This window comes from Collimonas sp., from assembly GCF_039923675.1.
Taxonomy (GTDB): domain Bacteria; phylum Pseudomonadota; class Gammaproteobacteria; order Burkholderiales; family Burkholderiaceae_D; genus Collimonas.
On the sequence record NZ_JBDTCG010000063.1, the window covers coordinates 1 to 57671 of the forward strand.

Genomic DNA, 57671 nt, shown 5'->3' on the forward strand with positions numbered 1-57671 from the left:
AGCTTTGCTTGGCTAGAGAAAAACCGGCGCTTATGGAAGAACTGCGAGCGATGGCTCAACACCAGCTTGCAGTTCATCAACCTAACCTTCTTGGCGATGCTGCTCAGAAGATCGTGAACACGTTCTAAGAACCCGGCCCTATAAATCGAGCCGGCCTTGCAGAAAATTTATGGCAACTATTGAAATTTTATTGATACGCCACGGCGAAACAGACTGGAACCTGGAGCGCCGCCTGCAGGGCCATCTTGATATTCCGCTGAACCAGGTCGGCCAGCGGCAAGCGCTGGCGCTGGCTCGCAGCCTGGATGGCATCACCCTCGACGCCATCTTCAGCAGCGATCTGCAACGTGCGCAGCAAACCGCCGCGCCCCTGGCCGCCGCCCGCAATCTGCCGCTGCAAGTCGACGCCAGCTTGCGCGAGCGTTGCTACGGTGCGCTGGAAGGCTTGCGCTATCCGGAGGCGGCGCAGCGCTTTCCAGAGGCTTATGCCGCCTTAATGGAGCGCGCTGTGGATTTTCGTTATCCGGCTGGCGTGCATGCCGCGGAAACCATGCGTGAATTTTACGAGCGGGCGGTACGTACTTTACTGGCGGTACCGGCCCGCGCCGATCAAAGACGGATTGCGATCGTCACCCATGGCGGCGTGCTGGATTGCATTTACCGTTACGCCAATTCATTGGCGCTGGAGCAGCCGCGCAGCTGCGATATTTTTAACGCCAGCATCAATCGCCTGAGCTGGAATCCGGAACGGGCGCAACCATTGCGGGTGGATAGCTGGGCCGATATAGCCCATCTGGACGAGTTGACACTGGACGAAATCCAGCGCTGACCAGGCACAGAAAACGGCGGCGGAAAATACCGTGGTAGATATGTGAATTATTGCCGTAGATCAACTATCAAAAACTGTTATAAATCTGTATAAGCTCCTGTGAAAACAGTTGCGATAAAGGCAGCGTGCTTGTGCTAATCTTGCTGATAAGAACTAAAACAACAGCGGGACTGCCAGCATGAAACTTAATCTCTTCCCCTCTTGGGCGCAGCGAGCTGCTGACTCCGAGCAATTTGTGGAATCGACCACGGGGAAAAAGACCGCCGCCTCCGTGTCGACAGCTACCCTGAGCGCCGAGCAACTGGCGCTGGTCGGCGTCCTTCATCAGTTACTGCAAACTTTGCCCCAGGCTTACAGCGGCCGCGAAAGCGTCAAACGGCTATGCCAGATGATCTTGCCAGCCAGCCCGCATATCCGGCTGGTATGGGTTGGTTTTTGCCAGGATGATTCGGAAGCCACGATCAAGCCGACGGCGATCGTCGGCAAGGCATTGAGCGAGTCGGATCATTGGCAGCTGGCCAAGGATTGTTTTGATTACGTCGCACCGTTTGCCCAGGCCGCAGATTGGGAAGCGGGACACGATAGCGATTTCCAGGCCCTGTTTGCACCTTGGCAAGCGCATCCGGAGCTGTGTTCAGCCAAGGCTGCGCTGGCGATCCCGTTACGTTCGGAAAAAGCCCGGATGCACGGCATGATGGTGTTTTATGCCGACAGCCAGGATTATTTTTCAAACGCCGGGTTTGCCTCGTTCCAGGCGTTCGGCCATGTGTGCGAAGTGATCTGGAAGCAATCCAACCTGTCGCATCTGCTGACGCGGCAGGCGCAGCTTGACTCGCTGACCGGCTTGCTGACGCGGCGCCGGATCGTCCATGTGTATGAAGAAGCCGTAGCGGCGACCGCGACCGATGAGTCGCCGCTGTCGATCCTGTATTGCCAGCTGGATGATTTTCACAAGATCAACGATCTCTACGGCTGGGCCGTGGCCGACAACATCCTGGCGGCTTTTGCCAAGGATACCGGCGGCCAGCTGCGCAAGACCGATAGCGGCGGCCGCTGGAATGCGACCGAATTCCTGTACGTGTTGCCGGCGACCGACACCGTAGATGCCGAAAACCTGGCCGCTTCCTTTCTCGGCCATTTCAAGAATCACCCGGTAAATATCGAGAACTGGTCGATCCGGCTGGCGCTCTCGGTAGGGGCGGCCACCTACGGCGCCGATGGCCGCGGGCTCGATGAACTGATCCATTACGCGACGCAGCATCTGCTTAGCTCCAGCACGGTGGCTGAAGACGAGCTCTAATTGCGGCACCGAGAATAACCCGCGTGCGGCGGCAATCGCGATAAAATGACGCCTTTCCCGCTGCAACGCATCTCGAGTTATCGATAGCGCCTTGAATTTTCCATGAACATTGGCCCTTATTTCCTGCGCAACAATGTCTTTGTGGCACCGATGGCAGGTGTCACCGACAGACCATTCCGGCAGCTCTGCAAAGAGCTGGGCGCGGGCTATGCGGTGTCGGAAATGGCGGCTTCCAATCCGCGTCTGTGGCAGACCGAGAAGACTTCGCGCCGCATCAATCACGACGGCGAGATGGAGCCAAGGGCGGTGCAGATCGCCGGCGCCGATCCGCAGATGCTGGCGGAGTGTGCAAAATACAACGTCGACCACGGCGCCCAGATCATCGATATCAACATGGGATGTCCGGTCAAGAAAGTCTGCAACAGCTGGTGCGGTTCGGCTTTGTTGCAAGACGAGCAACTGGTGGCGAAGATCCTGGAGGCGGTGGTCAATGCGGTCGATGTGCCGGTGACGCTGAAATTCCGCACCGGCTGGGATCGCCTCAACAAGAATGCCTTGAATATTGCACGGCTGGCCGAAGCCAGCGGCATCGCTATGCTGACCTTGCACGGACGCACCCGCGCCGACGGCTACAGCGGCGACGCTGAATACCAGACGATTGCGGCAGTCAAAGCGGCGGTAGGCATCCCGGTAGTCGCCAACGGCGATATCACGACGCCGGAAAAGGCACGCCAGGTGCTGGCCTACACCAAGGCCGATGCCATCATGGTTGGTCGTGCGGCGCAAGGGCGGCCATGGATTTTCCGCGAGATCGAACATTACCTGCGCACCGGTGAATACTTGCCGGCGCCGCTGGTGGCGGAAGTGCAACAGCTGATGGATGAACATCTGCGCGCGCACTACGGCTTCTACGGGGATTACCTGGGTGTCCGCACCGCACGCAAGCATATCGGCTGGTATGTGCGGGATTTGCCGGGCGGTGAAGCCTTCCGGCAACGCATGAACCTGCTGGAGGATTGCAGCCAGCAGCTGGCAGCAGTAAATAGCTTCTTCGAATCGCAGTTTGCGTTTGGGGAGCGGTTACAATACGGGGTGGCCGAGCAGATGGCGGCCTGAATCAGGTTAACAAGAAAAAGGACCGGGTGAGTTTTAGTCCCGATCTTAAAAAAAGAATAGTAAAAAAGAATGAGCAAAGAAAGTATCCAAGACGTGGTAAGGCAAAGCCTTGAAAAATATTTCAAGGACTTGGGCGAGCAGCCGCCGTCGAATGTGTACGACATGGTGATTTCCACGGTTGAAAAACCGGTATTGGAAGCTGTGATCGCGCGCGCCGAAGGTAACCAGTCGCATGCCGCCGAAATGCTGGGCATCAATCGCAATACCCTGCGCAAGAAATTGCAGCAGCACGGTCTTTTGTAATCCAGGCTTCGGGTTCAGGAATAATGGGCGTGCCGGTCACGCCCGGTTAGCAAGGTTTTCAGCAGTTCAGTAACGTCCGATTGTCATTTCCGCCATGGGCGGCAGCGCATTCCGCATAATAGAGTTATCCGAAGTCCGTTCACCTTCCCGTCATTCATCACCTTCCAGAGTTTTCACTATGATCAAACAAGCCCTCATTTCCGTATCCGACAAGACCGGGATACTCGATTTCGCAAAAGAGTTGTCGGCGCTTGGCGTGAATATTCTGTCGACCGGCGGCACCGCCAAGCTGTTGGCTGACAACGGCATCAAGGTCACGGAAGTGGCGGATTACACAGGTTTTCCGGAAATGCTCGATGGCCGGGTCAAGACTTTGCACCCGAAAGTCCACGGCGGCATCCTGGCGCGCCGCGATTTCCCGGAACACATGGCAGCCTTGACCCAGCACCAGATCCCGATGATCGACATGGTGGTGGTCAATCTGTACCCGTTCCAGCAGACGATTGCCAAGGAGCAGTGCTCGCTGGAAGACGCGATCGAGAACATCGACATCGGCGGTCCTGCCATGCTGCGCTCCTCGGCCAAGAACCATAAGGATGTCATCGTCCTGTGCGATCCTAGCGACTATGCAGCGGTGCTGGACGAGCTGAAAGCGAATCAGGGTGAAGTCGGCTGCGGCACCAAGTTCGCGCTGGCCAAGAAGGTATTTGCCCATACCGCGCAATACGACGGCGCCATCACCAATTACTTCACTTCGCTGGGCGAAGACAAGCAGCACACCACCCGCAGCGCCTATCCGGCAACCCTCAACCTGCATTTCGAAAAAGTGCAGGAAATGCGTTACGGCGAAAACCCGCACCAGTCGGCCGCGTTCTACCGCGACACCCGGCATGTCGAAGGCGCGCTGGCAAATTACAAGCAGTTGCAGGGCAAGGAACTGTCCTATAACAATATCGCCGATGCCGATGCGGCCTGGGAATGCGTCAAGACCTTCAGCGACACCGCCTGCGTCATCATCAAGCATGCCAATCCTTGCGGCGTCGCGATTGGCGCCAATCCGCTGGAAGCCTATAGCAAGGCGCTGCAGACCGATCCGACCTCGGCTTTTGGCGGCATCATCGCCTTCAACCAGGAACTCGACGGCAACGCCGCCGAAGCGGTCGCCAAGCAATTCGTCGAAGTGATCATCGCCCCGTCTTTCACCGAGCAAGCCAGGCAGATTTTCGCCGCCAAGCAGAATGTGCGCTTGCTGGAAATCCCGCTGGCGCATGCCATCAACTCACATGACTTCAAGCGCGTAGGCGGCGGCTTGCTGGTGCAATCGCCGGATGCCCGCAATGTCGCTTTGGGCGAGCTGAAAGTGGTTAGCAAGAAGCGGCCGACCCAGCAGCAATTGCAAGATCTGATGTTTGCCTGGCGCGTCGCCAAGTTCGTCAAGTCGAACGCGATCGTATTCTGCGGCAATGGCATGACCCTGGGCGTAGGCGCCGGCCAGATGAGCCGCGTCGACTCCGCCCGCATTGCCTCGATCAAGGCGCAAAACGCCGGCTTGTCGCTGGTTGGTTCGGCGGTCGCGTCGGATGCTTTCTTCCCGTTCCGCGACGGCCTGGATGTCGTGGTCGATGCCGGCGCCACCTGCGTCGTGCAGCCGGGCGGCTCGATGCGTGACCAGGAAGTGATCGACGCTGCCGACGAGCATGGCGTCGTCATGCTGCTGACAGGTGTCCGTCATTTCCGCCACTAAGTTGTTGAGCAGCGCTTCGCCGATGCTTGTAACGGCGCGGCGCTCCAGAATATGAAAATCCTCGGCATCGACCCAGGTCTGCGGACCACCGGATTCGGCATCATCGACAAGCAGGGCAGCAAGCTCAGCTATGTCGCCTCGGGCACCATCAAGACGCCGGACGCCGATTTGCCGCAACGGCTGAAGGTGATACTGGCGAGTGTCTCCGAGGTGATCCGTACCTACGCACCAGATTGCTCGGCGATCGAGAAAGTATTTGTCAACGTCAATCCGCAATCGACGCTGCTGCTCGGGCAGGCCCGTGGTGCGGCCATTTGCGCGTTAGTGAGCGCAGACTTGGCGGTCGCCGAATATACCGCTTTGCAGATCAAGCAGGCAGTCGCCGGCCATGGCAAGGCGCAAAAACAGCAGGTTCAGGATATGGTGCAGCGGCTGTTGCAGTTACCCGGCTTGCCGGGTACCGATGCCGCCGATGCACTGGCCGTGGCGATTTGCCATGCGCACAGCGGTGATGCCTTGGCGCATCTGAGTTCGCTGGCGCCTGACCTTGCGAAGAAAGGTTTACGCGTACGTGGCGGCCGGCTGGTCGGTTAAGGCGTCGAACCGGCGAAGTGCCGAGTTGAATATACGCAGTTGTTTTCTATTGTTATCGTGAAATATTGTTATATTCCATCATCGAAGCTGCCCATCCCGCACCATCAGGCTGCCTACTCCCTTCTTTATCTGTGATTTGTCGCATTTTAGATGTCCAACGCTCAGCCCAATTGTGAACCTTTGTTTCGGCATGTTTGCCGCAAACACATGTGTATAGCTCAGAGCCGACATTTACAACTCTCGCTAAGTCCTTCATTTATTTAGTAATTCAATGTAAAGCATTCTCCCCCCATCTTTAAATAATGGCGCTAAGTCATTGACTTTACTCGCATATTTTCCAATTGCTCGCTGCTAAATGGCTTGACCTAGAATAGTGCATCCTCTAAAGTGGGTGAAAGTGTGGAAAAGTGTTTTTTTGTGGGGCATTTTTACTAACTTGAAAAGAAATATTTCCAGAATTTAGTCAATATTTAGCCACTATTTTTAACCGATAAGCAGGAGCGTGTACGGTGTTTCAGGGTGCGTCAGCATTAAATCTCGATGCGAAAGGACGGATGGCGGTGCCATCCAAGCATCGTGACGCGCTGACTGTCCAGTGCGAGGGGCGGCTGACGCTCACCAAACACCCGCACGGCTGCCTGTTGTTATTCCCGCGTCCGGTCTGGGAAAGCCACCGCGAGCAAATCGCCGCGTGGCCGATGTCGGCGCGCGCCTGGCAGCGGATTTTCCTGGGTAATGCCTCGGATGTCGAACTTGACTCCGCCGGCCGCATCCTGGTGGCGCCGGAACTGCGTACGGCCGCCGGCCTGACGCGCGACGTCATGTTGCTGGGCATGGGAAGCCATTTCGAGATCTGGGATGCAGCCAAGCTGGCTGAGAGCGAGTCGCAAGCTGTCGCGGCTGGCATGCCCGATGTGTTAAGTAATTTTTCGTTCTGACAGGCCCGCCATGAGTGAACCAGTGGTGCCCGAGTTCCAGCACCGCACCGTGTTATTGGATGAGGCCGTCAGTGCGCTGGCGATCGAAGGCGCGCGCGTCGACGGTATCTATGTCGACGGAACTTTCGGCCGCGGCGGCCATAGCCGCAAGATTTTACAGAGTCTGGGTGAGCGCGGCCGTCTGATCGCGTTCGACAAGGACCCGCAAGCTATCGCCACCGCGAGCCTGATAAACGATCCGCGTTTCGAGATCGTGCATGACAGTTTTGCGACGATGGCGCAGGCCTTGCAAGAAAGAGGAATAAAGCAAGTCGATGGCGTGCTGCTGGATCTGGGCATTTCATCGCCGCAGGTGGATGACGCCAGCCGGGGCTTCAGTTTTCGTGCCGACGGCCCGCTCGACATGCGGATGGATACGACGCGCGGGATATCGGCCGCAGAGTGGCTGGCTAGCGCGGATGAACAAATAATAGGAAAGGTGGTACGTGATTATGGGGAAGAACGGTTTGCTGTTCAGATTGCAAAGGCGATTGTTGCTGGCCGCACAATCGAGCCCATTGTTGGCACACGACAGCTTGCCAAGATCGTGGCAAACGCCGTCAAGACCCGCGAGAAAGGCAAAGACCCGGCCACTCGTACCTTTCAGGCTATACGGATTTTCATCAATCAAGAGCTTGAAGAACTCGAGATAGTACTGGACCAGGCATTTCGGCAGATGGGCCGGCAAGGGAGATTAGTCGTGATCAGCTTTCATTCGCTGGAAGACCGGATCGTCAAGCAGTTCCTGGCTTCCAAAGCCAGGCTGCCGCAGCCCGACCGTCGCCTGCCGATTCGTGCGGTCGACCTGCCGCAGCCGGAATTGAAACTGATCTCCCGCGTCAAGCCCTCCGATGCCGAAGTTGCCGACAACCCACGTTCCCGTTCCGCCATCATGCGCGTCGGCGAACGCCTGGCCGACAGCGCAGCGCAAAACGGGGGGCAATCATGACCGGCCGCCTGAATTTCGTGCTGGCCCTGGCACTGATGCTGTGTGCGCTGGCGCTGGTCAATGCTCAATACCAGGCGCGCCAGCTGTTTATTGAGCTGGAACGGGTGGCCAGCCAGTCGAGACAGCTGGATATCGAGTGGGCGCAATTGCAGCTCGACCAGTCCACCCTGGGCAAGAATTCCCGCATCGAGGCCAGCGCCACGCGCGACCTCAACATGGTGCCGCTGACCGCCGCCCGTACCCAATACCTGACGCTGGGGGATAAATGACGCGCAATCCTCCGCGCAGCCCCCACACCGGCCGCGTTGCGGCTGGCAAAGGCGTGCCGTTTTCGGCCAGCCCGGTGCTCAAGGTCAAGTTGCCGGTATGGCGCTCGCGGGTGGTGCTGTTCGCCATGTTCGCGGCTTTCCTGGCGCTGATCGTACGGGCGCTGTGGCTGCAAGGCATTTCCACCGACTTCCTGCAAAAACAAGGCGCGTCGCGCTATGCGCGGACGCTGGAACTGCCGGCCACGCGCGGCAAGATTACCGACCGCAATGGCCAGGTGCTGGCATCCTCGGTGCCGGTCAAGGCGATCTGGGCGATTCCTGACGACGTCAAGGACGCGCCGAAAGAAAAATTGCAGGCGCTGGCGAAACTGCTCGACATGAGCGACGCCGAGCTGAACAAGAAACTCGATTCCGACCGCAATTTTGTCTATCTCAAACGGCAAGTCGAGCAAGACGTGTCCGACAAGATCGTCAAGCTTGGCATCGACGGCATCGAAACCCGCAAGGAATACAAGCGCTTCTACCCTGAAGGCGAGGTGATGGCGCACGTGGTGGGCTTTACCAACGTGGAAGATGCCGGCCAGGACGGGATGGAGCTGTCGCAACAGAAGACCTTGGCGGGCGCCACCGGCAGCCGGCGTGTAATCAAGGACCGGCTCGGCCGCATCGTGGAAGATATCGAAGCGGTCAAGGAACCGCATGACGGCAAGGACCTGGTGCTCTCGATCGACAGCAAGATCCAGTACATTGCCTTCACCCAGCTCAAGGAAGCGGTCGAGAAATTCAAGGCCAAGGCCGGCGGTATCGTGGTGGTCGACGCCAAGAGCGGCGAAGTGCTGGCGCTGGCCAACCTGCCGAGCTACAACCCCAACGACCGCTCAGTCCTGACCGGCGCGCAATTGCGCAACCGCGTGATGACGGATACCTTCGAGCCGGGCTCGACCCTGAAGCCGTTTACCATCGCGCTAGCGCTAGACACCAACCGGGTGCAGGCCTCCACCACGTTCCAGGTGCCGGACAAGATGACCATCGGCACCGCCACCATCGGCGATTCGCATCCGCACGGCTTGCTGACCATGAGCGTGGCGCAGATTATCCAGAAATCGTCGAACCTCGGCACCGCGCAGATCGCTCTGAAAATGCCGGCTGAAGAAATGTGGGAAATGTTCACCACCGTCGGTCTCGGTCAGCAGCCGAAATTCGGCTTTCCCGGCGCCGTCGCCGGCCGCGTGCGGCCGTTCAAATCCTGGCGGCCGATCGAGCAGGCCACCATGAGCTACGGCCACGGCATCTCGGTATCGCTGATCCAGATGGCGCACGCATATACGATTTTTGCCCGCAACGGCGACCTGATTCCGCTCTCGTTCCAAAAGGTGACCGAGCCACCGGTCGGCCAGCGCGTGGTCTCTGAAAAGACCGCGCTTACCATGCGCGCCATGCTGGAGCGGGTGACCGCGCCTGGCGGTACTGCGCCGAAAGCTCAGGTGCCTGGCTACCGGGTCGGCGGCAAGACCGGTACCGCCTACAAGATTGAAGGCGGCAAGTATGTCAAAAAATACATCGCCGATTTCGTCGGCTTTGCACCGGCCTCCGATCCGCGCCTGATCATTGCCGTGATGGTCGATGAGCCGACTGTCGGCTCCCACTTCGGCGGTGACGTGGCTGCGCCAGTGTTTGCGACGGTCGCGGCGAACGCCTTGCGCGCGCTGAACGTGCCGCCGGATTCCAGCGTTACCGACATCATCATCCCGACTGACGGTCCGCAGGAGGGGTTGTAATGACCTCCAAGGGCAACCAATTGCAAGACATCCGGCAGTGGCTGAACGGCGTTGCGCCGGCCGGTGCGGAGCTGGTGTCGGATTCGCGCAAGATCAAGGCTGGCGACGTATTCTTTGCCTATCCTGGCGATGCCGCGGATGGTCGCACCTACATTGCGCAAGCGCTGAAAAATGGCGCCTCCGCGGTGATCTACGAGAGCGATAAATTTAGCTGGGATGCTGCATGGACTGCCGCGCATATGGCTGTCGGCGATCTCAAGCATCTTTCCGGTCAGATCGCCGCCGCGTATTACCAGCAAGCCGATAAAGACATGCTGGTGGTGGCCGTCACCGGCACCAATGGCAAGACGTCCTGCAGCCAATGGCTGGGACATGCCTTGTCGCATCTGGGACAGGCTACTGGCGTGATCGGCACGCTGGGCACCGGCATTTTTGCGCAAGGCCGGCGCGGCGAATTCGATGAAACCGGCAACACCACGCCGGATGCGCTGCTGTTGCAGCAAAGCTTGCGCGACATGCGTCAGCAAGGCGTCACTGCCTTAGCCATCGAGGCGTCTTCGATCGGCCTCGAGCAAGGCCGCATGAACGGCATGCATGTAGATATCGCCCTGTTCACCAATTTCACCCGCGACCATCTGGATTACCACGGCGACGAGCAACATTACGAAGCCGCCAAGCGCATGCTATTCGACTGGCCGGGTTTGCAGCAAGCCGTAATCAATCTCGATGACGACATGGGCTTGCGCCTGGTCAGCCATCTGCAGCAAAAGAAACCTGCGATTCCTGTGGTCGGCTATACCTGCGGCGAACTGGGCGCACCGTCGGACGTCGCCGTACTGCGTGCCTCGGCGATCCGCACCAGTGCCAGCGGCACCGTGTTTCACGTCGAGTCGTCGTTCGGTTCGGGACAGATCAAGACGCAATTGGTCGGTCAATTCAATGTCAGTAATGCACTGGGTATCCTGGGCGTGTTGCTGGCGCATGGCATTGAGTGGGAAACAGCACTCGATACGATTGAACTGTTGGTCGCCGTACCGGGTCGAATGCAGCAATTCGGCGGCCATGATGCGCCGCTGATCGTGATCGATTATGCCCACACGCCGGATGCTTTGGAAAAGACCTTGAGTACCTTGCGCCAGGTTGCGCAGCAACGCGATGGAGAGCTGTGGTGCGTATTCGGTTGCGGCGGCGATCGTGATCCCGGCAAACGGCCACAGATGGGTGCAGTGGCGGAGCTGGCGGATCACGTCATCATCACCAGCGACAATCCGCGCAGCGAAGAGCCGGCCGCCATCATCGGCCAGGTGCTGGCCGGGATGACGGCGTCACGCGCTGCGCAAGCGCAGACATTGGAAGACCGCGCCGCCGCGATCCTGTGGGGAGTACGTCACGCCGCCAGGGTGGATGTCGTGCTGCTGGCAGGAAAAGGACATGAAACATATCAGGAAATCAAAGGAAAGAAATTGCCGTTTTTAGACGCCGACCATGCCGCCCTGGCGCTCGCAGCACGGGCTACGATGAAGGGCGGCAGCTGATGCATACCTCATTAGCGCAACTACAGTCCTGGCTGGGCCTGCCCGCGAGCGCGAGCGGCCAGACTGCGCTTAGCGGTCTGTTCACGGATAGCCGTGCCGTGACCCCCGGTTCCGTGTTTGTCGCCCTGCGCGGCGAGCGTTTCGACGCCCACGATTTCCTGGATCAGGTCGTTGTGCAAGGCGCTGCTGCTGTGGTGGTTGAGCGCGCTCCCGCGGCATTGGCTGTTCCCGCGCTGCTCGTCGACGATACCCGCCTGGCCCTGGGCACGATAGGACAGCGCTGGCGTCAGCAATTCAAGCTGCCGTTGATTGCCGTCACGGGCAGCAATGGCAAGACCACCGTAAAAGAAATGATTGCCGCGATCCTGGTCGCGGCTTTTGGCGTTGACAAGTCGCTGGCTACGCGCGGCAATTTCAATAACGAAATTGGCGTGCCGCTGACGTTGTTGCGGCTGGAAGCCGGTCATCAGGCCGCTGTCATCGAGTTGGGCATGAACCACCCCGGCGAAATCGCGGTACTGACCTCGATTGCCGAACCCACCGTCGCTCTGGTCAACAACGCCCAGCGCGAACATCAGGAGTTCATGGCCAGCGTCGAAGCAGTCGCCGAGGAAAACGGCAGCGTGATCCGCGGTTTGGGGCGCAATGGCATCGCGGTATTTCCGGCGGACGATCCTTACACCGTTCTATGGCGCAGCTATGGCGCGGGCAAGGGCGGCTGCATCACGTTCGGCCTGACGCCTGACGCCGACGTCCATTGCAGCTACAACAATGCCGCCAATGGCTTCGGCAGCGACTTGACGGTCAGCGTTCCGGATCAGCCGGCGTTCGCCGTGCAACTGTCCGCAGCCGGCGAGCACAATGTCCGCAATGCACTGGCCGCCATCGCCTGCGCCCTGGCAATCGGCGTCGATGTCGACGCCATCAAGCGCGGCCTGGAATCCTTCGCGCCGGTCAGCGGCCGCCTGCAACGCAAGCTGGCAACCGTGGCGACCTGTGCCGGCGCGTTGGTGATTGACGATACCTACAACGCCAATCCGGATTCGGTGCGCGCCGCCATCGATGTGCTGGCGCAGGTTGCCGTACCGCGCTTGCTGGTATTGGGCGAGATGGGCGAGATCGGCAATGACGGCCGCCAGTTTCACCAGGAAATCGGCGCTTACGCACAGCAACGCGGCATCACCCGGTTATTCACGCTGGGCGATATGGCTGCCGAGGCCGGCGTTGCTTTTGGCCCGCAAGCACAACACTTTATCGACATCACAGCGTTGCTAGCCGCGCTCGATGCCACCATGACACCGAATACGACCGTGCTGGTCAAAGGGTCGCGTTTCATGAAAATGGAGCGCGCCGTCCAGCACCTGGTTGGCACAACATCTGAGGGGGCTCACTAACATGCTGCTATGGCTGGCACAAAATTTTCAGCAGGATTTCGGTTTCCTGCGCGTCTTCAACTTCATCACCTTTCGCGCTGTGTTCGCGACCTTGACGGCGTTGACGATCGGCTTGATCGCAGGTCCCGGCGTGATCCGCATGCTGGCGCGCCTGAAGGTCGGCCAGGCGGTGCGTACCGACGGCCCGCAAACGCATCTGGTCAAATCCGGCACGCCGACCATGGGTGGCGTGCTGATCCTGATTTCCATCGGGATTTCCACTTTGCTGTGGAGCGATCTCGGTAATCGCTTTGTCTGGATCGTGCTGATCGTGACGCTCGGTTTCGGCACCATCGGCTGGGTCGATGACTATCGCAAGGTGGTCTACAAGGATCCGAACGGCATGCGGTCGCGCGAAAAATATTTCTGGCAATCGGTGATCGGCGTGATTGCCGCGATCTACCTGGCGTTCTCGGTTTCGGCGCCGAACAACACCCAGGTCTGGGATTTGTTCGTGGCTTGGGTCAAATCCGGCTTCAGCCTGGATCTGCCGCCAAAGGCTGACTTGATCGTGCCGTTCTTCAAGACCGTCAGCTACCCGCTGGGCGTGTGGGGTTTCATGGCGCTGACCTATTTTGTCATCGTCGGCACCAGCAACGCAGTCAACCTGACCGATGGCCTCGACGGCCTGGCGATCATGCCGACCGTGATGGTGGGCGCGGCGCTGGGATTGTTCGCTTATCTGACCGGTAACGTGACTTTCGCCAAGTATCTGCTGATCCCGCATATCCCGGGGGCGGGTGAATTGCTGATCTTCTGCGGCGCGATGGCCGGAGCGGGGCTTGCCTTCCTTTGGTACAACGCCTACCCGGCGCAGGTCTTCATGGGCGATGTCGGCGCGCTGGCATTGGGCGGCGCGCTCGGTACCGTGGCGGTGATCGTGCGCCAGGAAATCGTGCTTTTTATTATGGGCGGTATTTTCGTGGTCGAAACTTTATCGGTCATGTTGCAAGTAATCTATTTCAAGTACACCAAAAAGCGCTTCGGCGTCGGTCGCCGCGTGCTGCTGATGGCGCCCTTGCACCATCACTATGAACAAAAAGGCTGGAAAGAGACGCAGGTGGTAGTGCGTTTCTGGATCATTTCGATGATGCTGGTGTTGTTTGGACTTTCAACCCTGAAGTTAAGGTAGCGGGTAGCAGTAATGGACTATACGGGTAAACATGTTCTGGTATTAGGGCTCGGAGAATCCGGCCTGGCATCCGCTTTGTGGCTGGCACATTGCGGTGCGACCGTGCGCGTGGCAGATACACGCAGCGCGCCGGAACGGCTGCCGCTTTTGCTACAGGCAATTCCGGCAGTGGAGTTTGTCAGTTCCGGCGAAGAAGGCGGTTTTGCCGACAGTCTGCTGGATGGCATCGACTTTGCCGTGACCAGCCCGGGTTTGGCGCCAACCAAAGAATTGAAGGAAATCTTGTCCGCCGCCACCGACCGTGACATTCCGGTCTGGGGCGAGATCGAGGTATTTGCACAAGCGCTGGCAGCGTTGTGCGAAAGCCAGGCTTATGCGCCGAAAGTGATTGCCATCACCGGCACCAACGGCAAGACGACTGTCACCAGTTTGACCGGATTGCTGTGTGAACGGGCCGGCCTGACAGTGCAGGTTGCCGGCAATATCAGCCCGGCGGCGCTGGATGTCTTGCGCAGCGCGCTCGAGCGCGACGCCTTGCCGCAGGTCTGGGTGCTGGAACTGTCCAGTTTCCAGCTACACGCAACCTGTGGCCTGCATGCCGATGCCGCAACGATTTTGAATATTACCCAGGACCACCTGGACTGGCATGGCGACATGGCGTCATATGTCGCCGACAAGGCGCGCATCTTCAGCGCCAACACCGTGCGTATATTGAATCGCGACGATCCTTTGACGATGCAGTTCAAGGCTGGTAACAGTATCAGCTTCGGCTTTGACGAGCCGGATGAAGGCGATTGTTTCGGCCTGGTCAGCGATAACGGCATGCAGTGGCTGTCGGTGGCGGTACCCGGCGACGAAGAAGAAAGAATCGAGAAGCGGCGCAACAAGAAAGAACAATTGGCCCTGTTGCCGGTGACGGTAAAACGCCTGATGCCGGCCGACGCTCTGCGCATCCGTGGCCGCCACAATGCCGCCAATGCACTGGCGGCGCTGGCGCTGTGCCGCGCAATCGACTTGCCGTTTGCGCCCTTGCTGCATGGTCTGCGCGAATACCACGGCGAGCCGCATCGGGTCGAACTGGTCACCACTATCGGCGGCGTCGAATATTACGATGACAGCAAGGGCACCAACGTCGGCGCCACGGTGGCGGCGCTGAACGGCCTGGGCCGTGGTTGCGACGGCGACGGTAATGCCAGCCGCCTGATACTGATCGCAGGCGGTGATGGCAAAGGGCAGGATTTTGCGCCGCTGGGCGCGCCGCTGGCCGCCTATGGCCGTGCGCTGTTGCTGATCGGCCACGATGCGCCGGCCATTCGCGCTGCGGTTGAAAGCCAGGCTGGCGGCCTTGAAATTGTAAACTGCGAAACATTGGAACAGGCAGTAGCGCACGCCGCCGGGCTGGCGCATCCTGGCGACGCCGTGCTGCTGTCGCCGGCCTGCGCCAGTTTCGACATGTTCCGCAATTACGCCCACCGGGCGCAGGTGTTTGTCGATGCAGTGCGTGAACTGGCCTTGTCGCGCGGCGAGGTCGGACTATGAAATTCGCCTTTCCCTCATTTTCCGGCAAGTCGGCGGACAGCACGGTAAATAGTGCGCCGTCGCGGCCGCGTACGCGCGACAGCCAGAAGCCTGGCGTCCAGCGCTCGAAAATGATGGAATACGACCAGCCATTGGTATGGGTGGTCATCCTGCTGATGCTGTTCGGATTGGTAATGGTGTATTCGGCCTCGATCGCCTTGCCGGATTCCCCCAAGTACGCCAACTACACGAATGCTCATTTCCTGGTGAGGCAAGCGATTTTCATCTGCGTATCGCTGGTCGCCGGAATGGTGACTTTCCGCATTCCCATTGCCGCCTGGCAGCGTTGGGCGCCGTATCTGTTCGTGATTACCCTGATATTGCTGGCCATGGTGCTGGTGCCTGGCCTGGGGCGCGGCGTCAATGGCGCCAAGCGCTGGCTGTCGTTCCGGGTCTTCAATTTGCAGCCGTCGGAACTGATGAAGTTGTTCATCGTGTTGTACGCGGCCAATTACACGGTGCGTAAACAGGAAGTGATGCATAAGCTGACCAAGGGCTTCCTGCCGATGACTGCGGCGGTCGGCCTGGTCGGTCTGTTGCTGATGCTGGAACCGGATCTGGGTGCGCTCGGCGTGATCGTTTGCATCGCCATGGGCATTTTGTTTTTGGGCGGGATCAACGGCGTCTGGTTCGGCGGCATCGGCGCCATGCTGGCGGGAATGTTCACACTAGTGATCTGGCTCTCGCCGTGGCGTCGCGAGCGGATTTTTGCTTACCTGAATCCGTGGGCCGAAGAAAACGCCCTGGGCAAGGCTTACCAGCTGTCGCATTCGCTGATTGCCTTTGGGCGCGGGGAACTGTTTGGGGTCGGCCTCGGCGCCAGCGTGGAAAAGCTGCACTACCTGCCGGAAGCGCATACCGACTTCTTGCTGGCGGTGATCGGCGAGGAGCTGGGGTTTGTCGGCGTGCTGGTGGTTGTCATGCTGTTTTACTGGATTATCAAACGTTCGTTTGAAATCGGCCGCCAGGCGATTGCGATGGAACAGACTTTTGCCGGCCTGACCGCCAAGGGCATCGGCATCTGGATCGGCGTGCAGACGTTCATCAACATGGGCGTCAACCTCGGCCTGCTGCCGACCAAGGGTTTGACCTTGCCGCTCATGAGCTACGGCGGTTCCGGCGTACTGATCAATTGCATCGGGCTGGCGATCCTGTTGCGCATCGATTACGAAAACCGGGTTCTGATGCGTGGAGGCCGGGCATGAGCGCAAACAAAAAAAATCTGGTGATCATGGCGGCGGGTACCGGCGGCCATATTTTCCCCGGCCTGGCGATTGCCGACACCATGCGTGCCCGCGGCTGGCAAGTCAGCTGGCTGGGAACCACGCACGGCATGGAGACCGACCTGGTGCCGCAGCATGGCATCGAGATGGACAAGATCGCATTTTCCGGCCTGCGCGGCAAAGGCTTGGTGCATACCGTGCGTGGCGTTTGGCGCATGCTGCTCAGTTTTCCGGCATGTTTCCGGATCCTGGGCCGCCGTCAGGCGGATGTGGTGCTGGGCATGGGCGGTTATGTGACGGTGCCGGGCGGTGTGATGGCGCGTTTGCGCGGCTTGCCGCTGGTGCTGGTGAATGCCGATGCGGCTTTGCTGTTATCGAACAAAACCCTGACGCCGTTGGCCAAGCGGGTGCTGTTCGGCTTCCCCGCAGATTTCGGCAAGGCGGCCAGCAAGGCGCTGGTGACCGGCAATCCGGTGCGCAAGGAAATCTTGGCGTTGCCTTTGCCGGTAGAGCGCTACAGCGGTCGTATTGGTCCGCTGCGCTTGCTGGTGGTTGGCGGCAGCCTCGGCGCCAAGGCCTTGAACGATTGTCTGCCGGCGGCGCTGGCCTTGATTCCGGCCGACTTGCGGCCGAGCGTCACGCACCAGTCCGGCAAGCAGCATATCGATGCGTTGTGCGGTGCATATGCGGCAGCCGGGGTGACGGCGGAAGTAGTGGCGTTTATCGATGACATGCCGCGCCGTTATGCCGACGCCGACCTGGTGATTTGCCGGGCCGGGGCGATTACGGTGTCGGAACTGACCGCGGCAGGCGTCGCCAGCGTACTGGTGCCACTGGTGGCGTCGACCACTTCACATCAGCGTGACAATGCGCGCTGGATGGCGACGCAAAAGGCGGCGATTCATTTGCCGCAGACAGACTTAAGCAAAGAGCGCCTGGCCGCGTTGTTGACGCGGATCTCGCGTCAGGACTGCCAAACGATGGCGCAGGCAGCATATGAAAACGGCCGGCGCGATGCGAATGAAGCCATCGCGCAGGTTCTTGAAGAATTGGCAGGATAAGTATGAAACACAAAGTTAAAAACATTCATTTCGTCGGCATCGGCGGCAGTGGCATGAGCGGCATCGCCGAGGTGCTGCTGAATCTCGGCTACACGATTTCCGGTTCCGATCTCGGCGACAACGCGGCGACCCGCCGCTTGGCCGCGCTGGGCGCCAAAGTCAGCCGTGGCCATGCCGCGGCGAATATCGACCAGGCGCACGCCATCGTCACGTCGACTGCGGTGCAGGCAGACAATCCGGAAGTTGTCGCGGCCCGCGAAAAGCACATTCCAATTGTGCCGCGCGCAGTCATGCTGGCAGAATTGATGCGTCTCAAACGCGGCATCGCGATCGCCGGCACCCACGGCAAAACCACCACCACCAGTCTGGTGGCAAGCGTGCTGGCCCAGGGCGGATTGGATCCGACCTTCGTCATCGGCGGCCGTCTGACCAGCGCCGGCGCCAACGCCAAGCTGGGTTCGGGCGACTTTATCGTGGCGGAAGCCGACGAATCGGATGCGTCCTTCCTGAACCTGTCGCCGGTGATTGAAGTGATCACCAACATTGATGCCGATCACATGGATACCTATGATCATGATTTCGGCAAGCTAAAGCAGGCCTTTGTCGAGTTTACCCAGCGTTTGCCGTTTTACGGGGTCGCAGTGCTGTGCATGGACGACGCCAATGTGCGCGAAATCATGCCGCAGATTTCCAAGCTGATTACGACCTACGGCTTCCACGAAGAAGCGGATGTAAGGGCGATCGATGCCAAGGCGGTCGGCGGCCACATGCAGTTCACCGTGATTCAGAAGGGCTATGCGGCGATGCCGATCAGCCTGAACCAGCCGGGCATGCACAACGTCCAGAACGCTTGCGCTGCGATTGCAATTGCGCGCGAACTGGGTGTTGCCGATAGCGCGATCCAGCAGGCCTTGACCGAATTCAACGGCGTTGGCCGGCGCTTCACCCGTTATGGCGAAATCAAGTTGCAGGACGCCGATGGCAAGCCCAAGGGCGAATTCGCGCTGGTAGACGATTATGGCCATCACCCGGTGGAAACCGCCGCGACCATCCAGGCTGCGCGCGGCGCCTATCCCGGACGACGGCTGGTGCTGGTATTCCAGCCACACCGCTATACGCGTACCCGCGATCTGTTTGAAGATTTTGTCAAAGTGCTGTCGACGGTCGACGTGCTGGTGCTGGCGGAAGTGTATGCCGCCGGCGAAGCGCCGATCGTCGCTGCCGACGGCCGCGCCCTGGCGCATGCCTTGCGAGTCGCCGGCATGGGTGAGCTGGTATTTGTGGAAGACATCAACGACATGCCTGCGGCTATCCTGAACATCGCCCGAGATGGCGACGTGGTGATGACCATGGGTGCGGGTTCGATTAGCGGCGTGCCGGGCAAGCTGGCGCAACTGGTAGAGCAATGACCATGAGTGAAGCGATGAGCAAAAAAATGACAGGTCCTCAATTCGGAAAAGTCGGAGTGCTGTTCGGTGGCCGTTCGGCTGAGCGTGAAGTTTCCATCATGTCCGGCACCGGCGTATTGCAGGCGTTGAAGAGCCGCGGCGTCGATGCTCATCCGTTCGATCCGGGCCAGCGCAGCCTGGCAGAACTGGCGGCGGAGAAATTCGACCGCGTGTTTATCGCCTTGCATGGCCGCTATGGCGAAGATGGCACTTTGCAAGGCGCGCTGGAGCAGCTCGGCATTCCGTACACAGGTCCGGGCGTGATGGCCTCAGCGATTGCGATGGACAAGATAATGACCAAGCGCGTCTGGCAAAGCATGGCTTTGCCGACGCCGCGTTTCCTGGTGCTGGACACCCATGCCGCAACCCGGGAAGAGCTGCGCCAGGTGCCGGACGTGCTGGGCCTGCCGCTGATGTTGAAAGCGCCGCATGAAGGTTCGACCATCGGCATTAGCAAGGTGGCCGGTTATTCCGACATGAACGACGGTTTTGCGTTGTGCGCCAAATACGACGACGTGGTGCTGGCGGAAGAATTTGTGCGCGGGCGCGAGCTGACTGTGCCGGTACTCGGCAAAGGCAGCACTGCGCGCGCGCTGCCTATCGTTGAAATCCGTGCGCCGGAAGGCAACTACGATTATCAGCACAAGTATTTTACCGACGACACCAAGTATCTCTGTCCGGCGCCGCTGGATGCCGCGTTGACCGAGCGGATACAGTCGCTGGCGGTGCAGGCGTTCAAGGCGATCGGCTGCGAAGGATGGGCGCGCGTGGATTTCATGTTGCGCGACACCGATAATGAACCGTTCCTGCTGGAGATCAACACCTCGCCGGGGATGACCGGGCATTCGCTGGTGCCGATAGCGGCCAAGGCGAACGGCGTCAGCTACGAAGATTTGTGTCTTGAAATATTGGCGTCAGCGTCGCTGGATTTGATGCCGACAGCGGACTGGAAGCCGGAGTAGCAGGACCGATATGGAAAGAAACTGAAAGAAAATAGTTAAAGAAGTCCCTAACGATCCAAGCGATAAAGTCGATAACCATGTGGCAAGACGTCAAAATGTTGAACGCGATCTCCGGTACCTTGCTAGGACTGGTTGCGCTTGCATTGCTGGCGTCCGGCATCTGGTGGCTGGCGCAGCGTCCGATGTTTACGCTGAAGACGATCCGGATTGAAGGCGCCGGCCAGAGCGAGCTGCGGCGCGTCAATCCTCTGATCGTCCGCTCCACCGCTCTGGCGCGCATCAAGGGGAACTTCTTTACCGCCAATCTGGATACGGTGCGCAGTGCATTCGAATCGGTGCCGTGGGTACGCAAGGCGTCGGTGCAGCGTGAATGGCCGAACACGCTGATCGTGACGGTGGATGAGCATCAGCCGCTGGCGACCTGGGATGACGACGGTCGCTTGTTGTCGGTGCGTGGCGACTTGTTTACCGCCAACCTGGATGAGGCGGAAGAAGATGGTGCGTTGCTGCGCCTGTCCGGTCCGGATGGCAGTGAGAAGGATGTGGTGGCGCGCCTGGCGGATTTTCGCCGCTGGTTTGCGCCGCTGAAGTTGAACCCGGTGGAAGTGGCTTTATCGAGCCGCTACGCATGGACCATCAAGCTGGACAACGGCATGACGGTAGAGCTGGGACGGGAACAAAACAAAACCACCCTGAAGGACCGGGTGGCGCGACTGGTGCAGATTTATCCGCAACTGCTGTCACGTTTGCAGAACCGGATCGAGAGTGTGGATATGCGGTATCCGAATGGCTTGGCGCTGAAGGCGAGCGGCTTGTCGGTCGGATTGGGAAGCAAGAAAAAATAAGCGAAACATTATGACAAAAGACGCAAAAAATTTGATCGTCGGTCTCGACATCGGCACCTCGAAGGTGGTGGCGGTGGTAGCCGAGGTATTGTCGGATGGTCGCCATGAAGTGATCGGCCTGGGGCAGTCGGAATCCAAGGGCCTGAAGAAAGGCGTGGTGGTCAACATCGAAGCCACCGTGGAATCGATCCAGCGCGCGCTGGAAGAAGCCGAGCTGATGGCCGACTGCAAGATCCGCAATGTCTACACCGGTATCGCCGGCAGCCATATCCGCAGCTTCAACTCCAGCGGCATGGTGGCGATCAAGGACAAGGAAGTCAGCGCCGCGGACGTCTCGCGCGTTATTGAAACGGCCAAGGCGGTCAACATTCCTACCGACCAGCAATTGCTGCATACGGTGCCGCAGGAATTTATTGTCGATAGCCAGGAAGATGTGCGTGAACCAATCGGCATGAGCGGCATCCGACTCGAGGTCAAGGTGCACATCGTCACCGGCGCGGTGTCCGCGGTGCAGAATATCGTCAAGTGCATTCGCCGTTGCGGACTGGAAGTGTCGGACCTGATCTTGCAGCCGATGGCATCGGCCGATGCGGTGCTGACGCCGGATGAGAAAGAACTGGGCGTGGTGCTGGTGGATATCGGCGGCGGCACCACCGACGTGGCGGTGTTCACCGAAGGGGCGATCCGCCATACCGCGGTGATTCCTATTGCCGGCGACCAGATTACCAACGACATTGCGATGGCGTTACGGACGCCGACCAATGAAGCGGAAGAAATCAAGTTGCGCTACGGCGTCGCCAAGCAGATCCTGGCGGACCCGGGCGAAACGCTGGAAGTGCCCGGCCTGGGCGACCGCAATCCGCGCACCTTGTCGCGCCAGGCTCTGGCGGCAGTGATCGAGCCGCGGGTCGAAGAGTTGTTCGCGCTGGTGCATCAGGTAGTGCGCGAGTCGGGCTACGAAGAAGTGTTGTCGAGCGGCGTGGTGCTGACCGGCGGTTCGGCCATGATGCCGGGCATGATCGAGCTGGCGGAAGACATCTTCCTCAAGCCGGCACGGCTGGGGACGCCGGACTACCGCGGCCAGCTGGCTGACGTGGTGCGCAGTCCGCGCTACTCGACGGTGCTGGGCTTGCTGCTGGAAGCGAAAAAGCAATACCTGCGCGGCTATATCGTGACGCGTCAGGAGGGATCGGCCAAAGCGATTTGGCAGCGCATGAAGGAATGGTTTTTAGGGAATTTTTAATCTTGATCACCGAGGACAGAAGTTAACAAGAGTTGCCGGATAAAGCTAGCGGCGAAGCACTTCGTACTCACTGGTCAAACGGGAAGTTTTATTTTTAACGTTGTTTGTGCAACACGCAGTTGTCAGTTGCTAGGCCTCACACAGCGTGATGCCTATTGACTGGATGCTGCATCTTTATGAGGAAATATCATGGAAATCGATATGCTTGACAATGCAACTTTGGGCACCGTGATTAAAGTCGTGGGCGTCGGCGGCGCCGGCGGCAATGCGGTCCAACATATGATCAACAAGGGTGTGTCGGGAGTGGAGTTCATCGCTGCCAACACGGATGCACAAGCGCTCAAGCAATCGAAGGCGCATAACGTCATCCAGATCGGCGAGACCGGCCTGGGCGCCGGCATGAAGCCGTCGGTGGGCCGTCAGCTGGCTGAGGAATCGCGCAGCCGGATTGAAGACGCACTGCGCGGTGCACACATGGTGTTCATCGCCGCTGGCATGGGCGGCGGCACCGGCACCGGCGCGGCGCCGGTAGTGGCGCAAATCGCCAAGGAACTGGGCGCGCTGACGGTGGCGGTGGTCTCCAAGCCGTTCTCCTATGAAGGCCAGAAGTGCATGGACATCGCCGATGAAGGCCTGGAGGCTTTGTCCCAGCACGTCGATTCGCTGATCATCATTCTCAACGAAAAGCTCGAAGAGATTTATGAAGACGACAGCATGATGGAATGGCTGCAGCACGCCGATGATGTGCTCAACAATGCCGTTGCCGGTATCGCTGAAATCATCAACGTGCCGGGCCACATCAACGTCGACTTCAACGACGTCAAGACCATCATGGGCGAACAAGGCAAGGCGATGATGGGTACGGCGACCGCATCCGGCGTGGATCGCGCACGTTTGGCGGCGGAGCAGGCAGTCGCCTCGCCGCTGCTGGACGGCATCGACCTGTCCGGCGCACGCGGCGTACTGGTCAATGTTACCGCCAGCCGCAGCCTGAAGGGTAAGGAAATCAAGGAAGTCATGGCGACGGTGCGTGCGTTTGCGGCGCCGGACGCGTCGATTGCCCAGGGGATTGCCTACGACGAGACGATGGGCGACGATATCCGCGTCACCGTGGTGGCTACCGGCCTGGGCCGTTCGCGCAAGGCAGTGCAGCTGGTGCAGGCGCCGATGATGCGTACCGGGACCCACAACGAGCCGCTGATGCACGGCCAGCCATCGGTTGGTCATGGCAGCTCGTCGTTCGAAGGCATGAAGGCGCCGGCGGTATGGCGTCGCGAATCGGCTTCCGATACGGTGCGGGCTTTGGAAAAGAATGGCATGGAAACCTATGACATTCCGGCTTTTTTGCGTAAGCAAGCCGACTAAGCAAGGCTAGATGTAGCGGGTTCTTATACCCGCTATCACCGGCCGCGCTCTGCATGAATTTGCGGAACAAGGCATACTGCGGGTTCCACGCCGCGTCGCAAGGCGCGGCGTTTTCTTTTGTAGTATCTGTTAACATTTGGTGTTTTCGAAAATCGGCGAACGACCAAGGTCGTGGCGCGGGTTCGGAAGCCTCATCAACTAGACAAGGACTTATCATGACCATCAAGATCGGCGATCGCCTGCCAGAAGGCAAATTAGCAGAATTCATCGAAACCGAAACCGCAGGTTGCGCGCTCGGCCCAAATACTTTCGCTGTCAGCGATCTGGTCAAGGGCAAGAAAATCGCCTTGTTCGCAGTACCTGGCGCCTTCACGCCAACCTGCTCCGCCAAGCACCTGCCTGGCTACATCCAGCACGCAGCAGAATTCAAAGCCAAGGGCGTTGATGAAATCTGGGCGATTTCGGTCAATGACGCGTTCGTCATGGGCGCCTGGGGCCGTGATCAAAAAGCTACCGGCACCGTACGTTTGCTGGCTGACGGCAATGCGGATTTCGTCAAGGCGCTGGGCCTGGATGCAGATTTCGGCAAGTTCGGCATGGGTACACGTTCGCAGCGTTTCTCGGCGCTGATCGAAGACGGCGTAGTCAAGCAATTGAACGTTGAGCAAGGCGGTGCGTTTGAAGTTTCTAATGCAGAAACACTGCTCGGTCAGCTCGCATAAAATTTCTGTTGTTTGTTGGTAGGCAAGGCGGCGCCAGGTGCGCCGTTTTTCGTTTGTGCGGGTGGAAAATTGAAGAGCTGGCGATAGCCTGCCGATATGCCTTCGATAGAAAAAAATAGCTTGGCGACCCAAGCGTGTTTTTTTCCCCACAGCGACTACACATCGTTACAGAATAATTATCAGTAAGATTTATAATGTCATCATGTTGAAACAACGCACCATCAAGAAAATTGTCAAGACGACAGGTATCGGCGTCCATTCCGGCACCAAGGTCGAGCTGACCTTGCGCCCGGCCGCTGTCAATACCGGCATCGTGTTCCGTCGTGTCGATCTCGATCCGATCATCGATTTTCCTGCGAAAGCCACCGAAGTCGGCGATACACGCATGGCCTCGGTGCTGGTCAAGGACGGCGCGCGGGTATCGACCATCGAGCATCTGATGTCGGCCTGTTCAGGCCTCGGCATCGATAACCTGTATGTTGATGTGACGGCCGAAGAAATTCCGATCATGGACGGCTCGGCCTCATCTTTCGTGTTCCTGCTGCAGCAAGCCGGACTGGAAGAGCAGGGCGCCGCCAAGAAATTCGTCCGCATCAAAAAATCCGTCGAAGTGCGCGAAGGCCAGGGCAACCGCGAAAAGTGGGCGCGGCTGGATCCTTGCAATGGTTTCAAGCTCAAGTTTTTTATCGAATTCAACCATCCTGCGGTGGATGGCACCGGCCAGACCGCGGAAGTCGATTTCAGCATCGAGTCGTATGTGAAAGAAATCGCGCGCGCGCGTACTTTCGGTTTCATGCAGGATGTGGAAACCATGCGCGGCCTGGGATTGGCACGCGGCGGTTCGCTGGAAAACGCCATCGTCATGGACGAATACCGGATCCTGAACAGCGACGGCCTGCGTTATGAAAACGAGTTTGTGCGCCACAAGATCCTGGATGCCATCGGCGACTTGTACCTGATCGGCCATCCGCTGCTGGCCAGTTATACCGCCCACAAATCCGGCCACGGTTTGAATAACCAGTTGCTGCGCGCCTTGCTGGCGCAACCGGATGCCTATGAGGTGGTCAGCTTTGAGGAGTTGGCCGAAGCTCCGGGCGCCTATCAGCGGCAAGTCGGACAAGAATGGGCGCTGAATTAAAGCCCTCTTTTAAAGTTCTCTTTTTGACGGCAGTCTAAAACCGCCGGATCAAACACTATCAATCGCTAGCTAGGAGCTGGTCACCTGCGGCTCATGCGCCTCCAGGTGGACCGTGCCCGTGCGTTGATCATAATCGATGATTTCAGCATAGCGGCCCCAGGAAATCAGCGTCGCGAACAGGCTTTCCGGCTGGTCGTAAGGTAGCAGGCTCGCCAGTTCTTCCAGGATGTCGTCCTCTTTTACCTTCGCGCCCGGATTGTCATTGAGGCGCGCAGTCAGCATCTGGAACAGCCGTAAACGCAGGATCTGCTTCCTGAACAGCGTTTTGCGCGCCGCCAGCGGCGCGGCCAGGAAATACCAGCCGAGCGTGGTCATGTTGACTTCGTGCTTCGGTGTATCGACCAGGTCCAGCATCTCTGCCGCTTTGACGATGGCGATCGTTTCGCCGAAGTCGGTCCCGATCCGGGTGCTCAGTTCGTAGATGTTGATGGTTTCCTGGTTATTCTGGAGAATTTCCAGCAGGCCGACAATGCGTCCCACAGGCACGTTAGGAATCGGTTCGACCCGGCTGGAACCCGTATCCTGCGCTGTCGCCATCTGTACTTCTTGTTCCGGCGCTTTTTCACCGTCGACGCCAGCTTCGGCGACCGCAACTTCTGCCGCCGGTTCGTCCGGCAACGCCAGTGCCGTAATCGCATCGTGAATCTGGTTCACCAGGGCGGCGAACTCCTTCGACTTCACATCCCGCGGATACGGCAGCGGATTCTGAATGACATTCTTGATGCGTCCCGGATGCGAGGAAATGATCACGATGCGTGACGCCATGTAGGCGGCTTCGACAATATTATGGGTGACGAAAAAAATACTCTTGATGCCGGTTTCGCCGGCGTTATTCCAAAGGTCGACCACTTCCGCACGCAGGTTCTCGGCGGTGAGCACGTCGAGCGCGCTGAACGCTTCATCCATGCACAACACCTCCGGCTTGGCGACAATCGCCCGCGCCAGGCCGACGCGCTGGCGCATGCCGCCGGACAGCTCCTTGGGAAAGGCGTTCTCGAAACCGGACAAGCCGATCAGCGTCAGGACCTTGTCGATTTCTTCCTGCTCCTGCTGGGCGCTCAGGCGGCGCTGGGTCAACCCGACCTGGACATTCTGTTGCACGGTAAGCCATGGATACAGGGCGAAGCTCTGGAACACGATGGACAGCTGGCGATTGATGCCATCCAACGCTTTGCCGTGGCTGAGGACAGCGCCGCTGGTGGGGTCGGTGAGTCCTGCAATCAGGCGCAGGATGGTCGATTTGCCGCTGCCTGACTGGCCCAGCAGCGCCAGCATTTCACCCTCGCGCACGGCAAGGTTGATGTCGTCGAGAATGGTGACGGGTTCGCCGCCGCCGGTGGTATAGGCTTTCGACACATGCTGCAGTTCGATCAGAGGCGCGGCGTGCAAGGCGTTGCGGCTGGCGGCGGGAGCGGTGGAAACGGGGTCTGACATCGGTCACTTCCTTCGAGCGATTAATCGAGCTTGAATTTATGTTCTGCCAGCGCATACAGGCGGCGCCACAGGAAACGGTTGATCAGCACCACGAACAGCGACATCACCACGATGCTGAAATAAATCGCGGGCTTGTCGCCTTTCTCGGTGACCCGGGCGATGTAGGCGCCGAGGCCGTCGGCCACCAGCTTGTTCTGGCCCCATGAGGCAACTTCGGCCACGATGCTGGCGTTCCATGCGCCGCCGGTGGCGGTCACCGCGCCGGTGACCCAGAACGGGAAAATCGCCGGAATGATCACGGTCTTCCACAAACGCCATTTGCGCAAGCCGAAGATCTGCGCGGCTTCGCGCAGATCGGTGGGAATCGCCATGGCGCCGGCGATCACATTAAACAGGATATACCATTGGGTTCCCAATGCCATCAGCAGGATGCTGCCGATGTTGATGGGAATGTTCATCGTGATGAAAAATACCACGATGAAGGGAAAAGTCATGTTCACCGGGAAAGAGGCGGCGATCTGCGCCAGCGGCTGGGCGATGCGGGCTACCCGCGGCCGCAAGCCGATCCAGACGCCGATCGGAGTCCAGATCAGCGTTGCCACCACCATCATCGCCAGCACCCGCAGGAAGGTGAGAACGCCAAGCCAGACCACATGCAGCATCTCGGGGCCGGTCATCTCGGTCTTGATTTCCCTGGCGACACCAAACGCATCGATCACCAGCCAGACAATGCCGGCGGCGATGGCCAGCCACAGCGCCGCGCGCAGGACTTGCTTGAAGAGCGTCGGCGCGTTGCGTGTCACGCTGGCCGAGACATCGGTGGCCACCATCGAGATGCGCTGGCTGAAGCGGGCGAAGAAACTGCCGATACGCTGGAACAGCCAGCCAACCACATTGGAACGCCGCAGCAAATCCAGCATCCACGACTGCGGGCTGTCTTTGGCTTCGGTATTCTCCAGCTTGAATTTCTCGGCCCAGGCGACCAGCGGCCGCCATACCAGTTGATCGATCAAGAGGATGGTGAGGATCATCGCTGCAATCGCATACAGTGCGGCACGGCTGTTGCCGGCTTCGACCGCCGCCGCCATGTAGGAACCCAGGCCCGGCAGCTTGATATTCTTGTTCAGCACGGTGATCGCTTCGCTTTGCGCCACGAAGAACCAGCCACCGCCGAAGCTCATCATCGAATTCCACATCAGGCCGATGGCCGAGGTCGGCAGCTCCAGTGTGGTGAAACGCTGCCAGCGGTTGAGGCGGAACACGGAGGCGGCTTCCGACAGTTCGGCGGGAATCGTCACCAGCGAGTGGTAGAAGCCGAAGGTCATGTTCCAGGCTTGCGCGGTGAACACTGCAAAGATGCTGGCGCATTCGACACCCAGCAAGCTGCCGGGAAACAAGGCCAGGAATCCGGTCACCGTGATCGACAGGAAACCCAGCACCGGCACCGATTGCAGGATATCCAGGATCGGCAGCATGACTTTGCGCGCACGCGGACTCTTGGCCGCGACATAACCCCAGATGAAGGTAAACAACAGCGAAGCGGCGAAGGCGATGAACATCCGCAGCACGGTGCGCGCGGTGTAATACGGGATCATCTCTACATCCAGCGACAATGGCGGCGGATGCAGTTCGTCGAAGTGCACGCGCATGTCGCCGCTGAGCGAGAACACCAGCCAGAACAGCAGCAACATCGCCATCACGACCAGGATGTCGATCCAGCCGAAGCGCCAGCTGGTGCGCAGCTGGGGCGAAGTGATATCCGGATAAGAGCGTTTAGGCATGCTTGGGAATATTGAGGTGTTTTATTCGGGCCAGCTGGTGAAGACGCGGCCCGCACCGGCGGCATCGCTGCATGCGGCAAGCCGTTCGCGGAAGCGCCGGTCCTGGAACATCTCGGCGACTTCCGCCAGGATTTTCAAATGCTGGTCGGTGGCGTGTTCCGGTATCAGGATGACGATGATGTCCGAGACCGGTTTTGCATCAGGCGCGTCAAATGCCAGCGGCGTGCTTGGCCGTATATACCCTAGCACCGCCTGCGCCAGTCCGCGGATGCGTGCGTGCGGCACTGCAACCCCTGCGCCCAGCGCGGTCGAGCCCAGCGCTTCACGCGCCGAGAGGGCGTCGGACGCCTGCTTGCCGGACAGGCCATGCCGGTCGCCGAGGAGTTGTCCGGCGGCCGCGAAAACCTGGTCCTTGTGTGCAACGTCCAAATCAAGCAGGATATTTTCGACTGCCAGCAATTCGCCAATACTGTTCATCAATCTGTCTGTCGTGGTTCGAGGTTCAAGGGAGGACGGTGGTTTGGTTTGCATGCCACCGCCGGCACACGACAGGATATCCGTCTTGTTGGGCTGCAACAATGTTTTTGAAACAGAAGGGTTGGCAGCTTGTATGTATAGTGTGTATTTAACTTGTTACCGGCTTATTACTTGCCGCGATATTTCTCGCTGCGGGAAGTGCTTGCATCAAATCGCGCGTTGGCCAGGCTGGCGGTCAAATTCATCAATATCTCTGAAGGCAAAATAGGAGGGTGCCGCTATTGCTGGCGTATAATGCTTTTATTGCAATATTTTTTGATTTTGAGTAAATAAACTGAGTAAATAGGAATTCAGTCTTTACTGTTTTTGCTGCGATGACGCGCCACCATCGCGGCGATCGCATTTTTCAGCGCTTCGTTCGCAGTGGAAGGTTCGAGATCTTCCATCAGCGTGGAGAATGCTGACACGGCGTTGGACGAAAGTAATGCCTGCTTGACCACAGGCGCTTTCACCAGATTTTGGCTGACTTGCACTTTGATTCGGATTGCATTAATCTGCCAATTTCCTGTTTGCAACTGGCTTTGCAGGCGCGGCAGCTGTTGCTTCAGTTTAGTTGCAAGAGCGGCATTAGGCGCTGACAAGACGAGTTGTCCTGCTTCACATTGCAATACTTCACAAGTACTGAACATGGATGGCAATTCGGCGGCGCACTGCTTTTGCAACGCCGCCATGCGTGTGACAGCGGGCAGTAACGCCGCCATCCTGTCATTCCCCCGTAAAAAATCTGTGGCGTCCCGGGATGTTTTGGTTTGCGGCCTGGAGCCGAATGCCGGTGGCCGGTAAGAAGAAGTTGAGAGTCTACGCATGATAGTGAAACATTATCACACCTGTGAGCCGGCCAGTACGCCACCGGAGCCGCAATGCAAGTAATTCTGCTGCACCCGCGCTTTAATCGTGCAAAATCCATCACTCTGGGCGCGCGGCACCTGATATTGATGGTCGGAGCCTTCCTGTTGTCGGTCATATTGGCAACTGTCTTGTTGTATTTCCTCACGATCCATTATTCGCTCAACGTACCGTTCGTCGGCAAGGCCGCGGTCAGCAGCGCGGCCGGCGGCATGCCGGACAAAGACAAGTACCTGAAAGAAAACCTGGCGGCGATGGCGATCAAGCTGGGTGAAATGCAAGCACAGCTGATGCGTCTGGATGCATTGGGCGAGCGCGTCCAGGGCTTGGCGGGCGTGAAGCCGGAAGAATTCAATTTCAAGGAAGCGCCGGGACGCGGCGGCGCCGAGTCCAGCAGTCTTGGTGACCGTCGCTCGCACGATATGAGCATGAGCGAATTCCAGCATGCGCTGGACGCCATGTCGCGCGACGTCGGCTATCGCGCCGACTATATGAACGTGGTCGAAACAGTACTGATGAGCGACCGCATCAAGTCCAAGCTGTTGCCGACCAACCAGCCGGTCAATGTCAGCTATAACTCCTCGAGCTTTGGCTGGCGGGTCGATCCTTTTACCGGTCGCAGCGCATTTCATGAAGGGCTGGATTTCCCGGCATCGGTAGGCACCGCGATTGTGGCCGCTGCGGCGGGCGTGGTGATTGCGGCTGAATATCATCCGCAATACGGCAACATGCTCGATATCGACCATGGCAACGATATCATCACCCGTTATGCGCATGCCTCGCGGCTGCTGGTCAAGGTGGGCGATATCGTGCAGCGCGGCCAGCATATCGCCGATATCGGCACCACCGGGCGCTCTACCGGGCCGCATCTGCATTTCGAGGTAAGAATCAAAGGTATCGCGCAGGATCCACGCAAGTTCCTGAATGCCGGCACCGACCTGGCCAAGGTGGCAACATTGGCAGGGAAGTAATAGATGTTGTTTTAATGAAAGTATGTTTGGCCGAAGATTGACCGCAAGCCGTGCGAATGCGGCACAATTTGCGCAACTTGCTATTGTTTCCTGGTGCATAACCCCAATGTGTCGGGGACTGCATGATAAAATTCTCCGATTATTTATTTAGCCACAGCCCGGTTTCGTACTCATTGCGTGTGTGTTCACAAGATGCCACAAGATGTGACGGAATGTCGCCGGCGCTCTTTTTTAGAATCCAAGCATGTCATTACTGACCCAGATTTTCGGTAGCCGCAACCAGCGTCTGCTCAAACAATATAAAAAAGTCGTCCGACAAATTAATGCACTTGAACCGGCATTTGAAAAACTGTCCGATGCCGAACTGCAGGCTAAAACGCCGGAGCTGAAACAGCGGATTGCGGGTGGCGAAAAGCTCGACGATATGTTGCCTGAAGCTTTTGCGGTGTGCCGCGAAGCCGGTAAGCGCGTCCTGAAGATGCGGCATTTCGACGTCCAGCTGATCGGCGGCATGGTGCTGCATTACGGCAAGATTGCCGAAATGGGCACCGGCGAAGGCAAGACGCTGATGGCGACCCTGCCGGCTTACCTGAATGCGCTGTCCGGCAAGGGTGTGCACGTGGTGACCGTCAATGATTACCTGGCACAACGCGACGCCGAGTGGATGGGACGCCTGTATGGCTGGCTCGGTCTGACTACCGGCGTCAACCTGTCGTCGGTTGAGCATGACGCCAAGCAAGTTGCCTACGGCGCCGATATCACCTACGGCACCAACAATGAATTCGGTTTCGATTACCTGCGCGACAACATGGTGTACGACGCTGCCGACCGCGTTCAGCGCACGCTGAATTTCGCGATCGTCGATGAAGTCGACTCAATCCTGATCGATGAAGCCCGTACCCCGCTGATCATTTCCGGCCAGGCTGAAAATCACACCGACCTGTATTACAAAATCAACGAAGTGCCACCGCTGCTGATCCAACAAATCGGCGAAGAAACGCCGGACGGCAAGGGCAAGGTCGAATTGCCCGGCGATTACACCAAGGACGAGAAGGCACACCAGGTGTTGCTGACTGAAGCCGGCCACGAAAAGGCCGAGCAGATCCTGACCAACATGGGCTTGCTGGCCGAAGGCGCATCGCTGTATGACGCTGCCAACATCAGCCTGATTCATCATCTGTACGCCGCATTGCGCGCGCACTCGCTGTATTTCAAGGACCAGCACTACGTGGTGCAGGGCGGCGAAATCGTCATCGTCGACGAATTCACCGGCCGCATGATGACTGGCCGTCGCTGGTCGGACGGCTTGCACCAGGCGGTGGAAGCGAAAGAAGGCGTCAAGATCCAGAACGAGAACCAGACCCTGGCCTCGATCACTTTCCAGAATTATTTCCGCATGTACGGCAAGCTGGCCGGCATGACCGGTACCGCCGATACCGAAGCTTACGAGTTCCAGGAAATCTACGGCTTGGAAACCGTGGTGATTCCGCAAAATCGCCCGAACCAGCGTAAAGACCGCCAAGACCAGGTCTACAAGACATCGCAAGAGAAATACAATGCGATGCTGAAAGATATCCAGGATTGCTATGAGCGCGGACAACCAGTGCTGGTCGGCACCACCTCGATCGAAAACTCGGAACTGCTGGCAGATATCCTGAGCAAAGCCAAGTTGCCGCACAATGTGCTGAACGCCAAGCAGCATGCGCGCGAAGCGGAAATCATTGCGCAGGCCGGACGTCCTAAAGCCATCACCATTGCGACCAATATGGCCGGTCGCGGTACCGATATTGTGTTGGGCGGGAATGTCGAAAAACAAATCCAGTTCATCGAAGCCGACGACGCGCTGAGCGACACGGAAAAGCAGCTGCGTTCCGACAAACTGAGCGATGAATGGCAATCGCTGCATGACCATGTGGTCCATGCCGGCGGCTTGCACATCATCGGTACCGAACGTCACGAATCGCGCCGGGTGGATAACCAGTTGCGCGGCCGTGCCGCACGTCAGGGTGACCCGGGTTCTTCGCGTTTCTACCTGTCGCTGGATGACGCCTTGCTGCGCATTTTTGCCGGCGACCGCGTACGCTCCATCATGGACCGTTTGAAGATGCCTGAAGGCGAGCCGATCGAAGCGGGCATCGTGTCGCGCTCGATTGAATCGGCACAGCGCAAGGTGGAAGCACGCAACTTCGATATCCGTAAGCAATTGCTGGAATACGATGACGTCGCCAACGACCAGCGCAAGGTGATTTACCAACAGCGTAATGAGCTGCTGGAATCGCAAGGCGTTACCGAGACAGTCGCTTCGCTGCGAGAAGGCGTGCTGGACGATACTTTCCGTACTCATGTGCCGGCGGAATCGCTGGAAGAGCAATGGAATATTCCTGCACTGGAAGCGGCCCTTGCCAATGAACTGCATCTGGAAGTGCCGCTGGGCGAGATGCTGAAGTCGGAACCTAATCTGACCGATGACGAGTTGCTGGAACGCGTACTGGCCACGGCAGAGAGCACCTATGCCGCCAAGACCGAAATCGTCGGCAAGGAATCGTTCGCCGGCTTCGAGCGCAGCGTCATGTTGCAGAGCGTGGACAGCCATTGGCGTGAACATCTGGCGGCGCTGGATCATTTGCGCCAGGGTATCCATCTGCGTGGTTATGCACAGAAAAATCCGAAGCAGGAATACAAGCGCGAAGCGTTTGAACTGTTCGGCCAGATGCTGGATCTGATCAAGAATGAAGTGGTCAAGGTGGTGATGACCGTCCGTATCGAAAACCGTGAGGAAATCGCTGCGGCGGAAGAAGAATTATCGCAATCGCATGTTGAAAATGTCCATTATCAACACGCCGATTTCGATCCGACTGCGGCGCCGGAAGCCTTGCTGGCGCCAACCGCGCACAGCGACGAGTCGCAACAGCAGGTCAATGACGTGCCGAAGGTCGGCCGCAATGATCCTTGCCCTTGCGGCAGCGGCAAGAAGTACAAGCAGTGCCATGGCCAGTTGATGTAAGCAGAAGGTTGGCCGGTAGCTGCCGGTAGGTATTAAGCAAGGGCGGGGGCGCAGAAACCCCCGCCCTTTGCTTTTGTTGCGGCAGATTGCACGTAGCCCCGCCATACGCCTTAAAATAGCCATCTGATTTCGCACCATGCTGTGTGCCTGCGTTATGCAACTAGAGATTCACTGTAATTACCAACGTTAATATTTATATTTAGTTAAGGATTCCCATGGCCGTCAATTCCCCTGTTCCTGTCGCCACTGACCTGCTGCCCGTTGCGGGTATCGAGCTTGGCTATGCCGAAGCCGGCGTGCGCAAAGCGAATCGCAAGGATTTGCTGGTGATGAAATTGGCGCCGAGCGCCACCGTGGCCGGGGTATTCACCCAGAACCGCTTTTGCGCCGCGCCGGTGCAAGTCAGCAAAGCGCATTTGGCCGCCGCCGAGATTTCCGGCGAACCGATCCGCGCGCTGCTGATCAATACCGGCAACGCCAATGCCGGCACCGGCGAAGCCGGCCTGGCGGCGGCCAATGCGACCTGCGATGCGCTTGCGGAATTGCTGGGTTGCCACGCTGCACAGATCTTGCCGTTTTCGACCGGGGTGATTCTCGAACCGTTGCCGGTGGAGCGGATCATTGCCGGCTTGCCGCTGGCGATCGCCAACCTGCAGGGCGACAACTGGTTCAACGCGGCCGAATCCATCATGACTACCGATACGCAGCCGAAAGCGGCGTCGCGCAGCCTGCTCATCGCTGGTAAAGCCGTGAATTTTTCCGGCATCAGCAAGGGCGCGGGCATGATCAAGCCGAACATGGCGACCATGCTGGGTTTCCTGGCGATCGATGCGAAAGTGGCGCAGCCGATGCTGGAGAAAATGGTAAAGCAAGCGGCCGACCGCTCTTTCAATTGCATCACGATCGACGGCGATACGTCGACCAACGATTCCTTCATGCTGATCGCCACCGGCGCCGGCGAGTTGGAAGTGAATAGCATCGACAGCCCGGAGTACGCAGAACTCGCGGCAGCGGTGACCGATATTTCGCAGCATCTGGCGCAAATGATCATCCGCGACGGTGAAGGCGCGACCAAGTTCATCACGGTAACGGTCGAGCAAGGGCGGGATGTTGCCGAGTGCCGCAAGATCGCTTACTCGATTGCCCATTCGCCGTTGGTCAAGACAGCGTTCTTCGCCTCCGACCCGAACCTGGGCCGGATCCTTGCGGCAATCGGCTATGCCGGTGTCGACGATCTGGACGTCAGCAAGCTGGATATGTACCTGGATGACGTACTGGTGGCCAAGAATGGCGGCCGCAATCCGGAATACCAGGAAGCGGACGGTCAGCGCGTGATGAAGCAAAGCGAAATTACGGTACGCGTGCAATTGGCGCGCGGCGATGCGGCGGCGACTATCTGGACTTGCGATCTGTCGCATGACTATGTGTCGATCAATGCGGATTACCGTTCCTGATCGCCATGGGTTTGTAGCAATGCGGGCTGCAGTCGGATCCGTTCTGACGGCAGTTACGCTTGAGCTATCCAAAGCCTCGACAAATAATATTCATCTACTATCATTGTGCTTTGCGTCAAAATGATAATCAATGATTGTCATCCGATTACCTGTACTTCTGATTTCTTGAGCCATGACCCAACTAGACCAGTTTCTTATCCGCGCCGAGGCCCTGCTGGGCCGTCTTGAGTCCATCCTGCCACGCGCTGATGCCGCTCCCGACTGGGATGCCGCTACAGCCTTTCGCTGGCGTCACCGCGGCGGCGCAGCCGGCGGTTATCTGCAGGCGGTGGGCCATATCTCGGATATCGCCTTGTCGGATTTGCATAATATAGAAATACAAAAGCAGCAGATCGACCAGAATACCCGCCAGTTCGTCGATGGCCGGCCGGCCAATAACGTACTGTTGACCGGTGCCCGCGGCACCGGCAAGTCATCCTTGATCAAAGCTTGCCTGAACCAGTACGCGCCGCAGGGTTTGCGCCTGATCGAGGTGGACAAGGATGATCTGGCGGCATTGCCGGATATCGTCGACCTGGTGGCGGCGCGTCCTGAGCGCTTTATCATTTTCTGCGACGATCTCTCTTTTGAAGAGGGAGAGAGCGGCTACAAGGCGCTCAAGGTCGCGCTGGACGGTAGTATTGCTGCGCAATCGGACAATGTGCTGATTTACGCAACCTCCAATCGCCGCCATTTGCTGCCGGAACGGATGTCCGACAACGCTACCTACAAGACTACCGAAGACGGCGATCTGCATCCGGGCGAAACCGTCGAGGAAAAAATTTCACTTTCCGAGCGTTTCGGCCTGTGGGTGTCGTTTTATCCGTTCAAACAAGATGACTACCTGGACATTGTCGGCCACTGGCTCAGCCATTTCGGCTGCGATGCGGAACAGATCGCCGAAGCGCGCGCTGATGCATTGCGCTGGGCCTTGCAACGCGCTTCGCGGTCGGGACGTGTCGCATGGCAATTCGCCCGCGATTATGCCGGCCGCATGACAAGCCCCGACTAAGCAGAAAACACGACTTTATACATGACGACAGAACAAGTATTGCCGGTCAACGTTGCCGTTGGCATTTTGATGAAGCCCAATGGCGATGTCCTGCTTGGGCAGCGGCCGGCCGGTAAGCCGATGGCCGGTTATTGGGAGTTTCCGGGCGGTAAAGTGGAGCCCGGCGAATCGATTTTCGATGCCCTGAAGCGCGAGCTGCTGGAAGAGCTGGGGATAGAAATCAATTCCGCGGAGCCATGGTGCGGTATCGAGCATCACTACGCGCACGCGCATGTACGATTGCATTTTTACATCAGCCGTGACTGGAACGGGGAGCCGCAAAGCCTGGAAGGGCAGGCTTTTTCCTGGCAGGGCAGCGTTGGCGTAGAGCCTTTGCTGCCGGCGGCCATTCCTTTGATCGAATGGCTGGATGAATTACGGCGGGAAAATTATTTACAGGTGGCAGGCATAAGCGGACAGACTTAAGCGCCGATTTGTTCGAAGGCTGGCTGCAAACTATTGCGGCAGCTTGCCATCATCGTCAATCTCATCCGGCGGATTGACTGCCGGGATAGCGTATTTCTCTTCAGCCCATGCGCCCAGATCAATCTGCTTGCAGCGTTCCGAGCAAAACGGCCGGAATTTGTTTGCTGCAATCCATTCAATTTTTGTGCCACAAGTCGGGCAATCAACGGTAGTAGTCATACTATTCTGTTCAATAAAGCGTTTAAAAGTTACACAAAGTCAGTTCAAACGGCACATCGCTTTCATACGCCTTGGGTTTGAGATCGCCGCCTTGCGACGTGAAACGCACCCACAACATGTATTTGTTGGCAGATATCTCAGGAATCGCCAGCAATTGCGGATCGATCACCAGACGTAGCATCTGGTAAGATTTTCCTTGCAGCATTTGCTGGTAACTGCCGTTTTGTGCGTCTATTTTTACCGAACTCCCGGTTTCTCGCAGCAATCGCAAGACGATGCTGATGGCGTCGAACAAGGGCGCCAGTGGTCCGAACCAGCTGATAATGTCGGCAAAACGCTGTTCTGCGGGATGCTGCTGCCAGGCGTAATACGAGGGCAGGTCGAATTCGCAGGCGCCGCCCGGAATGATGGTGCGGCCGCGAATGCTCATCAGCCATTCATTATCGCGGATGTGCTGACCGGTCTTGCCCTGGGTTGCCATCAATGCGGTGCTGATGCGGTCGATCTCTTGCAAAATGGCGTCCAGCATCTCCGGCGCCACGTTCGGATTGGTCTTGAAGCCGAGCAGGGTTTGTCTTTGCCGTTCCAGTTCTTGCAGCAGATCCGATTTCAAGTCGGCGCGTCCGGCAACCTCCAGCATTTCAAAAATGGTGGAGAGTGCGATATGGTGTTGTAGCGGACTTTCCTGCTGCACGAAAAAGCTGAACCGTTCGTGCAGGTCTTCCAGCCGCAACAGGGTGCGAATGCGCTCGTTGAAAGGATATTCGTAGACGATCAAAGTGACATCCCTTAAAAATTTGAGCCAGATAAGACATGATTCTGAACGATGCGAACAGAAATTACAAATGCCCTTCCGTTTTTTACATTGCGCGATAGTTTTTTTCGCCCATGCACAAGGCTTTATACCATTTATAAGGACCGGCTAAATGCTTCATACAAGGCATGCAGGCGCTCTACTTGCGGTAATAGCGCGGCGCGCTCGCCATCGTTGACAATCACGTCGTCGGCGGCCTGCAAGCGCTGCTGCCTGGTGGCTTGCGTCGCCATGATGGCGCGCACCTGCGATTCATCCAGTGCATTGCGCTGCATCACGCGTTGCAACTGAACCCGTTCATCGCAATCTATCACCAGTATGCGCTCAACCCGCTGTTTCCAGTTGCCAGACTCAACCAGCAGCGGCACGGCGAAGATCAGGTACAAACCCGTTGCGCGCTCGGCCGCATTGGCGGTTTCGGTGCGGATCAACGGGTGCAGTATGGCTTCCAACTGCTGCTTTGCTTGCGGATCCGAGAACACGCGGGCGCGCATTCCGACTCTGTCCATCGCGCCGCCGGCGTCAATGAAGCTGTCGCCGAATTGCGCGGCAATCGCCGCTACGGCAATGCCGCCGGCCGCCGTTAGTTGGTGGGCGATGGCATCGGTGTCGATAATCGTAGCGCCGCGTTCGCCGAACATGTCGGCGACCGTGGTTTTGCCGCTGCCGATACCGCCGGTCAGACCGACGGTAAATCTCGGTTTTGCTATCACCGGCTGGCCGCCGTTGCCGCCATCGGGCTGCTCTATGCTCGTACCCATACGATGTTAGGTAGCAAAACCGAAATAAGTTTCCAGAATTGTGCGGCCATACAGCAGGGCCAGCAGGCCGGCAGCCGCCAGATAGGGGCCGAAGGGGATGGGGTTGTCGCGTCCGCGGCGGGCAAAGATGATCAGGGCGATGCCGACCACCGCGCCTACCAGCGAAGAAAACAGGATAATGACGGGCAGCATTTTCCAGCCCAGCCATGCGCCGAGCGCCGCCAGCAGCTTGAAATCGCCGTAACCCATGCCTTCTTTCCCGGTCAGCAGCTTGAATGCCCAGTAAATCGTCCACAAGCTCAGATAACCGGCGGCGGCGCCTATGACGGCCTCGCTGAGCGGCACGAACAGGCCGGACAGGTTGAGCAGCAAGCCCAGCCATAACAATGGCAAGGTCAGGTCGTCCGGCAGCAACTGCGTATCGGCATCGATGAACGTCATGGCGATCAGCAGATAGGCAAAAACCAGGGTCGCCAAACCGGCCCAGCCGCTGCCGAAATGCCAGATCAGCAGTGCGGACAAGGCGCCGGTGAAGGCTTCCACGATGGGATAGCGTGCTGAAATTGGCGTTTTGCAAGATGCGCATTTGCCGCGCAACGCCAGATAGCTCAGCACCGGCACGTTTTCCAGCGCGCCGATCTGGTGTTTGCATTGCGGGCAGGCGGAGCGCGGCACGACCAGGTTGTAGCGGTCGGTATGCGGCAGCGGATTGCCGCTTTCATGGGCTACATAATTGTCCGATTCGCGCTGCATCATGATCGGTAGCCGATGAATCACGACATTCAGGAAACTGCCGATGAGTAAGCCCAAAATAGCTGCCAGGGCGGTGGGAAGCAGGCTTCCCGCCGCCAGGAAAAAAATGCCATCTTGCATCAGACCACCGAACCCAATTTGAAGATTGGCAAATACATGGCGATCACTAGACCACCGATCAGTACACCCAGAATCACCATGATCAGAGGTTCCATCAGGCTAGACAGGGATGCCACCGCGTCGTCGACTTCTGCTTCATAGAAATCGGCTACCTTGCCCAGCATCTGATCCAGTGAACCGGATTCTTCGCCGATAGAGACCATCTGCGTGACCATGTTCGGGAATACATTGGCGTTTTCCATTGCTGTGGTTAGGCTGGTGCCTGTACTGACTTCGCTCTGGATCTTCTTGGTTGCATCAAGATATACAGCGTTGCCTGATGCGCCGCCGACCGAATCCAGCGATTCGACCAAGGGTACGCCTGCGGCAAACATCGTAGCCAAAGTGCGAGTCCAGCGTGCAATCGTGGCTTTGCGTATTACCGCGCCGAAGATCGGAGCCTTCAACAATAGCCTGTCCATGAAGCGCTGTACTTTAAGTGAACGTCTCCACGATTGGAAGAACAGATATAAGCCGGCAAATATGGTCGGGAAGATGATGTACCAGTTGCCCACCATAAAATCAGAGATCGCCATTACGAACAAGGTTGGCGCGGGCAGGTCGGCGCCGAAGCTCGAGAATACCTGTTTGAACGCTGGAACGACCCAGATCATGATAACTGCGGTGACGATAAAAGCCACCGCCAGAATCGATATGGGATAGAACAGCGCAGACTTGATCTTGCCTTTGATGGCAATCGTTTTTTCCTTGTAGATCGCCAGGCGTTCCAGCAAGTCTTCAAGAATACCGGCTTGTTCACCCGCGCCAACCAGGTTACAGAATAAGGGGTCGAAGTACAGGGGAAATTTGCGGAACGCCTGGCTCAAGCTGGTCCCTGTTTCCACATCGCCGCGGATGTCATTGACGAGTTTTGACACAGACGGATTGGCGTGGCCCTTGGCCACGATATCGAAGGACTGTAGCAGCGGCACACCGGCCTTCATCATGGTGGCTAGCTGGCGCGTAAACAGGGAAAGATCCTTGTCCGTAATCTTCTTCCCGCTACGGAAAGTCTTCTTTTTAACTTTGGTAACCAGAATTCCTTGCCGGCGCATGGTGACACTGACCACGGTTTCGCTACCGGCACGCAGCTCGCCGCGCACTACTTTGCCCTTTTTATCCTTGCCCTCCCAAAGATAAACCCATTCCTTGACCTGACGTGCGCTTGCGGCGCCGCGTGCGGCAGTTGCCATGAACTATTCCCCTAATTAGATATTGGTGCAACCAAGCACTTCTTCGAGGCTGGTCATCCCTTGTTTAACCTTCACCAATCCCGACTGGCGCAATGTTTTGACACCCTCGCGCTTGGCCTGTGCTTCGATTTCCAGCGCAGTGCCATGCGCCAGAATGATGCGTTCGATTTCCTCGGTGATCGGCATGATCTGGTAGATGCCGACCCGTCCCTTATAACCAGTGCCATTGCAGCGTTCGCAACCTACCGCCTTGTAAGGCATCCAGCTGCCGTCAAGGTCGTCGTCGGTATAGCCGGCTTCGACCAGGGCTTCTTCCTGGATCGTGATGGGCTGCTTGCAGCTGCACAGGCGGCGCGCCAGGCGCTGCGCGGTGATCAAGATCACCGAGGAGGCGATATTGAAAGCCGGCACGCCCATGTTCATCAGCCGCGTCAACGTCGACGGCGCGTCGTTGGTATGCAGCGTGGAGAACACCATATGCCCGGTTTGCGCAGCCTTGATCGAGATGTCGGCGGTTTCCAGGTCACGGATTTCACCGACCATGATGATGTCGGGATCCTGTCGCAGGAAGGCTTTTAGCGCTATCGGGAAAGTCAGTCCGGCGCGGTCGTTGATGTTGACCTGGTTCACGCCGGGCAAGTTGATTTCGGCCGGGTCTTCCGCCGTGGAGATATTGATGCCCGGCTGGTTCAGGATATTCAGGCAGGTATACAGCGACACGGTTTTGCCGGAACCGGTAGGGCCGGTCACCAGCACCATGCCATAAGGACGCTGGATGGCATCCATCAGGATGGCTTTTTGATCCGGATCGTAACCCAGGGCATCAATCCCCATCTGCGCCTGGCTGGGATCCAGGATACGCATCACGATCTTTTCGCCAAACAAGGTCGGCAAGGTACTTACCCGGAAATCGATCGCCCGTGTTTTCGACACCACCAACCGCATGCGGCCATCCTGCGGTACGCGCTTTTCCGAAATGTCCAGCTTGGAAATCACCTTGATGCGGGACGCCAGTTTTTCCTTGATCGACAACGGCGGCTGGGCCATGTCGCGCAATACGCCATCGACCCGGAAACGGATCCGGTAGAATTTTTCGAACGGTTCGAAATGCAAGTCGGACGCGCCTTGGTTGATGGCGTCGGTCAAGATCTTTTGCAGGAAACGGACTACCGGCGCATCGTCGACATCCGCCGCGGCATCGGCTACCGCTGCCGTATCCTCTTCGACGAAATTGATTTCCTGGTCGTCGCCGACCATCTCGTTCAGGCTTTGCTCGGCCGACTTCACCAGCTTCTGGATCTGCTTCTGCAGCACCGGATGTTCGACGATGATCGGTTCCACCGTCAGTTCGGTTTGGAACTTGATCTGGTCCAGCGCCTGGATATTGGTCGGATCGGACAGCGCCACATAAATCTTGTTGCCGCGTTTCGCCAGCGCCAGGATGTTGTGGGTCTCCATCAGTTTGGCGTCAATCGCCTTTTCCGGCAACGAGCTCAGATTCAGTACATTCAGATCCAGTTGCGGATAACCAAAAGTCTCGGCGCAAAACAAGGCCAGCGCGCGGGCATCAAGATGGCCGCTTTCCAGCAAGGCAGCGATGAATGGCGTTTGCGTATCGCTGGCTTTTTTGTGCAAGGCCTCGACCTGCGCCGTGGAAATCCGTCCAGCCTGCAGCAATGCGCGGGCAAGTCCCGAGATCGGGCCGGTGGTACTAGCGTTGGGAAATACTGCTGCCATAGGGGGATCAATACCAAAAGGTGTGCGGAACCATTACAACCGACTAATGATGCCCTACGGGAAACTGACTTGTAAAGGATTTGTGAAGAAATGTGTCGCAAAAATTGCCGTGAGGCAGTTTTTTTACCGTTCTTGTAGTTTATTCGGCCGCATCAATTTAGCAACCTTGATCGCCTGGTTTTGCACCTGTACGATTTCTATGATGCATCCGGCAATTTTCAAGCTGACATTGTTGTCTGGAATATCTTGCAGCCATTCCAGCAGCAGGCCGTTCAGGGTCTTGGGCCCGTCCAGCGGGAAATTCAAACCGAGGCGCTTGTTGATATCGCGCAGGGATGTTGCACCCTCCAGCAGGCACTGGCCTTGGGCATTCCAGGCAAAGCTGTCGGCGCGGGCGGCGCCCGGTTTGGACGTGGTGAATTCACCAATCATTTCTTCAATGATGTCTTCCAGGGTAACCAGTCCCTGCACTTCGCCATATTCGTCGACGATGATGCCGAGCCGCTCATGGTTTTCCTGGAAGTATTGCAGCTGCGTGAAAACGTCAGTGTCTTCCGGGATGAAATACGGCGTACTGAGCAACTGGCGGAAATGTTCTACCGTTAATTCGGCTTCCTGGTTCAGCAATACCATCGCTTTACGTACGTGCAGGATACCGACGATCTGATTGATTTCGCCTTCATACACCGGCAGTTTGTTGTGATAGCAAGTTGTCAGCTGATGCTTGATATCCTCCACCGAAGCCGCCAGGTTCAGCGCTTCGACTTGCGCCCGCGGCGTCATGACGTCTTCCACCGAAATCTTTTCCAGATCGAACAGGTTCAGCAAAATGCTCTTGTGCTTTTGCGGCATGAAATTGCCGCCTTCGAGAACGATAGAGCGCAATTCTTCCGGCGAGACACGTTGTTCCTGCGCGTGTTTGCCGGTTTTGATGTGCAGCACCTTGAGGATTGCCGAGACGAACAGATTGACAAACCAGATCAGCGGTTTGGCCAGCGCCATCAGTGGCTTGAGCACGAAACTGGTGGGCAGCGCAATCCGTTCGGGATAGGTTGCACCTATGACTTTCGGCGTGATCTCGGCAAATACGATCAGCAGGAACGCGACCGCTGCCGTGGCAATTGTAATCACATTCTGATGATTGCCGAAGGTGCTGATGGCAATCGCCGTCACCAGCGCGGTGGCTAGCGCGTTGACCAGCGTATTGACGATCAGGATCAGCGACAGCAGCTTGTCGGTGCGTTCCAGCAGCCACAAGGTGGTGGCGGCGGACTTGCTGCCGCGCTTCGCCAGATGACGCAGGCGATGCTTGTTGGCGGCCACCAGTGCGGTTTCCGACATTGCAAAAAAAGCCGACAGTAAAATGAGTACGACTAGTGCAAGAATCTGCACCCAGAGGGGCACGGCATCCAAAGGGTCACCGTAAAAAAAAGGTTAATGAACCGAAGTATCGAGTATTCAATTTTATCTGGTCGGGGTGAGAGGATTCGAACCTCCGGCCTCTACGTCCCGAACGTAGCGCTCTACCAGGCTAAGCTACACCCCGACATGAGCTGTTCAATAACTTGAACAGGTTTTTGGGCTGCAGTCCGGCGCTTGATACATCAGCTCGATACATCAGCTTGATAAATCATCGACGCCGCAGTCCCCCCGGTTACATTCTCAGTGATTGCGATCCACAGCGAACGCAGATAATTGTAGCAAAGAATCCTTGAACTGACTATTTGGCAACCCGGAGATCGCTGTCGCTGCGCGTTGCGCCGCCTTCTCCGCTTCATGCCGGGTGTAGTCCAAGGCGCCGGAACTGGTGATGGCGGCCAGAATTTCATTGAAGTGCTGCTCGTCGCCGTTTTCGATGCAGCTGCGCACCAGTTGCCGCTGCTCCGGCGTGCCATGGCTCATCAGGTAGATCAGCGGCAGGGTTGGCTTGCCTTCGCGCAGGTCGTCGCCGACATTCTTGCCGATATCGCTGGCATTGCCGGAGTAGTCCAGCACATCGTCGATCAGCTGGAACGCGGTACCCAATGAACGGCCGTATTCTCCTGCTGCTTCAATCACTGCGTCATCGGCGCCGGCGATCAGGACGCCGAGTTGCGCCGCCGCCTCGAACAGCTTGGCGGTCTTCGAGCGTATCACCTGCAGATAATTTTCTTCGGAGACGTCCGGATTGTGCATGTTCAGCAATTGCAGCACTTCACCTTCGGCGATGACGTTGGTGGCGTCGGCGACGATTTGCATGACGCGCGCATTGTCGACCGCAACCATCATCTGGAAGGCGCGTGAATACAGGAAATCGCCGACCAGCACGGAAGCCGCGTTGCCAAACAGTGCATTGGCGGTCTGGCGGCCGCGCCGCAATGACGATTCGTCCACCACGTCGTCATGCAACAGGGTGGCGGTGTGGATGAATTCGATCACCGCGGCCAGCTCGTGGTGCTTGTCGCCGGCGTAGCCGCAAGCGCGGGCCATCAGCAAGACCAGCACCGGACGCAAGCGTTTGCCGCCGGCGCTGATGATGTATTCGGCAATTTGATTCACCAGCGGCACTTCTGAGTGCAACTGCCGGCGAATCACCGCATTGACAGCGTCCATATCGGCCGCGATCGGGGACATCATGGATTGTGAGGATGAAGTATTGGAAGCGGCTGACAAAATAAAACCTGTTGGAAATCGATTGTGCCGTGATTATACGATGACAAGAGGCCTCGGATTAGGTCCAGGCTGATTTTGTCGAAGAGATGCTAATTCAGGGGGTGTCGCGCGGCATGGAGATGCTCGGACGCCGCCCTGATGAGCTTGCCTAATTGTTATCCTTTGAGTTTGGCAAACGCAGCAGCCATGGCGCCACTGGCCGATGCCGGCGCAGCTTGTCGTTGCTGATGCTGGGACAAGCGCTTGGCATCGTTACGGTCGGCGCGCTGTTCCGGCTTGGTTCCTGGCACGGGGGCATTATCGGTCAGGCGCATGGTAAGGGCGATGCGCTTGCGCTTCTCGTCGATTTCCAGCACTTTGACTTTCACTACCTGGCCGGCCTTGACTACGCTGTGCGGATCCTTGACGAAGGTATTGGACAGCGCGGAAATATGCACCAGGCCGTCCTGATGCACGCCGATGTCGACAAACGCGCCGAACGCCGCCACATTGGTGACCACGCCTTCCAGGATCATGTCGGGACGCAGGTCGCGGATTTCCTCGACGCCGTCCTTGAAGGTGGCGGTGGTGAATTCCGGACGCGGGTCGCGGCCCGGCTTTTCCAGTTCCTTGAGAATATCGGCGATGGTCGGCACGCCGAATTTTTCATCGGCATATTTGGCCGGGTTGAGCGACGTCAGCAACTTGCTGTCGCCGATCACGCCCTTGACGTCTTTCTTGATGTCGGCCAGGATTTTTTCCACCAGCGGATAGGATTCCGGATGCACTGCAGAGCCATCCAACGGATTATCGCTGTTCATGATGCGCAAGAAACCAGCCGCCTGTTCAAAGGTTTTGTCGCCCAGCCGCGGCACTTCGCGCAACCCGGCGCGCGAAGTGAACATGCCCTTCATGTCGCGATAGGTGACGATGCTTTGGGCGACGCTGGCGTTGAGGCCGGAAACGCGCGCCAGCAGCGGCGCCGAGGCGGTGTTGACATCGACCCCGACCGCATTCACGCAATCCTCCACCACCGCATCCAGCGAGCGCGCCAGCTGGGTCTGGCCGACGTCATGCTGGTATTGGCCGACGCCGATCGATTTCGGATCGATCTTGACCAGCTCCGCCAACGGATCCTGCAGACGCCGCGCAATCGATACAGCGCCGCGCAGCGAGACATCCATGTCCGGCAATTCGCGTGACGCAAATTCAGACGCCGAGTAAACCGAAGCGCCGGCTTCCGACACCACGATCTTGGTCAGCTTCAGTTCCGGCCGCAGCTTGATCAGGTCCTGCGCCAGCTTGTCGGTTTCGCGCGATGCCGTGCCGTTGCCGATTGAAATCAGCGAGACTTTGTGCTTCTCCGCCAGTTGCGCCAGCGTGTGCAGCGAGCCGTCCCAGTCATTGCGCGGCTGGTGCGGATAGATCGCGGTAGTGTCGACCACCTTGCCGGTAGCATCGATCACTGCCACTTTGACGCCGGTGCGCAGGCCAGGGTCCAGGCCCATGGTGGCGCGCGGGCCGGCCGGCGCCGCCAGCAGCAACGCTTTCAGGTTGAGGGCAAAGACATTGATTGCCTCGACTTCGGCCTTTTCACGCAGCTTGGTCATCAGCTCGGTTTCCAGATGCATGAAAACCTTGACCCGCCAGCTCCAGCGCACCGTGTCGCTCAGCCATTTATCGGCCGGGCGGTTCTTGTTGCTGATGCCGAAACGGGCGGCGATGCGGCCTTCGCATGGGTTGTGCGGGGCGTCCCACTTCGGCTTTTCTTCTTCGGTGTCCAAGCGCAGCACCACGTTCAGGATTTCTTCGCGGCGGCCGCGGAACAAGGCCAGCGCGCGATGCGACGGAATCGTGTCGATGGTTTCGGAATAGTCGAAATAGTCGGCAAATTTTTCACCGGCGTCCTGCTTGCCTTCCACCACTTTCGATTCCACCACGCCGTGCTCGGTCAGGTACTCGCGCAGTGCTTGCAACAGCGTGGCGTCTTCCGAAAAACGTTCCATCAGGATCTGGCGCGCGCCGTCGAGGGCTGCCTTGGCATCGGCGACGCCGGGATTGTCGCCGCTGTCGGTGCTGAAGGCGGGCTTGAGATATTTATCGGCTTCCTGTTCCGGATTCAGGTTCGGATCGGCCAGCAAGGCGTCGGCCAATACGGTCAGGCCGGCTTCCGCCGCGATCTGCGCCTTGGTGCGGCGTTTGAGTTTGTATGGCAGGTACAGGTCTTCCAGGCGCGTCTTGTCTTCCGCCATGGTGATCGCCTGCAGCAATGCCGGCGTCATTTTCCCCTGTTCTTCGATCGACGCCAAGATGGCGCCGCGGCGCACTTCCAATTCGCGCAGATAGCGCAGGCGCTCTTCCAGCAAACGCAGCTGGATATCATCCAGGCCGCCGGTGGCTTCCTTGCGGTAGCGTGCAATAAAAGGCACGGTGGCGCCTTCGTCCAGCAGGGCGACGGCAGCGGCGACTTGGGCCGGCTTGGCGACAAGTTCAAGGGCGAGGCGTTGTTCGATCGAAGGCAGCATGACAATTCTTAAGAGTGAAAATCAAGCGTTGGATCATACGCAATCCAGATAATTTCGCCAGTCTTGACAGCTCGAAAAATGAGCAACACAAGAAAAGCCGGCGCACCAAAATCATTCGAATGATTGACATATCGCCATTTTATATTTCTCGATGGTATTATTTATGCCATCAGAGCGCATTCTTGGGACCAGTCTGATAGGAAGTTGGCGTAGATGGAGGGTGAAATGAAAAGAATTGTTAAATGATAAATTTTTTCTTGTTCGCCCATCATTCAGCAAATATGCTTGTGGCCGTACGCGATGAGGCAACGATATATAGCTTGCCGTTCATCAAGGTAATCACATAGTAGTATTTCTTCAGGAGTCGAATATGCATCTTTCTAAACGTATGGGAGCGGAAGCTCTCGGTACATTCTGGCTGGTTCTTGGCGGTTGCGGCAGCGCGGTGCTGGCTGCGGGATTTCCCGGCCTCGGCATCGGCTTCCACGGCGTCGCGCTGGCTTTCGGCCTGACCGTGCTGACGATGGCGTTCGCCATCGGCCATATTTCCGGTTGCCATCTGAATCCGGCGGTGACGCTGGGACTCGCTACCGCCGGTCGTTTTCCAAAAAGCGAAATCCTGCCTTACTGGATTGCTCAGGTTGTCGGCGGCATCATTGCAGCCGGCATTTTGTATCTGATCGCTACCGGCAAGCCGGGCGCGGACATCGGCGGGTTTGCCGCCAACGGTTATGGCGAGCATTCACCTGGCTTGTACTCGATTAACGCCGCCCTGATTACGGAAGTCGTGATGACATTCATGTTCGTGATCGTGATCCTTGGGGCAACCGACAAGCGCGCGCCAGCCGGTTTCGCGCCGATCGCCATCGGTTTGTGCCTGACCTTGATCCACTTGATCAGCATTCCGGTCACCAATACATCGGTCAACCCTGCCCGTAGCACCAGCCAGGCGCTGTTTGTCGGCGGCTGGGCGTTGCAGCAGCTGTGGCTGTTCTGGCTGGCGCCGCTGGTTGGCGCCCTGATTGCAGGGGTTGTATATCCGGCAATCTGGGGTGAGAAGAACAACTGATTCTTATCGCATCCGGATATGAAAAAGCGCGGCAATTTATGTGCCGCGCTTTTTTTATTGCTGTTCAATTGTTGCCTCGATTGTGGCTCTAAGCTTTCCAGCGGGCTCCGCTAACTCGTTCGATGGCGGCAATATCCTGCCAGCTCTGCACCTCTTCGAACGGCTGCGCGTTCAGCAATTCACGCACCGCAGCCGCTTGATCGTAGCCATGCTCCATCAGCAGCCAGCCGCCATTTTTCAAGTAAGCGCCGGCGCCGTCGACAATCTTGCGTAGTGCGCTCAAACCATCGGCATGATCGGTCAAGGCGTCTTGCGGTTCAAAGCGCAAATCGCCTTGCGCCAGATGCCGGTCCCCCGCAACGATGTAGGGAGGATTGGCGACGATGACATCGAACTGCCGCTCGCCGAGCGCGCAATACCAGTCGCTTTGCATTAGCTGGAACGGCGTATGTTGTTGACGCAAATGGCGTGCCGCATTGCGGCCCGCCACGGCAAGAGCGGCGGCGCTGACATCCAGCGCCGTCACTTCCAGGTCGGGACGGCTGTGGGCAATTGCTATGGCAATGGCGCCGGAACCGGTGCCGAGATCGAGCACGCTAAGCTGCCGTCGTGCGTCGAGCGGCAGATGTTGCAAGGCAAGGTCCACCAGCAATTCAGTCTCTGGACGCGGAATCAACACGTCCGGCGTGACTTCCAGTTGCAAGCCGTAAAATTCGCGCTGGCCGATAATATAGGCAATCGGCTCGCCGCGCAGCCGCCGATTGAACAATAACGCCAACTGGTGGGCCTGTTGTGCATCGATGCTGCGCTCATCCTGCGTAATCAGCTGTATGCGCGAGAGCTGTAATACATACATCAGCAGGATACGGTTTTCCAGCGGCGCCAGCGGGGCTTTTTTCAAGACCGCGGCAATACTGCAGCCTGGCTCAATGACAAACGTGTCGGCAATCCCGGTCATGTTAATGCTAGCCTTGAAGACGGAATTAGTAGCCGCGATTGGCGGTGCTTCTGCGTTTGAACAGCGTGGCAACCAGAATCACTAGCAGCACCACAAATCCCAACAGCGACCATTGCGGGATCGACAGGCCCATGATCGGATCGTAGGCAGTGGTGCAAAGTGCAAAGGCGTCCACCTGGAATACCGATGGCAGCAAGGTCGCCGGCGGCAAGGCATTCATCGGTCCCTCCAACGCGTCGCGGCCGCAAGAAATCGCCGGATGGGCAATGATCCACAGATGCCAGATGGCAGTGCCGGCGCCGCCCAGCGCCGCCAGGATGCCGAGGCCGGCGCCAGCTTTTTGGGCGCCTGACGGCAAGCTGGCGCAAATCAGGCAAACCAGCGCGATCGTCGCGAAGGCATAGCGTTGGATCACGCACAAGGGGCACGGCTGCATGTCTTGATAATGTTGCAAATACAGGGCGGCACCTAGAATGGCGAGGCAGATGAAGGCGACTGCAAGCAAAATGGATTTAGTGTTTTTCATTTTTTAATCGATGTTTGGTGAGTCGAATATTACGCGTGCCTGATACCGTGCATCAGATAGTGCTGCTGGTGCTTGGTTCCGGGGCAGACGCTAGTGTAGTGATTCGTACTTGGTGGCACCAATAAAAGTGACGGATTTTTGTTCCATACTAGGCGCGCACTGGAGCGATAGTGAGCTATCGCGAGGATGCGCAACGACGTATGGGGCAAAAAGACGCACTTTTATGTGCCGACAAGGGTGAATCACTACACTACCATATGCGATTATTCAAAAACCGGTGACGAGCAACAACGAAAGCGATTAAACCGCGTCGCCCAGCGCCGCCAGCAGATCGGCCTGATGCTCGGCGGCCAGCGCATTGGTCAGTTCCGTGAGGTCCCCATCCATGATGAAATCGAGCTTGTACAAGGTCAGGTTGATGCGATGGTCGGTCATCCGTCCCTGCGGGAAATTGTAGGTACGGATGCGCTCGCTGCGGTCGCCCGAGCCGATCAGCGATTTGCGAGTCGCCGCTTCCTTCGATTGCTGCGCCCGCAACTGGCCGTCCTTGATGCGCGCCGCCAGCACTTTCAAGGCGGAGGCCTTGTTCTTGTGCTGGCTGCGGTCATCCTGGCACTCGACCACGATACCGGTCGGCATGTGCGTGATGCGCACCGCGGAATCGGTCTTGTTGATATGCTGGCCGCCCGCGCCCGAGGCGCGGTAGGTGTCGATGCGGATATCGGCCGGATTGATATCGACATCGCCGACTTCATCCGCTTCCGGCATGATGGCGACGGTGCAGGCCGAGGTATGGATACGGCCCTGGGTTTCGGTCGCCGGCACCCGTTGCACGCGATGGCCACCGGATTCGAACTTAAGCTTGGAATAGGCGCCAACGCCGAGTACGCGCACGATCACTTCCTTGTAGCCGCCGATTTCCGAAGCCGATTCCGACACCATTTCGACTTGCCAGCGGTTGCGCTCGGCGAAGCGGCTGTACATGCGCAGCAGGTCGCCGGCAAACAGCGCCGACTCGTCGCCGCCGGTGCCGGCGCGGATTTCCAGGAAAATATTGCGTTCGTCGTTCGGATCTTTCGGCAGCAGCATTTTTTGCAGGTCGCCTGCCAGCTGTTCCATGCGTGCCTTGGCCGCCATGATTTCGTCCTGGGCAAACTCTTTCATGTCCGGATCGGACTGCATTTCCTGCGCTGCCTCGATGTCGCCGCTGGCCTGCTGATAGGACTGGTACAACGCCACCAGCGGCCCGAGTTCAGCATGTTCGCGCGACAGCTTGCGATAGCTGTCCATGCTGGCGGTGGCATCTTCCTGCATCAGTAGGTCATTGACCTCCACCAGGCGGTTGGCGAGTTGATCGAGCTTGGCGAGCATTGATGGTTTCATGGCGTGTTTCAGTCAGAAAAAGACAAGTTAAAACTTTGGAGAGGGAAGTGCCGGCAGCAGGGAGCACGAGGATGCGTGTCCGCACGCGGGGATAGAGTGTAGCGCAGGCGCGCTAACGCTTGGTGCGGAACAGTTGCGGCAAGAGGGCTGCCAGGCGCGCGCGCTCATCGCCCTGGGCATTGTGCAAAGCCTGTTGCGGGCCGTGCATGAATTTGGCGGTCAGGCCCTTGGATAGCGCTTCCAGCACCACTTCGATATCTTCGCCCTTGGCCAGCATTTTGCGGGCGCGTTCCAGTTCCGCTCGCCGCATCGCTTCGCTCGACTCTTGCAGATCCTGGATGACCGGCACGACTATCCGGTTATCCACCCAGTGCATGAACGACTGCACACGGGTTTCGATGATGGCTTCGGCTTGCGCCACTGCGGCCTGGCGGTTTTCCATGCCGGCTTGCACGATCGAACCGAGGTCGTCGACGGTGTACAGGAAAATGTCGTCAAGCCGGCCGATTTCAGTCTCGATATCGCGCGGCACCGCTAGGTCCAGCATGAATATCGGCTTATGGCGGCGCGCCTTGACGGCGCGCTCGACCATGCCGAGACCGATGATCGGCAGGCTGGACGCGGTGCAGGAAACGATGATGTCGAAGTTGCCGAGCTGGGTCGGCAGGTCGGCCAACCGGATTGCCTGGCCATTGAAACGATGGGCCAGAAGCTCGGCGCGTTCCATGGTGCGGTTGGCGACTGTCAGCGATTTCGGGTTCTGCGCCGCAAAGTGGGTGGCGCACAGTTCGATCATCTCGCCGGCGCCGATAAACAGCACGTGCTGGCCGGCGACCGTATCGAAAATCCGTTCCGACATGCGCACTGCCGCGGCCGCCATCGAGACGCTATGGGCGCCGATTTCGGTGGTGCTGCGAACTTCTTTGGCGACGGCAAAGGTGCGCTGGAACAATTGGTGCAGATAAGTGCCTAGTCCGCCCGCCGCTTCGGCGTGACGTACCGCATCCTTCATCTGTCCCAGGATCTGCGCCTCGCCCAGCACCATCGAATCGAGTCCGGACGCCACTCTAAAAGCATGGCGCACGGCATTGTCTTGCGGCAATGTGTACAAATGCGGCCGTAAATCGGCGTAAGGCAACTGGTGGTAATGGGCCAGGAAGTGGGCCGTGGAATCGATAGCAGTGTCGACGCCGTGCTCCAGATTGCCTGCCGCATACAGCTCGGTGCGGTTGCAGGTCGACAAAATGGCCGCCTCGTCCGACATGTCGGCCCCGTTGCCGCTGCTGAACCAGGCGCGCGCCGCCATCACCGCCTGACCGATCTGGTCAGCCGGGAAAGCCACCTTTTCGCGCAGGGAAACCGGCGCGGTGGTGTGGTTGAGTCCGACAGTTAGCAGGTGCATGGTTGCGGTTACGGACGGGAAGGGTGCTTATTTGGCCAACTAATTGGTAATTTGGTAATTTGGTAATTAAGACAAGTACTAAGCTATAAATGCCGTTAACCCGTGATTATACTCTTAGTAGCCTGGATCCTATTGGCGGCCAGCCAATACCAGCTATACCTGAGACTAATATCCGCCGCAATCAGTTGCTGGTGGCTGGCAAGGTAACAATGAAAGTGCTGCCTTCGCCCAAGGTGCTTTCCAGCGAGATTTCGCCAAAATGACGCTCGACCACGGTTTTGACAAATACCAGTCCGAGGCCGGTGCCGTCCGAGTGCGGCTGGCCGGGCGCGCTGACTCTTTGATAACGCTGGAACAGCTTGGCCTGGTCGTGCGGCGCAATGCCGAAGCCTTGGTCGCTGATGCGGCAAACCACTTGCGGCAGCAATTTGACGTATTTCAGCCGCAGAGTACAGGTAATCCGGGTGTCCGGCAGGCTGTAGCTGATGGCGTTGGAAATCAGGTTGCAGAGCGCGCGCGCCATCAGCGAACGGTCGATATTGGTCAGGAATTCCTGACCTTCGATATCGGTGATCAGCTCGATTTTCTTGTTGTTGGAAAGGCTCCACATTTCATCGACGGCGTCGTACAGCACATCCTGGAAATCCACTTCTTCCAGCCGGTACTCCGACGATTCGGCGCGCGCCAGCTGTACGAAATTGTCCGCCAGGCCCAGGGTCTTGCGCGCAGCCTGCTCCAGGCGCGCGAAAAACTCCTTTTGCGGCAGGGCGGAAGCGGCGTTTCCTTGTAATTCCAGCAAGGCCAGGATCGAGGCCTGCGGCGCGCGCATGTCATGCGACAGGAAGCGCAGGGTTTCGTCGCGGCTGCGTTCGGCGGCGCGGATAATCGTGATGTCGACAATGCTGACGATCCAGCCGGTCAGCGCCTGGTGCGCCGAGTGGCAAGGGCCGCTCTTGATCAGCAGGTCACGTCCTTGCTGGTCTTGTACCGAGGTGCCGCTGGTCAGCGTCGACACGTGCTCCAGATCGATCAGATCCCACCAGCTGAAGCTATGGTTGGCCGAAGTATTGGTGGCTTGCGGCGTGCTCATGTTGGAAAACAAATAAGGCAACAGCGCGCCGTCGATGTTGCGGATGCCGGCGGCGGCGAAGTAGTCGCGCGCGAACTGGTTGGAGACCAGCACATGGCCGTCGATGGTGGTGATGAGAGTCGCGTCCGGCAGGCTGTTGATGCTATCGGAAATGAACTGGCGCAAATCGCGCACCCGGCGCGCGGCCACGCGCATGGCGTTGATGCGTTGTTCCAGCAAATCTTCCACCTGTTGCGGCGCGGGTTCGGTATTCACTTCCGGCAGCAGATGCGGCTCTTGGTCGAGCAGCATGAATTCTTGCCCGAGATAGGAAATCGCCGATTCGAGGCGGATCCAGTTCCATATCGGATGCGCAATCGCCAGGGCGATCAGGGCGGCGGCTGGCGCCAGCCAGATGCCTAGCGTCAGCAGGAAATAGCTGACCGCCATCGTCAGCAGCATCAGGGAGAAGGTGATGACTAACGAAACGCGCGGTGTCCACAGCAGGTAGCTGGAGAGCGCAATCAATACCGGAATGATGCTGAACAGCGCAGTTTGCAAAGGTCGCGCAATGCTGATCGTTTTGTGGTCCAGCAGGCCGGCGAGGATGTTGGCGTTGATTTCGATCCCCGGCATGACGCCGGAAGTGCCCGAAACCGGTGTCGGAAAAGTGTCCGCCATGCCCAGTGCGGTGGCGCCGATCAAGACATATTTTCCGGTAAAAAACTGGTCTGGAACGTCGCCGCGCAGGACCGACGCATAGGGCACCGAGCGGAAATGGCCGCTACCGCCGGCGAACGGGATCTGGATCTGGTAGTCGCGTTGCCAGCTGTCCGCCTTGTGGGCATCGGTACCCGTCGACGGCGTACCCAGGCGGGCGCCGGGCAGGTTGCCGTTGGCGTCGGTAATCTTCTGGCCGGCGACGCCGGCCAATGCCACCGCAAAATGCGGCCACCATTTGCCGTCCTGGCCTTCTTGCAAAAAGACGCTGCGCACCACGCCGTCCGAGTCGAGCTCCAGATGGATATGGCCGAGGCTGCGGGCCGCGTCCTGGAATTCCGGGGTCGGCAACAGCGCTCTAAGGCCGGGGCCGGCGCTGGCCACCACGATCGGTAGTACGGTCAGCTTGCTGGAGGTCAGCGCTTTGGTGAGTGCGCGGTCGTCGGCGCGCTGGCCGGGCGATTGCCCTTGCTCCGCTTCCGGCATGATGACATCAAGCCCGATCGCCAGCGGATTGGCATGCATGATCCGGTTCAGCAGCTTGGCGTGCAGGCTGCGTTCCCACGGCCAGCGTCCTAGTTTGCTGATGCTGTAGTCGTCGATGGCGACGATGATGATGTCGTCGCGCGCCGGACGCGAGTCGGCGCGCATGAACTGGTCGTACAGCGTGGTATCGAGCCGTCCCAGGCCATTCACATAGCCCATGCTGCCGGCTACGATCAGCATCAGCACCGTAATCGCCATCCATTGGCGAAACGCCACCCGCTTGATGAGTGGGATCACCTGTTTGATCATGAATGGCGGGCGTGAGCTGGCATGGCGTTGTCCGGGTTAATAGCCAGTCTGGGTATCGCCGGCAGAGTTGCGTAGCGGCGAACCATCGCTGGTGACCCAGCGGCTGCCGATATACACCTTTTGCGCAGGCGAAAACGGACTGACGTAACCGTCAGGATCAATCGCTTTGATGCGAATGTAATAGGTGCCGCTGGCCGGACGCGGCACATTGATTTCCGGCGTAGCGGTGTCTTGTGTCAGCAGCAGGTTGGAGAATGCAGCGTCGCGGCCGATCTCGACCACGAATTTCTGCTCCGGCTCGCCGGTCCAGCGGAACGATAGGTCGCCGTCGATGGCATCGGCAATCTTAGGAATTTGCAACGCCTGCAGCAAGCTGAAAGCCTGCGGATCGCCATACGGCCCCTGGTCGCGGACGCCGGCTTTGTCGACGATGGTGGCGACGCGCCAGTAGTAGGCGTCGAGCGGTAGTTTGCCGGCCGTGAATTGCGGCGCGCTCAAGGCGGCTTCATCGATGACGACATGGTTGAAACCGGCATCGCTGGCGACCTGTAAATGATAGGCCTGGGCATTGCTGACTTCGGCCCAGATAAACACCAGGTTTTCGCTGCGCGATTTGTTTTTCGGTTCGATCGAGAACGGTGGTTCCGGCCGGGCTTTCAATGTGAAGGCAGCGATCAGCGGCTTGCCTTGTAAGCCGGATTGGTCCAGCGCCGTGATGCGCACGAAATACTTGCCGTCCTCAAGGCCGTTGATCTTGATGTCGGGGGTGCCAGACTCGGCCTCGCTCACGATGTTGCCGAGGTTGGCATCGGTCGCAACTTGTGCGCGATAGCCGCTGGCGCCGCCGACCGGACTGACGGTAAAGCGCAATGTCGGCCGTTCCTGCAGTTGCGGACGGCCGGTAAATTCAGGCTGGGGCAATAATGCCACTGCCTTGCCGATACCTTTGGTATTGGTAATATTGCCTTGGCCGGCATGCAAAGTCAGCGCTGCCGGCTTGTCTTTCTTGGCGACTGCGACGCCGCCGCTCAACACTTCAGTCAGAACCCGGCCGTCCACCAGATCCACCCGAAAGTCGGTGCCGCGTACGCCCGCTACCGCCAGCGGCGAATGGACTTCAAAGCGGCCTTTGTTTTTTTCCAGTGGCGAGACTTTGGATTCGACCCGGCCCTTCAATAGCGTAATTTCAGTGCGCGGACTCTTGGTATACCGCGCCGTGCGCAGTTTGCTCAGTTTGACCTGGCTGTTGGAGGGCAGTGCGATATGCGATTGATCGGGCAGGCTCAGCGTCAGAAAGCTGTTGTTGCCGGTATTGATGATGGTGCCCTCTGTCAGCGTGGTGCCGATGCTGATATCGATAGCGCGGCCATCGGCGCCGGTAGCGTCGATATTGCCGGACATGGCCGCTACCTGCGCCGTGCTGGGATCGTCGGGTAGCAGCGATACCGGGATGATGATGGCGGTGCCGATCGGGATCGTGCGGTCATTGCCGATGCGGTTAAGTTTTGCCAGTTGCGCCCAGTTGCTCTTGTTGCCGGTGAGCTGATCGGCGATCACGCTTAAGGTATCGCCCAGTTGCGCACGGTAAGTGATGGTGGCAGCCCCCACCTGAAGCGCGTCTTGATCGAGCGCTGGCGGGGCGGCAAATAACGGCGAGGAAGACGCAGATAACAGCGCCAGTAGAGCTAGTTTCGTGAATGTGCTGCGCATAGTTGTCTATCAGCGCAACCGCAACGCGCCTTATCCTGTGAGTTGTTCCAATCGATACCCATAGCTATAAACCGGTGCGAGCCGATAGCCGTTTTCTGGT

At 58.2% G+C, this 57671-nt stretch carries 49 protein-coding genes, 1 tRNA gene and 1 pseudogene (1 of these 51 running past the window's edge); 30 read left to right on the forward strand and 21 right to left on the reverse strand.

The genetic code is table 11. From position 1 onward, the window contains the following. The 24 genes and pseudogenes from ABI171_RS13835 to lpxC form a co-directional block, all read left to right on the forward strand. A pseudogene (locus ABI171_RS13835) lies at window positions 1-117 on the forward strand (IS5/IS1182 family transposase); the annotation flags it as partial. Between the two features lie 52 nt (window positions 118-169). After that, a complete protein-coding gene (locus ABI171_RS13840; RefSeq protein ID WP_348093146.1) occupies window positions 170-829 on the forward strand; it encodes a histidine phosphatase family protein in 660 nt (219 codons plus the stop codon). 178 nt (window positions 830-1007) lie between these two features. After that, entirely contained in the window at window positions 1008-2129 is a 1122-nt protein-coding gene (locus tag ABI171_RS13845) for a GGDEF domain-containing protein (RefSeq protein ID WP_348093147.1), read from the forward strand. Window positions 2130-2231: 102 nt separating this feature from the next. Then, complete coding sequence (dusB, locus tag ABI171_RS13850) at window positions 2232-3245, forward strand: tRNA dihydrouridine synthase DusB (protein WP_348093148.1); 1014 nt, start codon at window positions 2232-2234, stop codon at window positions 3243-3245. Window positions 3246-3314: 69 nt separating this feature from the next. Next, window positions 3315-3548: a Fis family transcriptional regulator gene (locus ABI171_RS13855; RefSeq protein WP_348093149.1), complete on the forward strand. Its 234-nt coding sequence runs from the start codon at window positions 3315-3317 to the stop codon at window positions 3546-3548. Between the two features lie 178 nt (window positions 3549-3726). Further along, window positions 3727-5292, forward strand: coding sequence for a bifunctional phosphoribosylaminoimidazolecarboxamide formyltransferase/IMP cyclohydrolase (gene purH, locus ABI171_RS13860; RefSeq protein ID WP_348093150.1), 1566 nt, complete (start codon window positions 3727-3729; stop codon window positions 5290-5292). A gap of 51 nt (window positions 5293-5343) precedes the next feature. Then, window positions 5344-5886, forward strand: a complete 543-nt coding sequence (ruvC, locus tag ABI171_RS13865; protein ID WP_348093151.1) for a crossover junction endodeoxyribonuclease RuvC — start codon at window positions 5344-5346, stop codon at window positions 5884-5886. A 509-nt stretch (window positions 5887-6395) separates the two neighbouring features. Then, window positions 6396-6824 carry a division/cell wall cluster transcriptional repressor MraZ gene (gene mraZ / locus ABI171_RS13870; RefSeq protein WP_348093152.1) on the forward strand — a complete coding sequence of 143 codons (429 nt, stop codon included), beginning with the start codon at window positions 6396-6398 and terminating at the stop codon, window positions 6822-6824. 10 nt (window positions 6825-6834) lie between these two features. After that, window positions 6835-7812 (forward strand): 16S rRNA (cytosine(1402)-N(4))-methyltransferase RsmH, encoded by a 978-nt coding sequence (gene rsmH / locus ABI171_RS13875; protein ID WP_348093153.1) that lies wholly within the window; start codon window positions 6835-6837, stop codon window positions 7810-7812. Then, window positions 7809-8081, forward strand: coding sequence for a cell division protein FtsL (ftsL, locus tag ABI171_RS13880; RefSeq protein ID WP_348093154.1), 273 nt, complete (start codon window positions 7809-7811; stop codon window positions 8079-8081). The genes rsmH and ftsL overlap by 4 nt, the downstream gene beginning before the upstream one ends. Next, the gene (locus tag ABI171_RS13885) at window positions 8078-9859 is read left to right on the forward strand and encodes a penicillin-binding protein 2 (RefSeq protein WP_348093155.1); all 1782 of its coding nucleotides are present in this window, start codon (window positions 8078-8080) and stop codon (window positions 9857-9859) included. Before ftsL ends, ABI171_RS13885 begins: the two co-directional genes overlap by 4 nt. Beyond that, window positions 9859-11394, forward strand: a complete 1536-nt coding sequence (locus ABI171_RS13890) for a UDP-N-acetylmuramoyl-L-alanyl-D-glutamate--2,6-diaminopimelate ligase (protein ID WP_348093156.1) — start codon at window positions 9859-9861, stop codon at window positions 11392-11394. Before ABI171_RS13885 ends, ABI171_RS13890 begins: the two co-directional genes overlap by 1 nt. Then, window positions 11394-12788: a UDP-N-acetylmuramoyl-tripeptide--D-alanyl-D-alanine ligase gene (gene murF / locus ABI171_RS13895; RefSeq protein WP_348093157.1), complete on the forward strand. Its 1395-nt coding sequence runs from the start codon at window positions 11394-11396 to the stop codon at window positions 12786-12788. The genes ABI171_RS13890 and murF overlap by 1 nt, the downstream gene beginning before the upstream one ends. Before the next feature lies 1 nt (window position 12789). Then, window positions 12790-13959 (forward strand): phospho-N-acetylmuramoyl-pentapeptide-transferase, encoded by a 1170-nt coding sequence (gene mraY / locus ABI171_RS13900; RefSeq protein WP_348093158.1) that lies wholly within the window; start codon window positions 12790-12792, stop codon window positions 13957-13959. A 12-nt stretch (window positions 13960-13971) separates the two neighbouring features. Then, window positions 13972-15498: a UDP-N-acetylmuramoyl-L-alanine--D-glutamate ligase gene (murD, locus tag ABI171_RS13905; RefSeq protein ID WP_348093159.1), complete on the forward strand. Its 1527-nt coding sequence runs from the start codon at window positions 13972-13974 to the stop codon at window positions 15496-15498. Between the two features lie 110 nt (window positions 15499-15608). Next, the gene (gene ftsW / locus ABI171_RS13910) at window positions 15609-16742 is read left to right on the forward strand and encodes a putative lipid II flippase FtsW (RefSeq protein ID WP_348093196.1); all 1134 of its coding nucleotides are present in this window, start codon (window positions 15609-15611) and stop codon (window positions 16740-16742) included. Continuing rightward, entirely contained in the window at window positions 16739-17821 is a 1083-nt protein-coding gene (gene murG, locus ABI171_RS13915; RefSeq protein WP_348093160.1) for an undecaprenyldiphospho-muramoylpentapeptide beta-N-acetylglucosaminyltransferase, read from the forward strand. Before ftsW ends, murG begins: the two co-directional genes overlap by 4 nt. Before the next feature lie 2 nt (window positions 17822-17823). Next, on the forward strand, window positions 17824-19230 hold the full coding sequence (murC, locus tag ABI171_RS13920; protein WP_348093161.1) for a UDP-N-acetylmuramate--L-alanine ligase: 1407 nt from the start codon (window positions 17824-17826) through the stop codon (window positions 19228-19230). Between the two features lie 26 nt (window positions 19231-19256). Beyond that, window positions 19257-20231, forward strand: a complete 975-nt coding sequence (locus ABI171_RS13925) for a D-alanine--D-alanine ligase (RefSeq protein ID WP_348093162.1) — start codon at window positions 19257-19259, stop codon at window positions 20229-20231. A gap of 77 nt (window positions 20232-20308) precedes the next feature. Continuing rightward, the gene (locus ABI171_RS13930) at window positions 20309-21076 is read left to right on the forward strand and encodes a cell division protein FtsQ/DivIB (protein ID WP_348093163.1); all 768 of its coding nucleotides are present in this window, start codon (window positions 20309-20311) and stop codon (window positions 21074-21076) included. Between the two features lie 10 nt (window positions 21077-21086). After that, entirely contained in the window at window positions 21087-22319 is a 1233-nt protein-coding gene (gene ftsA / locus ABI171_RS13935; protein WP_348093164.1) for a cell division protein FtsA, read from the forward strand. Between the two features lie 189 nt (window positions 22320-22508). After that, on the forward strand, window positions 22509-23684 hold the full coding sequence (gene ftsZ / locus ABI171_RS13940; protein WP_348093165.1) for a cell division protein FtsZ: 1176 nt from the start codon (window positions 22509-22511) through the stop codon (window positions 23682-23684). A gap of 215 nt (window positions 23685-23899) precedes the next feature. After that, complete coding sequence (locus tag ABI171_RS13945; protein WP_348093166.1) at window positions 23900-24406, forward strand: peroxiredoxin; 507 nt, start codon at window positions 23900-23902, stop codon at window positions 24404-24406. Window positions 24407-24608: 202 nt separating this feature from the next. Beyond that, window positions 24609-25544: a UDP-3-O-acyl-N-acetylglucosamine deacetylase gene (gene lpxC, locus ABI171_RS13950; RefSeq protein WP_348093167.1), complete on the forward strand. Its 936-nt coding sequence runs from the start codon at window positions 24609-24611 to the stop codon at window positions 25542-25544. Window positions 25545-25613: 69 nt separating this feature from the next. On the opposite strand, the gene ABI171_RS13955 is transcribed toward lpxC, so the two are convergent. The 4 genes from ABI171_RS13955 to ABI171_RS13970 all read right to left on the reverse strand — a co-directional run bounded on the left by ABI171_RS13955 (window position 25614) and on the right by ABI171_RS13970 (window position 30057). Continuing rightward, window positions 25614-27038: a nitrate/sulfonate/bicarbonate ABC transporter ATP-binding protein gene (locus tag ABI171_RS13955; protein WP_348093168.1), complete on the reverse strand. Its 1425-nt coding sequence runs from the start codon at window positions 27036-27038 to the stop codon at window positions 25614-25616. A gap of 20 nt (window positions 27039-27058) precedes the next feature. Further along, on the reverse strand, window positions 27059-28819 hold the full coding sequence (locus ABI171_RS13960) for an ABC transporter permease subunit (RefSeq protein WP_348093169.1): 1761 nt from the start codon (window positions 28817-28819) through the stop codon (window positions 27059-27061). A gap of 21 nt (window positions 28820-28840) precedes the next feature. Then, entirely contained in the window at window positions 28841-29296 is a 456-nt protein-coding gene (locus tag ABI171_RS13965) for a PTS sugar transporter subunit IIA (protein ID WP_348093170.1), read from the reverse strand. A 350-nt stretch (window positions 29297-29646) separates the two neighbouring features. Next, complete coding sequence (locus ABI171_RS13970) at window positions 29647-30057, reverse strand: hypothetical protein (RefSeq protein ID WP_348093171.1); 411 nt, start codon at window positions 30055-30057, stop codon at window positions 29647-29649. Between the two features lie 159 nt (window positions 30058-30216). Here ABI171_RS13970 and ABI171_RS13975 point away from each other — a divergent pair, with 159 nt between their 5' ends. From ABI171_RS13975 to mutT, 5 genes are all read left to right on the forward strand, one after another. Beyond that, on the forward strand, window positions 30217-31173 hold the full coding sequence (locus ABI171_RS13975; protein ID WP_348093172.1) for a M23 family metallopeptidase: 957 nt from the start codon (window positions 30217-30219) through the stop codon (window positions 31171-31173). Between the two features lie 244 nt (window positions 31174-31417). Further along, window positions 31418-34177, forward strand: a complete 2760-nt coding sequence (secA, locus tag ABI171_RS13980) for a preprotein translocase subunit SecA (RefSeq protein WP_348093173.1) — start codon at window positions 31418-31420, stop codon at window positions 34175-34177. A gap of 215 nt (window positions 34178-34392) precedes the next feature. Further along, window positions 34393-35631: a bifunctional glutamate N-acetyltransferase/amino-acid acetyltransferase ArgJ gene (argJ, locus tag ABI171_RS13985; RefSeq protein WP_348093174.1), complete on the forward strand. Its 1239-nt coding sequence runs from the start codon at window positions 34393-34395 to the stop codon at window positions 35629-35631. A gap of 172 nt (window positions 35632-35803) precedes the next feature. Beyond that, the gene (locus ABI171_RS13990; protein WP_348093175.1) at window positions 35804-36682 is read left to right on the forward strand and encodes an ATP-binding protein; all 879 of its coding nucleotides are present in this window, start codon (window positions 35804-35806) and stop codon (window positions 36680-36682) included. 21 nt (window positions 36683-36703) lie between these two features. Further along, window positions 36704-37147: an 8-oxo-dGTP diphosphatase MutT gene (gene mutT / locus ABI171_RS13995; protein WP_348093176.1), complete on the forward strand. Its 444-nt coding sequence runs from the start codon at window positions 36704-36706 to the stop codon at window positions 37145-37147. Window positions 37148-37177: 30 nt separating this feature from the next. Here mutT and ABI171_RS14000 read toward each other — a convergent pair whose 3' ends face one another. From ABI171_RS14000 to ABI171_RS14045, 10 genes are all read right to left on the reverse strand, one after another. Beyond that, on the reverse strand, window positions 37178-37366 hold the full coding sequence (locus ABI171_RS14000) for a DNA gyrase inhibitor YacG (protein ID WP_348093177.1): 189 nt from the start codon (window positions 37364-37366) through the stop codon (window positions 37178-37180). A 22-nt stretch (window positions 37367-37388) separates the two neighbouring features. Continuing rightward, window positions 37389-38144 carry a cell division protein ZapD gene (gene zapD / locus ABI171_RS14005; protein WP_348093178.1) on the reverse strand — a complete coding sequence of 252 codons (756 nt, stop codon included), beginning with the start codon at window positions 38142-38144 and terminating at the stop codon, window positions 37389-37391. Window positions 38145-38275: 131 nt separating this feature from the next. Beyond that, window positions 38276-38941: a dephospho-CoA kinase gene (gene coaE / locus ABI171_RS14010; protein ID WP_348093179.1), complete on the reverse strand. Its 666-nt coding sequence runs from the start codon at window positions 38939-38941 to the stop codon at window positions 38276-38278. Window positions 38942-38947: 6 nt separating this feature from the next. Then, window positions 38948-39814, reverse strand: coding sequence for an A24 family peptidase (locus tag ABI171_RS14015; protein WP_348093180.1), 867 nt, complete (start codon window positions 39812-39814; stop codon window positions 38948-38950). Continuing rightward, window positions 39814-41046, reverse strand: a complete 1233-nt coding sequence (locus tag ABI171_RS14020; protein WP_348093181.1) for a type II secretion system F family protein — start codon at window positions 41044-41046, stop codon at window positions 39814-39816. Before ABI171_RS14020 ends, ABI171_RS14015 begins: the two co-directional genes overlap by 1 nt. 15 nt (window positions 41047-41061) lie before the next feature. Continuing rightward, the gene (gene pilB / locus ABI171_RS14025) at window positions 41062-42783 is read right to left on the reverse strand and encodes a type IV-A pilus assembly ATPase PilB (RefSeq protein ID WP_348093182.1); all 1722 of its coding nucleotides are present in this window, start codon (window positions 42781-42783) and stop codon (window positions 41062-41064) included. A gap of 123 nt (window positions 42784-42906) precedes the next feature. Next, window positions 42907-44196: an HlyC/CorC family transporter gene (locus tag ABI171_RS14030; RefSeq protein WP_348093183.1), complete on the reverse strand. Its 1290-nt coding sequence runs from the start codon at window positions 44194-44196 to the stop codon at window positions 42907-42909. 56 nt (window positions 44197-44252) lie between these two features. Next, window positions 44253-44329: transfer RNA gene (locus ABI171_RS14035), tRNA-Pro, on the reverse strand. Between the two features lie 116 nt (window positions 44330-44445). Continuing rightward, entirely contained in the window at window positions 44446-45396 is a 951-nt protein-coding gene (ispB, locus tag ABI171_RS14040; protein WP_348093197.1) for an octaprenyl diphosphate synthase, read from the reverse strand. A 194-nt stretch (window positions 45397-45590) separates the two neighbouring features. Further along, window positions 45591-47939, reverse strand: coding sequence for a Tex family protein (locus tag ABI171_RS14045; protein WP_348093184.1), 2349 nt, complete (start codon window positions 47937-47939; stop codon window positions 45591-45593). A gap of 370 nt (window positions 47940-48309) precedes the next feature. On the opposite strand from ABI171_RS14045, the gene aqpZ reads away from it, so the two are divergent. After that, window positions 48310-49008, forward strand: a complete 699-nt coding sequence (gene aqpZ, locus ABI171_RS14050) for an aquaporin Z (protein ID WP_348093185.1) — start codon at window positions 48310-48312, stop codon at window positions 49006-49008. A gap of 88 nt (window positions 49009-49096) precedes the next feature. On the opposite strand, the gene prmC is transcribed toward aqpZ, so the two are convergent. The 7 genes from prmC to ABI171_RS14085 all read right to left on the reverse strand — a co-directional run. Next, window positions 49097-49966 (reverse strand): peptide chain release factor N(5)-glutamine methyltransferase, encoded by an 870-nt coding sequence (gene prmC, locus ABI171_RS14055; protein WP_348093186.1) that lies wholly within the window; start codon window positions 49964-49966, stop codon window positions 49097-49099. A 25-nt stretch (window positions 49967-49991) separates the two neighbouring features. Continuing rightward, window positions 49992-50492 (reverse strand): disulfide bond formation protein B, encoded by a 501-nt coding sequence (locus ABI171_RS14060; protein WP_348093187.1) that lies wholly within the window; start codon window positions 50490-50492, stop codon window positions 49992-49994. 300 nt (window positions 50493-50792) lie between these two features. Then, entirely contained in the window at window positions 50793-51875 is a 1083-nt protein-coding gene (prfA, locus tag ABI171_RS14065; RefSeq protein ID WP_348093188.1) for a peptide chain release factor 1, read from the reverse strand. 112 nt (window positions 51876-51987) lie between these two features. After that, window positions 51988-53277 carry a glutamyl-tRNA reductase gene (gene hemA, locus ABI171_RS14070; RefSeq protein WP_348093189.1) on the reverse strand — a complete coding sequence of 430 codons (1290 nt, stop codon included), beginning with the start codon at window positions 53275-53277 and terminating at the stop codon, window positions 51988-51990. A gap of 181 nt (window positions 53278-53458) precedes the next feature. Then, window positions 53459-55849, reverse strand: coding sequence for a CHASE2 domain-containing protein (locus ABI171_RS14075; protein WP_348093190.1), 2391 nt, complete (start codon window positions 55847-55849; stop codon window positions 53459-53461). A gap of 48 nt (window positions 55850-55897) precedes the next feature. Continuing rightward, complete coding sequence (locus tag ABI171_RS14080; RefSeq protein ID WP_348093191.1) at window positions 55898-57571, reverse strand: FecR domain-containing protein; 1674 nt, start codon at window positions 57569-57571, stop codon at window positions 55898-55900. Between the two features lie 30 nt (window positions 57572-57601). Continuing rightward, window positions 57602-57671 carry the final stretch of a response regulator transcription factor gene (locus ABI171_RS14085; RefSeq protein WP_014007885.1) on the reverse strand. The gene runs 620 nt beyond the window's last position, so 70 of the gene's 690 nt are visible here — the last part of the coding sequence; its start codon lies beyond the right edge, outside the window; it ends in the stop codon at window positions 57602-57604.

What these genes read in the sequence shown, in the direction of transcription:
- ABI171_RS13840 (WP_348093146.1), top strand. Translation starts at nt 170, where the DNA reads ATGGCAACTATTGAAATTTTATTGATACGCCACGGCGAAACAGACTGG.
- ABI171_RS13845 (WP_348093147.1), top strand. Translation starts at nt 1,008, where the DNA reads ATGAAACTTAATCTCTTCCCCTCTTGGGCGCAGCGAGCTGCTGACTCC.
- dusB (WP_348093148.1), top strand. Translation starts at nt 2,232, where the DNA reads ATGAACATTGGCCCTTATTTCCTGCGCAACAATGTCTTTGTGGCACCG.
- ABI171_RS13855 (WP_348093149.1), top strand. Translation starts at nt 3,315, where the DNA reads ATGAGCAAAGAAAGTATCCAAGACGTGGTAAGGCAAAGCCTTGAAAAA.
- purH (WP_348093150.1), top strand. Translation starts at nt 3,727, where the DNA reads ATGATCAAACAAGCCCTCATTTCCGTATCCGACAAGACCGGGATACTC.
- ruvC (WP_348093151.1), top strand. Translation starts at nt 5,344, where the DNA reads ATGAAAATCCTCGGCATCGACCCAGGTCTGCGGACCACCGGATTCGGC.
- rsmH (WP_348093153.1), top strand. Translation starts at nt 6,835, where the DNA reads ATGAGTGAACCAGTGGTGCCCGAGTTCCAGCACCGCACCGTGTTATTG.
- ftsL (WP_348093154.1), top strand. Translation starts at nt 7,809, where the DNA reads ATGACCGGCCGCCTGAATTTCGTGCTGGCCCTGGCACTGATGCTGTGT.
- ABI171_RS13885 (WP_348093155.1), top strand. Translation starts at nt 8,078, where the DNA reads ATGACGCGCAATCCTCCGCGCAGCCCCCACACCGGCCGCGTTGCGGCT.
- ABI171_RS13890 (WP_348093156.1), top strand. Translation starts at nt 9,859, where the DNA reads ATGACCTCCAAGGGCAACCAATTGCAAGACATCCGGCAGTGGCTGAAC.
- murF (WP_348093157.1), top strand. Translation starts at nt 11,394, where the DNA reads ATGCATACCTCATTAGCGCAACTACAGTCCTGGCTGGGCCTGCCCGCG.
- mraY (WP_348093158.1), top strand. Translation starts at nt 12,790, where the DNA reads ATGCTGCTATGGCTGGCACAAAATTTTCAGCAGGATTTCGGTTTCCTG.
- murD (WP_348093159.1), top strand. Translation starts at nt 13,972, where the DNA reads ATGGACTATACGGGTAAACATGTTCTGGTATTAGGGCTCGGAGAATCC.
- ftsW (WP_348093196.1), top strand. Translation starts at nt 15,609, where the DNA reads ATGATGGAATACGACCAGCCATTGGTATGGGTGGTCATCCTGCTGATG.
- murG (WP_348093160.1), top strand. Translation starts at nt 16,739, where the DNA reads ATGAGCGCAAACAAAAAAAATCTGGTGATCATGGCGGCGGGTACCGGC.
- murC (WP_348093161.1), top strand. Translation starts at nt 17,824, where the DNA reads ATGAAACACAAAGTTAAAAACATTCATTTCGTCGGCATCGGCGGCAGT.
- ABI171_RS13925 (WP_348093162.1), top strand. Translation starts at nt 19,257, where the DNA reads ATGACAGGTCCTCAATTCGGAAAAGTCGGAGTGCTGTTCGGTGGCCGT.
- ABI171_RS13930 (WP_348093163.1), top strand. Translation starts at nt 20,309, where the DNA reads ATGTGGCAAGACGTCAAAATGTTGAACGCGATCTCCGGTACCTTGCTA.
- ftsA (WP_348093164.1), top strand. Translation starts at nt 21,087, where the DNA reads ATGACAAAAGACGCAAAAAATTTGATCGTCGGTCTCGACATCGGCACC.
- ftsZ (WP_348093165.1), top strand. Translation starts at nt 22,509, where the DNA reads ATGGAAATCGATATGCTTGACAATGCAACTTTGGGCACCGTGATTAAA.
- ABI171_RS13945 (WP_348093166.1), top strand. Translation starts at nt 23,900, where the DNA reads ATGACCATCAAGATCGGCGATCGCCTGCCAGAAGGCAAATTAGCAGAA.
- lpxC (WP_348093167.1), top strand. Translation starts at nt 24,609, where the DNA reads ATGTTGAAACAACGCACCATCAAGAAAATTGTCAAGACGACAGGTATC.
- ABI171_RS13955 (WP_348093168.1), bottom strand. Translation starts at nt 27,038, where the DNA reads ATGTCAGACCCCGTTTCCACCGCTCCCGCCGCCAGCCGCAACGCCTTG.
- ABI171_RS13960 (WP_348093169.1), bottom strand. Translation starts at nt 28,819, where the DNA reads ATGCCTAAACGCTCTTATCCGGATATCACTTCGCCCCAGCTGCGCACC.
- ABI171_RS13965 (WP_348093170.1), bottom strand. Translation starts at nt 29,296, where the DNA reads ATGAACAGTATTGGCGAATTGCTGGCAGTCGAAAATATCCTGCTTGAT.
- ABI171_RS13970 (WP_348093171.1), bottom strand. Translation starts at nt 30,057, where the DNA reads ATGGCGGCGTTACTGCCCGCTGTCACACGCATGGCGGCGTTGCAAAAG.
- ABI171_RS13975 (WP_348093172.1), top strand. Translation starts at nt 30,217, where the DNA reads ATGCAAGTAATTCTGCTGCACCCGCGCTTTAATCGTGCAAAATCCATC.
- secA (WP_348093173.1), top strand. Translation starts at nt 31,418, where the DNA reads ATGTCATTACTGACCCAGATTTTCGGTAGCCGCAACCAGCGTCTGCTC.
- argJ (WP_348093174.1), top strand. Translation starts at nt 34,393, where the DNA reads ATGGCCGTCAATTCCCCTGTTCCTGTCGCCACTGACCTGCTGCCCGTT.
- ABI171_RS13990 (WP_348093175.1), top strand. Translation starts at nt 35,804, where the DNA reads ATGACCCAACTAGACCAGTTTCTTATCCGCGCCGAGGCCCTGCTGGGC.
- mutT (WP_348093176.1), top strand. Translation starts at nt 36,704, where the DNA reads ATGACGACAGAACAAGTATTGCCGGTCAACGTTGCCGTTGGCATTTTG.
- ABI171_RS14000 (WP_348093177.1), bottom strand. Translation starts at nt 37,366, where the DNA reads ATGACTACTACCGTTGATTGCCCGACTTGTGGCACAAAAATTGAATGG.
- coaE (WP_348093179.1), bottom strand. Translation starts at nt 38,941, where the DNA reads ATGGGTACGAGCATAGAGCAGCCCGATGGCGGCAACGGCGGCCAGCCG.
- ABI171_RS14015 (WP_348093180.1), bottom strand. Translation starts at nt 39,814, where the DNA reads ATGCAAGATGGCATTTTTTTCCTGGCGGCGGGAAGCCTGCTTCCCACC.
- ABI171_RS14020 (WP_348093181.1), bottom strand. Translation starts at nt 41,046, where the DNA reads ATGGCAACTGCCGCACGCGGCGCCGCAAGCGCACGTCAGGTCAAGGAA.
- pilB (WP_348093182.1), bottom strand. Translation starts at nt 42,783, where the DNA reads ATGGCAGCAGTATTTCCCAACGCTAGTACCACCGGCCCGATCTCGGGA.
- ispB (WP_348093197.1), bottom strand. Translation starts at nt 45,396, where the DNA reads ATGTCCCCGATCGCGGCCGATATGGACGCTGTCAATGCGGTGATTCGC.
- ABI171_RS14045 (WP_348093184.1), bottom strand. Translation starts at nt 47,939, where the DNA reads ATGCTGCCTTCGATCGAACAACGCCTCGCCCTTGAACTTGTCGCCAAG.
- aqpZ (WP_348093185.1), top strand. Translation starts at nt 48,310, where the DNA reads ATGCATCTTTCTAAACGTATGGGAGCGGAAGCTCTCGGTACATTCTGG.
- prmC (WP_348093186.1), bottom strand. Translation starts at nt 49,966, where the DNA reads ATGACCGGGATTGCCGACACGTTTGTCATTGAGCCAGGCTGCAGTATT.
- ABI171_RS14060 (WP_348093187.1), bottom strand. Translation starts at nt 50,492, where the DNA reads ATGAAAAACACTAAATCCATTTTGCTTGCAGTCGCCTTCATCTGCCTC.
- prfA (WP_348093188.1), bottom strand. Translation starts at nt 51,875, where the DNA reads ATGAAACCATCAATGCTCGCCAAGCTCGATCAACTCGCCAACCGCCTG.
- hemA (WP_348093189.1), bottom strand. Translation starts at nt 53,277, where the DNA reads ATGCACCTGCTAACTGTCGGACTCAACCACACCACCGCGCCGGTTTCC.
- ABI171_RS14080 (WP_348093191.1), bottom strand. Translation starts at nt 57,571, where the DNA reads ATGCGCAGCACATTCACGAAACTAGCTCTACTGGCGCTGTTATCTGCG.